At 71.7% G+C, this 55209-nt stretch carries 58 protein-coding genes (2 of these 58 running past the window's edge); 34 read left to right on the forward strand and 24 right to left on the reverse strand.

The window, feature by feature from the left end:
• A protein-coding gene (locus D9598_RS07775) for a YciI family protein (RefSeq protein WP_198365877.1) crosses the window boundary here: on the forward strand, positions 1–100 show its end. Its footprint begins 206 nt before the window's first position; the window shows 100 of its 306 coding nt (coding positions 207–306); its start codon lies beyond the left edge, outside the window; it ends in the stop codon at positions 98–100.
• 25 nt (positions 101–125) lie between these two features.
• Positions 126–1037, forward strand: coding sequence for a cation diffusion facilitator family transporter (locus tag D9598_RS07780; protein WP_198365886.1), 912 nt, complete (start codon positions 126–128; stop codon positions 1035–1037).
• A 23-nt stretch (positions 1038–1060) separates the two neighbouring features.
• Here D9598_RS07780 and D9598_RS07785 read toward each other — a convergent pair whose 3' ends face one another.
• The 5 genes from D9598_RS07785 to D9598_RS07805 form a co-directional block, all read right to left on the reverse strand.
• Positions 1061–1828: an enoyl-CoA hydratase gene (locus D9598_RS07785; RefSeq protein ID WP_198365888.1), complete on the reverse strand. Its 768-nt coding sequence runs from the start codon at positions 1826–1828 to the stop codon at positions 1061–1063.
• 54 nt (positions 1829–1882) lie between these two features.
• Positions 1883–3196 (reverse strand): dGTP triphosphohydrolase, encoded by a 1314-nt coding sequence (dgt, locus tag D9598_RS07790; protein WP_198365889.1) that lies wholly within the window; start codon positions 3194–3196, stop codon positions 1883–1885.
• A 6-nt stretch (positions 3197–3202) separates the two neighbouring features.
• Positions 3203–4747, reverse strand: coding sequence for a D-glycero-beta-D-manno-heptose-7-phosphate kinase (rfaE1, locus tag D9598_RS07795; protein WP_198365890.1), 1545 nt, complete (start codon positions 4745–4747; stop codon positions 3203–3205).
• Positions 4748–4819: 72 nt separating this feature from the next.
• Positions 4820–5515: a metallophosphoesterase family protein gene (locus tag D9598_RS07800; protein ID WP_198365891.1), complete on the reverse strand. Its 696-nt coding sequence runs from the start codon at positions 5513–5515 to the stop codon at positions 4820–4822.
• Between the two features lie 110 nt (positions 5516–5625).
• Positions 5626–6948, reverse strand: coding sequence for a sorbosone dehydrogenase family protein (locus D9598_RS07805; RefSeq protein ID WP_232477016.1), 1323 nt, complete (start codon positions 6946–6948; stop codon positions 5626–5628).
• Positions 6949–7016: 68 nt separating this feature from the next.
• On the opposite strand from D9598_RS07805, the gene pqqA reads away from it, so the two are divergent.
• Genes pqqA through pqqE form a run of 5 tightly spaced genes read left to right on the forward strand, consistent with a single transcriptional unit; the run spans position 7017 to position 10179 of the window.
• Entirely contained in the window at positions 7017–7205 is a 189-nt protein-coding gene (gene pqqA / locus D9598_RS07810; RefSeq protein ID WP_198365892.1) for a pyrroloquinoline quinone precursor peptide PqqA, read from the forward strand.
• A 10-nt stretch (positions 7206–7215) separates the two neighbouring features.
• A complete protein-coding gene (gene pqqB / locus D9598_RS07815; RefSeq protein WP_198365893.1) occupies positions 7216–8112 on the forward strand; it encodes a pyrroloquinoline quinone biosynthesis protein PqqB in 897 nt (298 codons plus the stop codon).
• A complete protein-coding gene (gene pqqC / locus D9598_RS07820; RefSeq protein WP_198365894.1) occupies positions 8109–8837 on the forward strand; it encodes a pyrroloquinoline-quinone synthase PqqC in 729 nt (242 codons plus the stop codon). Before pqqB ends, pqqC begins: the two co-directional genes overlap by 4 nt.
• Positions 8834–9094 (forward strand): pyrroloquinoline quinone biosynthesis peptide chaperone PqqD, encoded by a 261-nt coding sequence (gene pqqD, locus D9598_RS07825; protein WP_198365895.1) that lies wholly within the window; start codon positions 8834–8836, stop codon positions 9092–9094. The genes pqqC and pqqD overlap by 4 nt, the downstream gene beginning before the upstream one ends.
• Positions 9091–10179 carry a pyrroloquinoline quinone biosynthesis protein PqqE gene (gene pqqE, locus D9598_RS07830; protein ID WP_198365896.1) on the forward strand — a complete coding sequence of 363 codons (1089 nt, stop codon included), beginning with the start codon at positions 9091–9093 and terminating at the stop codon, positions 10177–10179. Before pqqD ends, pqqE begins: the two co-directional genes overlap by 4 nt.
• 170 nt (positions 10180–10349) lie before the next feature.
• Here the strand turns inward: pqqE and pcaF are convergent, their stop codons facing one another.
• The 3 genes from pcaF to D9598_RS07845 are packed head-to-tail and all read right to left on the reverse strand — an operon-like array spanning position 10350 to position 12899.
• On the reverse strand, positions 10350–11558 hold the full coding sequence (gene pcaF, locus D9598_RS07835; protein ID WP_198365897.1) for a 3-oxoadipyl-CoA thiolase: 1209 nt from the start codon (positions 11556–11558) through the stop codon (positions 10350–10352).
• Complete coding sequence (locus D9598_RS07840) at positions 11558–12220, reverse strand: 3-oxoacid CoA-transferase subunit B (protein ID WP_198365898.1); 663 nt, start codon at positions 12218–12220, stop codon at positions 11558–11560. Before D9598_RS07840 ends, pcaF begins: the two co-directional genes overlap by 1 nt.
• 10 nt (positions 12221–12230) lie before the next feature.
• Positions 12231–12899, reverse strand: a complete 669-nt coding sequence (locus D9598_RS07845) for a 3-oxoacid CoA-transferase subunit A (protein WP_198365899.1) — start codon at positions 12897–12899, stop codon at positions 12231–12233.
• 372 nt (positions 12900–13271) lie between these two features.
• Here D9598_RS07845 and D9598_RS07850 point away from each other — a divergent pair, with 372 nt between their 5' ends.
• Positions 13272–13823, forward strand: coding sequence for a hypothetical protein (locus D9598_RS07850; protein ID WP_198365900.1), 552 nt, complete (start codon positions 13272–13274; stop codon positions 13821–13823).
• Complete coding sequence (locus tag D9598_RS07855; protein WP_198365901.1) at positions 13820–14101, forward strand: hypothetical protein; 282 nt, start codon at positions 13820–13822, stop codon at positions 14099–14101. Before D9598_RS07850 ends, D9598_RS07855 begins: the two co-directional genes overlap by 4 nt.
• A gap of 427 nt (positions 14102–14528) precedes the next feature.
• Here the strand turns inward: D9598_RS07855 and D9598_RS07860 are convergent, their stop codons facing one another.
• Positions 14529–15845 carry a dihydroorotase gene (locus tag D9598_RS07860; RefSeq protein WP_198365902.1) on the reverse strand — a complete coding sequence of 439 codons (1317 nt, stop codon included), beginning with the start codon at positions 15843–15845 and terminating at the stop codon, positions 14529–14531.
• Between the two features lie 117 nt (positions 15846–15962).
• Between D9598_RS07860 and D9598_RS07865 the strand changes: the two genes are divergently transcribed.
• The 6 genes from D9598_RS07865 (at position 15963) to D9598_RS07890 (ending at position 22266) form a co-directional block, all read left to right on the forward strand.
• Entirely contained in the window at positions 15963–16646 is a 684-nt protein-coding gene (locus tag D9598_RS07865) for a TenA family protein (RefSeq protein ID WP_198365903.1), read from the forward strand.
• Between the two features lie 44 nt (positions 16647–16690).
• Positions 16691–18157, forward strand: a complete 1467-nt coding sequence (radA, locus tag D9598_RS07870; RefSeq protein ID WP_198365904.1) for a DNA repair protein RadA — start codon at positions 16691–16693, stop codon at positions 18155–18157.
• 34 nt (positions 18158–18191) lie between these two features.
• Positions 18192–18749 carry a CvpA family protein gene (locus D9598_RS07875; protein WP_198365905.1) on the forward strand — a complete coding sequence of 186 codons (558 nt, stop codon included), beginning with the start codon at positions 18192–18194 and terminating at the stop codon, positions 18747–18749.
• 11 nt (positions 18750–18760) lie between these two features.
• Positions 18761–20245 (forward strand): amidophosphoribosyltransferase, encoded by a 1485-nt coding sequence (purF, locus tag D9598_RS07880; RefSeq protein WP_198365906.1) that lies wholly within the window; start codon positions 18761–18763, stop codon positions 20243–20245.
• Positions 20242–20994: an SDR family NAD(P)-dependent oxidoreductase gene (locus D9598_RS07885; protein ID WP_198365907.1), complete on the forward strand. Its 753-nt coding sequence runs from the start codon at positions 20242–20244 to the stop codon at positions 20992–20994. Before purF ends, D9598_RS07885 begins: the two co-directional genes overlap by 4 nt.
• Positions 20995–21204: 210 nt before the next feature.
• A complete protein-coding gene (locus tag D9598_RS07890; RefSeq protein WP_198365908.1) occupies positions 21205–22266 on the forward strand; it encodes an aspartate-semialdehyde dehydrogenase in 1062 nt (353 codons plus the stop codon).
• Positions 22267–22312: 46 nt separating this feature from the next.
• On the opposite strand, the gene D9598_RS07895 is transcribed toward D9598_RS07890, so the two are convergent.
• The 9 genes from D9598_RS07895 to rpsF form a co-directional block, all read right to left on the reverse strand.
• A complete protein-coding gene (locus D9598_RS07895; RefSeq protein ID WP_198365909.1) occupies positions 22313–23086 on the reverse strand; it encodes an ABC transporter ATP-binding protein in 774 nt (257 codons plus the stop codon).
• Positions 23083–23868 carry an ABC transporter permease gene (locus D9598_RS07900; RefSeq protein WP_198365910.1) on the reverse strand — a complete coding sequence of 262 codons (786 nt, stop codon included), beginning with the start codon at positions 23866–23868 and terminating at the stop codon, positions 23083–23085. Before D9598_RS07900 ends, D9598_RS07895 begins: the two co-directional genes overlap by 4 nt.
• A 16-nt stretch (positions 23869–23884) precedes the next feature.
• Complete coding sequence (gene alr / locus D9598_RS07905; protein WP_198365911.1) at positions 23885–24949, reverse strand: alanine racemase; 1065 nt, start codon at positions 24947–24949, stop codon at positions 23885–23887.
• A complete protein-coding gene (locus D9598_RS07910; protein ID WP_198365912.1) occupies positions 24936–26450 on the reverse strand; it encodes a replicative DNA helicase in 1515 nt (504 codons plus the stop codon). Before D9598_RS07910 ends, alr begins: the two co-directional genes overlap by 14 nt.
• 115 nt (positions 26451–26565) lie before the next feature.
• Complete coding sequence (locus D9598_RS07915) at positions 26566–27828, reverse strand: cyclopropane-fatty-acyl-phospholipid synthase family protein (protein ID WP_198365913.1); 1263 nt, start codon at positions 27826–27828, stop codon at positions 26566–26568.
• A gap of 215 nt (positions 27829–28043) precedes the next feature.
• Entirely contained in the window at positions 28044–28613 is a 570-nt protein-coding gene (gene rplI, locus D9598_RS07920) for a 50S ribosomal protein L9 (RefSeq protein WP_198365914.1), read from the reverse strand.
• Positions 28614–28629: 16 nt separating this feature from the next.
• Entirely contained in the window at positions 28630–29562 is a 933-nt protein-coding gene (locus D9598_RS21615; RefSeq protein ID WP_198365915.1) for a DUF2232 domain-containing protein, read from the reverse strand.
• 42 nt (positions 29563–29604) lie between these two features.
• Positions 29605–29883 carry a 30S ribosomal protein S18 gene (gene rpsR, locus D9598_RS07930; RefSeq protein WP_198365916.1) on the reverse strand — a complete coding sequence of 93 codons (279 nt, stop codon included), beginning with the start codon at positions 29881–29883 and terminating at the stop codon, positions 29605–29607.
• Positions 29884–29889: 6 nt separating this feature from the next.
• Entirely contained in the window at positions 29890–30363 is a 474-nt protein-coding gene (rpsF, locus tag D9598_RS07935) for a 30S ribosomal protein S6 (RefSeq protein ID WP_198365917.1), read from the reverse strand.
• A gap of 366 nt (positions 30364–30729) precedes the next feature.
• Here rpsF and fabD point away from each other — a divergent pair, with 366 nt between their 5' ends.
• The 5 genes from fabD to mltG all read left to right on the forward strand — a co-directional run bounded on the left by fabD (position 30730) and on the right by mltG (position 35236).
• The gene (gene fabD, locus D9598_RS07940) at positions 30730–31683 is read left to right on the forward strand and encodes an ACP S-malonyltransferase (RefSeq protein WP_198365918.1); all 954 of its coding nucleotides are present in this window, start codon (positions 30730–30732) and stop codon (positions 31681–31683) included.
• A gap of 13 nt (positions 31684–31696) precedes the next feature.
• Positions 31697–32434 (forward strand): 3-oxoacyl-[acyl-carrier-protein] reductase, encoded by a 738-nt coding sequence (fabG, locus tag D9598_RS07945; RefSeq protein WP_198365919.1) that lies wholly within the window; start codon positions 31697–31699, stop codon positions 32432–32434.
• A gap of 122 nt (positions 32435–32556) precedes the next feature.
• The gene (locus tag D9598_RS07950; protein ID WP_120009070.1) at positions 32557–32796 is read left to right on the forward strand and encodes an acyl carrier protein; all 240 of its coding nucleotides are present in this window, start codon (positions 32557–32559) and stop codon (positions 32794–32796) included.
• 48 nt (positions 32797–32844) lie between these two features.
• Positions 32845–34128: a beta-ketoacyl-ACP synthase II gene (fabF, locus tag D9598_RS07955; RefSeq protein ID WP_198365920.1), complete on the forward strand. Its 1284-nt coding sequence runs from the start codon at positions 32845–32847 to the stop codon at positions 34126–34128.
• A 142-nt stretch (positions 34129–34270) separates the two neighbouring features.
• Complete coding sequence (gene mltG / locus D9598_RS07960) at positions 34271–35236, forward strand: endolytic transglycosylase MltG (protein WP_370591978.1); 966 nt, start codon at positions 34271–34273, stop codon at positions 35234–35236.
• Between the two features lie 9 nt (positions 35237–35245).
• Here the strand turns inward: mltG and D9598_RS07965 are convergent, their stop codons facing one another.
• A complete protein-coding gene (locus D9598_RS07965) occupies positions 35246–36034 on the reverse strand; it encodes an SDR family oxidoreductase (protein WP_198365922.1) in 789 nt (262 codons plus the stop codon).
• A 39-nt stretch (positions 36035–36073) separates the two neighbouring features.
• Between D9598_RS07965 and D9598_RS07970 the strand changes: the two genes are divergently transcribed.
• Genes D9598_RS07970 through D9598_RS07980 form a run of 3 tightly spaced genes read left to right on the forward strand, consistent with a single transcriptional unit; the run spans position 36074 to position 38525 of the window.
• Positions 36074–36967 carry a YicC/YloC family endoribonuclease gene (locus D9598_RS07970; RefSeq protein WP_198365923.1) on the forward strand — a complete coding sequence of 298 codons (894 nt, stop codon included), beginning with the start codon at positions 36074–36076 and terminating at the stop codon, positions 36965–36967.
• Positions 36964–37593 carry a guanylate kinase gene (gene gmk / locus D9598_RS07975; protein ID WP_198365924.1) on the forward strand — a complete coding sequence of 210 codons (630 nt, stop codon included), beginning with the start codon at positions 36964–36966 and terminating at the stop codon, positions 37591–37593. The genes D9598_RS07970 and gmk overlap by 4 nt, the downstream gene beginning before the upstream one ends.
• 2 nt (positions 37594–37595) lie before the next feature.
• On the forward strand, positions 37596–38525 hold the full coding sequence (locus D9598_RS07980) for an AEC family transporter (protein ID WP_232477018.1): 930 nt from the start codon (positions 37596–37598) through the stop codon (positions 38523–38525).
• Positions 38526–38549: 24 nt separating this feature from the next.
• Here D9598_RS07980 and D9598_RS07985 read toward each other — a convergent pair whose 3' ends face one another.
• On the reverse strand, positions 38550–38825 hold the full coding sequence (locus D9598_RS07985; RefSeq protein ID WP_198365925.1) for an usg protein: 276 nt from the start codon (positions 38823–38825) through the stop codon (positions 38550–38552).
• A 281-nt stretch (positions 38826–39106) separates the two neighbouring features.
• On the opposite strand from D9598_RS07985, the gene groES reads away from it, so the two are divergent.
• The 3 genes from groES (at position 39107) to D9598_RS08000 (ending at position 41575) form a co-directional block, all read left to right on the forward strand.
• Positions 39107–39397 (forward strand): co-chaperone GroES, encoded by a 291-nt coding sequence (gene groES, locus D9598_RS07990; RefSeq protein WP_198365926.1) that lies wholly within the window; start codon positions 39107–39109, stop codon positions 39395–39397.
• Positions 39398–39448: 51 nt separating this feature from the next.
• Positions 39449–41092 carry a chaperonin GroEL gene (groL, locus tag D9598_RS07995; RefSeq protein ID WP_198365927.1) on the forward strand — a complete coding sequence of 548 codons (1644 nt, stop codon included), beginning with the start codon at positions 39449–39451 and terminating at the stop codon, positions 41090–41092.
• A gap of 279 nt (positions 41093–41371) precedes the next feature.
• Positions 41372–41575, forward strand: a complete 204-nt coding sequence (locus tag D9598_RS08000) for a cold-shock protein (RefSeq protein WP_198365928.1) — start codon at positions 41372–41374, stop codon at positions 41573–41575.
• 81 nt (positions 41576–41656) lie between these two features.
• On the opposite strand, the gene D9598_RS08005 is transcribed toward D9598_RS08000, so the two are convergent.
• From D9598_RS08005 to D9598_RS08015, 3 genes are read right to left on the reverse strand one after another with little or no spacing between them, the layout of a single operon-like run.
• Positions 41657–43705, reverse strand: coding sequence for a prolyl oligopeptidase family protein (locus D9598_RS08005; RefSeq protein ID WP_198365929.1), 2049 nt, complete (start codon positions 43703–43705; stop codon positions 41657–41659).
• A 45-nt stretch (positions 43706–43750) separates the two neighbouring features.
• Positions 43751–44173 carry a tellurite resistance TerB family protein gene (locus D9598_RS08010; protein ID WP_198365930.1) on the reverse strand — a complete coding sequence of 141 codons (423 nt, stop codon included), beginning with the start codon at positions 44171–44173 and terminating at the stop codon, positions 43751–43753.
• A 26-nt stretch (positions 44174–44199) separates the two neighbouring features.
• Positions 44200–47022, reverse strand: coding sequence for an ATP-dependent DNA helicase (locus D9598_RS08015; protein ID WP_370591963.1), 2823 nt, complete (start codon positions 47020–47022; stop codon positions 44200–44202).
• A gap of 141 nt (positions 47023–47163) precedes the next feature.
• Here D9598_RS08015 and D9598_RS08020 point away from each other — a divergent pair, with 141 nt between their 5' ends.
• On the forward strand, positions 47164–48810 hold the full coding sequence (locus tag D9598_RS08020) for a lysine--tRNA ligase (RefSeq protein WP_198365932.1): 1647 nt from the start codon (positions 47164–47166) through the stop codon (positions 48808–48810).
• Positions 48807–50741 (forward strand): lysylphosphatidylglycerol synthase domain-containing protein, encoded by a 1935-nt coding sequence (locus D9598_RS08025; protein ID WP_198365933.1) that lies wholly within the window; start codon positions 48807–48809, stop codon positions 50739–50741. Before D9598_RS08020 ends, D9598_RS08025 begins: the two co-directional genes overlap by 4 nt.
• Positions 50742–50763: 22 nt before the next feature.
• On the opposite strand, the gene D9598_RS08030 is transcribed toward D9598_RS08025, so the two are convergent.
• Entirely contained in the window at positions 50764–51414 is a 651-nt protein-coding gene (locus D9598_RS08030; protein WP_198365934.1) for a helix-turn-helix transcriptional regulator, read from the reverse strand.
• Between the two features lie 121 nt (positions 51415–51535).
• Here D9598_RS08030 and D9598_RS08035 point away from each other — a divergent pair, with 121 nt between their 5' ends.
• The 6 genes from D9598_RS08035 to D9598_RS08060 form a co-directional block, all read left to right on the forward strand.
• Positions 51536–51970, forward strand: coding sequence for a hypothetical protein (locus D9598_RS08035; protein WP_198365935.1), 435 nt, complete (start codon positions 51536–51538; stop codon positions 51968–51970).
• On the forward strand, positions 51967–52434 hold the full coding sequence (locus D9598_RS08040; protein WP_198365936.1) for a hypothetical protein: 468 nt from the start codon (positions 51967–51969) through the stop codon (positions 52432–52434). The genes D9598_RS08035 and D9598_RS08040 overlap by 4 nt, the downstream gene beginning before the upstream one ends.
• A gap of 149 nt (positions 52435–52583) precedes the next feature.
• Positions 52584–52817 carry a hypothetical protein gene (locus tag D9598_RS08045; protein WP_198365937.1) on the forward strand — a complete coding sequence of 78 codons (234 nt, stop codon included), beginning with the start codon at positions 52584–52586 and terminating at the stop codon, positions 52815–52817.
• 5 nt (positions 52818–52822) lie between these two features.
• Positions 52823–54238 carry a portal protein gene (locus D9598_RS08050; RefSeq protein WP_198365938.1) on the forward strand — a complete coding sequence of 472 codons (1416 nt, stop codon included), beginning with the start codon at positions 52823–52825 and terminating at the stop codon, positions 54236–54238.
• A gap of 8 nt (positions 54239–54246) precedes the next feature.
• On the forward strand, positions 54247–54987 hold the full coding sequence (locus tag D9598_RS08055; protein WP_198365939.1) for a capsid assembly protein: 741 nt from the start codon (positions 54247–54249) through the stop codon (positions 54985–54987).
• Positions 54988–55144: 157 nt separating this feature from the next.
• Positions 55145–55209, forward strand: the beginning of a protein-coding gene (locus D9598_RS08060) for a phage capsid protein (RefSeq protein ID WP_198365940.1). 769 nt of this gene lie beyond the right edge of the window; the window shows 65 of its 834 coding nt (coding positions 1–65); it begins with the start codon at positions 55145–55147; its stop codon lies beyond the right edge, outside the window.

Below are 55209 nucleotides of genomic sequence, written 5' to 3' on the forward strand. Positions count from 1 at the left end.
GCAGGACCCCTTCACCCAGGCCGGCCTGTTCGAGACCATCCGCATCACGCGGTGGCGCAAGGCCTATCTGGACGGCAGGCGCCACCTGCCGCCGCGCTGAGCCGCCAGGAGCAGGAGCAGCGGACATGCCGCAGGGCCAGTCCAGGGCGGAGGAGAAGGTGCTCCGCCGCTCCTTCGGCGTCACGCTCGTCGTGGCGGTGGCGGGCGTGCTGTTCGGCCTGCTGTCCGGCTCGCTCTCCATCGTCTTCGACGGCGTCTTCTCGCTGATCGACGCCACCATGTCGCTGCTGGCGCTGCTCGTCGCCCGCCTGCTGGCGCGCGGTGACAGCCGGCGCTTCCAGCACGGCTTCTGGCACATCGAGCCCATGGTGCTCGTCTTCAACGGCTTCGTGCTGATGCTGACCTGCGCCTATGCCTTCCTCAACGCGGTGGGCAGCCTGCTGCAGGGCGGCCGCGACCTCGCCTTCGGCTGGGCCGTCGGCTACGCCGCGGCCATCGCCGCGGTGAGCTTCGCCATGGCCGCCTATGGCCGCCGCGCCAACCGCCGCATCGGCTCGGATCTGGTGGCGCTGGACGTGCAGGGCTGGATCATGGCGGGGACGATCACTGGGGCGCTGCTGCTGGCCTTCCTCGCCGGGCTGCTGCTGGGCCGGGGGCCCTACGCGCATCTGACGCCCTATGCCGATCCGCTGGCCCTGGCGGTGCTGACGCTCTGCCTGCTGCCCGTGCCGGTCCGCACGGTGCGCAAGGCGATGTCGGAGGTGCTGCTGGTCACGCCCACCTCCCTCGACCGCCGGGTGCGCGCCATCCTGGACGAGGTGACGGCGCGGCACGGCTTCCCCGCCTATTCCAGCTATGTCGCCAAGATCGGGCGCGGCCTCTTTGTCGAGGCCCATATCCTGGTGCCGCCCTGCCATCCGCTGGACGGTGTCCAGGGCTTCGACGCCGTGCGGGAGGAGATCAGCGCGGCGCTGGGGAGCGACGGGCCGCATCGCTGGCTGACCGTGGATTTCGTCGGCGACCGGCGCTGGTTCTGAAGCGCCCGGCGCCCTTCCGGGCCTCAGCCCTTCCGCGCCAGGGCGCCGCGCATCGCCCGGCCCGGGGCATCGGTCGTGAAGGCCTCGGCGAAGACCGGCACGCTGGCGGCGACGGAGGCCGTCAGCGGCAGCTCCTCCCATTGCCGCAGGAGGGCCTTCTGCGCCGCGATGGCGCGCGGCTCGCATTCCAGGATCGGCGCCAGCGCCGCCTCGACGGCCGAGTCCAGCCCTTCCGGCCCGGCCACGGCGTCGATCAGCCCCCAGTCCAGCGCCGTGGCGGCGTCGATGGTGGCGGCGGTCATCAGCATCCAGCGCGCCCGGCCCCAGCCGATCAGCCGCGGCATCAGCGCCGCATGGATCACGGAGGGAATGCCGACCTTCACCTCCGGCATGGCGAACTGGGCCCCGGGTGCCGCGACGCGCAGATCGCAGGCCATGGCCAGTTCCAGCCCGCCGCCCAGGGCCCAGCCCTGGATGCGCGCCACCACCGGCAGCGGGCATTGCCGCGCCGCCTCGCAAAGCCCGCCCAGGCGGGTGATGAAGGCCTCGGCGGAGGCAGGGTCCAGCGCCGCCATCTCGCGCAGGTCGGCGCCGCCGATGAAGCTGCGCTCGCCCGATCCGGTCAGCACGATGGCGCGCAACCCGGCCTCCCGGCCCAGCAGCCCGAGCCCCTCGGTCAGCGCCAGGATCACCGCGGTGCTCAGGATATTGGCCCGGCCGGCCTCATGGATGGTCAGCCAGGCCACCTCGCCCCGGCGCTCGACGGCGCAATGCCGGTTCAGCAGTTCCATGCGTTCCTCCCGCGTTTCGTGCGCCGCCGCGCCGGTGCCGGGCGGCCGGTGCGGCTACAGGCCGCGCAGCCGGGCGGCCAGATAGGCGGCGTAGTTGTCCGTCATGCCGGCGACGAAATCGACGGCGCAGCGGATGGTCTCGCTCGGGCTGTAATCCCGCTTCGGATGATAGTCGCGCATCAGCGACAGGGCCTGCCGTGCCGGACCGGAGACGCGCTCGACATCGCCCCCGGCCTGGACGAAGGCGAGGCAGGCCTCCAGGAAGACGCTGAGCGTCTTCTCCAGCACGTCGCGCGCGCCGATCTCGAACTCCGCCTTGCGCGGGTGGAAGTAGAGCGTGTCGCGGTTGGTGCGGCGGATGGCGTCGAAGGGCTCCAGGAGGTCCGGCGCGCAGAGGCCGATCAGCGACTGTCCGGGCGCCATCCGGCCTTCCAGGATGGGCTCGCGATGCCGGGCGAAGGCCACCGCCACGGCGCCGATCATCCGGCCGATGGCCTTGGAGCGCAGCAGGGCGACCTTCTGCACCTCGGTGTCCTCGCCCGCCAGCCGGGCGCGGTCGGCCTGGGCGAGGGGAGCGACCAGGGCCTCGTAGTCGCGATAGGGCACCATATCGAGCTCGACCGCGTCCTCGAGATCGGCCAGGCCATAGGTGATGTCGTCCGCCGCCTCCATCAGCCAGACGGCGGGATGGCGCGGATGCGGCCCGTCGAGCCCGCAGCCCGCCAGCACCTCCCCGAAGGCGGCGCGCTCGGTGGCGAAATGGTTGAACTTCACGCCGGGCCGGCCACGCCGCTCGGCCCGCGGGTCGGTCGCGTCCCAGGGGTATTTCAGGAAGGCGCCGAGGCTGGCCAGCGTCAGCTTCAGGCCGCCGCGCTCGCGGTAGCCGTCGGCCCGGGTCAGGATGCGGAAGCCCTGGGCATTGCCGTCGAAGAAACGCAGATCCGCGTCCAGCTCCAGACCGGCGGCGCCTGGCCCCTGCAGCCACTGGGCCATGAAGCCGGCGATCACCTCCTCGCCGGCATGGCCGAAGGGCGGATTGCCGATGTCATGCGCCAGGCAGACCGCCTGCACCAGATAGCCGAGGTCGTCCGGCGTATGGCCGCTGCCGGCCAACTCGGCGGCGCAGTCGGTGCCGACGGTGAAGCCGAGCGAGCGCCCGACCGAGGCCACCTCCAGCGTGTGCAGCAGGCGGTTGCGGACATGCGCGTTGAAGGGCAGGGGATGGACCTGGGTCTTCTGCTGCAGCCGGCGGAAGGGGCGGCTGAAGACGATGCGGTCCTGGTCGATCTGGAAGGCGTTGCGGTTGGCGGCGACGCGGGCGGAGGGCTCGGTGAAGCGGCGGGTCTCGAACAGGCGGGACCAGCGCACCGGCGCTCAGCCCCGCATCCGCGCCACGGTCGCGGTGGTGGAATTGCCCGGCAGCAACTCGGCGAGCTTCACCACCCCGCCCCAGTCCTGCAGCAACTCACCGCCCACCACCTGATCCACGGTATAGTCGGCGCCCTTCACCAGCACCTCGGGCTGCAGCAGCCGGATCAGGTCCAGCGGCGTGTCCTCCTCGAAGATGGTGACGAGGTCGACGGTGGCGAGGGAGGCCAGCACGGCGGCGCGCGCCGCCTCGGGCTGCACCGGGCGGGATGGGCCCTTCAGCCGCTTGACGCTGGAATCGGCGTTGAGCCCGACCACCAGACGGTCACACCAGGAGCGCGCCTGCTCCAGCAGATGCACATGTCCCGGATGCAGCAGGTCGAAGCAGCCATTGGTGAAGCCAACGCGCCAGCCGCGCTGGCGCCAGCGCTCCACCTGCTCGGCGGCGGCGGCGCGGCGCATCACCTTGCGCAGCGCGCCACGCTCGGGCGTCAGGGCCTCCAGCAGATCGGCCTCCCGGGCCACCGCGGTGCCGACCTTTCCCACCACGAGCCCGGCGGCGATATTGGCGAGGCGCGCTGCCAGCGGCAGCGGCAGGCCGGCGGCGAAGCCGGCCGCCAGCACGGCGACCACCGTATCCCCCGCGCCCGAGACGTCATGCACCTCGGGGGCCTCGGCCGGCAGGTGATGCACCGCCTCCCCCTCAAGCAGGGTCATGCCGTCCTCGCTGCGCGTCACCAGCACGGCGTGGAAGCCGTGGCGCGCCTGCAGGGCACGGGCGGCGGCGACGATGGCCGCCTCGCTGTCCACCGGCATCTGGGTGGCGAGCGCCAGCTCGGCGCGGTTCGGCGTGATGACATCGGCCCCCGCGTAGCGGGAGAAATCCTCGCCCTTGGGGTCCACGACAACGCGCCGGCCGGCCGCCCTGGCGGCGGCGATCAGCTTCTCCGTCGTGCCGCCGGAGAGCACGCCCTTGCGGTAGTCGGAGAGCACCATGACACTGGTGGCGGCCACGGTGTCGGTGGCGATGCGGATCAGCCGCTCGGCCAGCCGCTCATGGATCGGCCGCGCCACCTCCTGGTCGGCGCGCAGCATCTGCTGGCCGGCGGCGATGAAGCGGGTCTTGGTGGTGGTGATGCGCCCGCCCTGGACCAGCAGCCAGGGCTCGACGCCGGGCTGGCCGCCGATCAGCCCGGTCAGGTCGCTGCCCGCCTGGTCGTCCCCCACGACGGAGAGGAAGGCCACGGCGGAGCCCAGCGCCGTCAGGTTGCGCACCACATTGCCCGCCCCGCCCGGCATGGCCAGCTCCCGCTCCACCGTCAGCACGGGGACGGGCGCCTCCGGGCTGATGCGGCGGACATGGCCGTAGACGTAGCGGTCCAGCATGGCGTCGCCCACCACGAGGACGGAGGCGCGCTTCAGCTGCCGCACCGCATCGGCCAGATCCGGCTGGGTGCCGGGGCCGGGCCGCGGATCGTCCTGCGTGTTCGGCCGGGGGGCATCCGGCAGGGGTGCGTCCGGCAGGGGGGAGGGGGGCACGGGGCCTTGCATCGGCAAGGGCCTAGCGCAGCCCTGGCGCTGCACGCAAGGCGCCCTGGCGGCCCGGCCTCCGGGGCGGCGGCCTCATGCCGAGAGAAACCGCAGGCTGGCGGCGTCCAGCGCCAGGGCGGTGAGGGCGCCTCCGGCCACCGCGCCGGTGTCGATGCCGATTCGCCAGCGCCGCAGTTCCGGGGCGCGGGAGGGGGTATGGCCGTGGACGACGATGCGCGGCAGCGGCCGGGGCCAGGAGAGGAAGGGCTCGCGGATCCACATCAGGTCCAGCTCGCGCTGGCTCTCGAGGGCGCGACGCGGGTCGATGCCGGCATGGACGAAGAAATAGTCGCCCGCCGACCAGGACGGCCGCAGGCCGCGCAGCAGCGCCAGATGCGCCTCCGGCAGCACCAGGCGGCTGTCCTCGGCGCCGTAGCTGGCCAGGGTGGCGTCGCCGCCATTCCACAGCCAGAGATCCTCGGCCACCGTTCCGGGCCCCGCCGTCAGGGCGTCGAGCATCATCGCCTCGTGATTGCCGCGCAGCAGAATCCATTCCGCCCCCGCGATCGGCCCGGGCCCGGCGAGGCGGTCGAGCACCGCCGCGCTGGCCTCGCCGCGATCGATATAGTCGCCCAGATGGACGATGGCGCAGCGCGCCGCCGGGCGGTCGCGCCAGTCCCGCGCGATGCGGGCATGCAGGGCCTCCAGCCGGTCGGCGCAGCCATGCACGTCGCCGATGGCGTAGACGCGGAGGCCGTCCGGCAGCAGGCCGGGGGCGGGTAGATCCATGACGATGAAGCCCCCAGGAGACAGCGGCGCCAGCGTGGCGCCGCCGCATCATGCGCCCGCGGCGGCGGGGGTTCAACGCATCCGCGTCACGCGGCCCCAGGCGGCGCCTTTCAGACGGCGGGCGTGACGCGCCAGATGCGGTTGCCGGTGTCGTCCGTCACCAGCACGGCGCCGCGCGCGTCCTGGATCACGCCGACCGGCCGGCCGTGGGTCTCGCCCCGCTCCGGGTCAGGCATGAAGCCGGTCAGGAAGTCCTCCGCCAGACCGCTCGGCCGGCCCCCGGCGAAGGGGACGAAGGCGACGCGATAGCCGCTGAACGCGCTGCGGTTCCAGGAGCCGCGCTGCGCCACCAGGGCGCCGCCCCGGTAGCGTTCCGGCACCGCCGTGCCGCGCAGGAACTGCAGGCCGATGCAGGCCGTGTGGCTGCCCAGCGCGTAGTCCGGCGCGATGGCGGCGCGCACCAGGTCGGGCCGTTCATGCGCCATTCGGGGGTCGGGATGGCTGCCCCAGTAGCTGTAGGGCCACCCGTAGAAGCCGCCCTCGCGCACATGGGTGATATAATCCGGCACCAGGTTGTCGCCGATGTTGTCGCGCTCGTTCACCGCGGTCCAGAGCGCGCCGGTCACGGGCTCCCAGTCCATGCCATTGGGGTTGCGCAGGCCATGGGCGAAGATCCGCTGGCCGCCGCCGTCGGGATCGATCTCCAGGATCGCGGCGCGGCGCCGCTCCTCCTCCATGCCATACTCGCCATTGTTGCTGGCCGAGCCGACCGAGACGTAGAGGCGCCGCCCATCGGGACTGGCGATGATGTTGCGCGTCCAGTGGTTGTTGTAGCCGCCTGCGGGCAGGTCCAGGATGCGCTCGGCCCGGCTGCCGTCGATGCGCGTCTCGCCGGGCCGGAAGGGGAAGCGAAGCACGCCGTCCGTATTCGCCACGTAGAGCCGTCCCTCGCGATAGAGCATCCCGAAAGGCTGGTTCAGATCGGTCAGCAGCACGTGGCGCTCCGGCTGCCCGGTGCCATCCACGTCACGCAGGAGCGTGATCCGGTTGGCGCTGCCGCCGGTCACGGTGCCCGCGCGCTTCTGCTGTGCCTGCTGCTCCCGCTCCTCCGCCGTCCGGGCCGGCTTCGGCAGGGTACGCGCCTCGGCGACCAGAACGTCGCCATTCGGCAGGAGATGCATCCAGCGCGGGCTGTCGAGGTCGCGCGCATATTCGGTCACGGCGAAGCCTGGCGCGGCGCGCGGCGTCTTGCCCTCCGGCCAGCCGATCTGGCGGGAGAAGTTGCGTGTCTCGTGACGAAGATCGGGCGCCGGCAGGGCGGGAGCGCGGCCGATGCCGGCGGCAGGAACCTCCTGGGCCCCGGCCCTTCCGGCCAATAGGCCGCCGGCGCCGAGGGCCGAGGCCAGGATCAGCCGGCGCGAGGTGATGGGCATGGGCAACTCCCGTCTCAGACAGCGATGCCGCCTCAATCCTGCCCGGCAGGATAGGTTTCCGATATGTCATGTTTCATCATCCCCACGGCAACTCCCGCTTCTGGGGCCGCGTTGAGCGGGATGCCAGGCCATGGGGCGCCCTGACCCCGGCCAGGGCGCAACCGCTGAGGAGCAGCCGCATGAAGATCTGGAAGAAGCCTCGAATCGTCGAGATCCATACCGGCATGGAGATCAATTCCTACGCCGTTGCGGAGTGATCCGCGAGGGATGCGCTGGCTCGTGCTGGGCGCCGCGGCCGGTGGCGGGTTTCCCCAATGGAACTGCGCCTGTCCGAACTGCCGGGCGGCGCGGGCCGGTGATCCGCATCTCCGTCCGCGCAGTCAGTCCTCCCTGGCCATGGCCTTGCAGGGGGGGGACTGGCTGCTGGTGAATGCCGCGCCGGAGCTGCTGCAGCAGATCGCGCAGCAGCCTGTCCTGCATCCGAACAATCGGCAGCCGCGCCATAGTCCGCTCTCGCATGTTCTGCTCACGGGGGGCGAGATTGACCAGCTTGCCGGCCTGCTATCCCTGCGGGAGCGGCACGCCTTCGAGTTGCGGGCGACGCAGCGCGTCCTGGGCATTCTGGCGGAGAACCGCATCTTCGATGCACTATCCGGCGAATGCGTGACGCGCCGGCCACTGCCTCTGGAGGAGGTCTGGAACCTGCCCGGCGGAGCCCGCCTGCGACTCTTCGCCATCCCCGGCAAGCCGCCCCTCTACCTTGAGGCGCAGGCGGAGGCCGAGGCCGAGGACACCGTCGCGGTGGAGGTCGAGGCGCGGGATGGCCGGCGCGCCTACTACATTCCCGCCTGTCATGCCGTGACGGCGGCGCTGCGCGAACGGATTCAGGGGGCGGAACTCCTGCTCTTCGACGGCACGGTCTGGACCGACGACGAGATGGCGCGGGCCGGCGTCGGAAGCAGGACAGGGCGTCAGATGGGCCATCAGCCACTCTCGGGCGCCGACGGGTCGCTCGCCGCCTTGTCCGGCCTCGACATCGGCCGGAAGGTGCTGATCCATATCAACAACACCAACCCGGTGCTGCGCGAGGGCTCCCCCGAGCGGAACGAGGCGACGGCAGGAGGGTGGGAGATCGCGGAGGATGGCCTGGAGCTGTCATGGTGAGCCCGCTGCTGTCCCCGGAGGAGCTGGAGGTCGCGCTGCGCGCCATCGGCGCCGAGCGCTACCACAACCTGCATCCCTTCCATCGCCTGCTGCATGACGGGGCGTTGACCCGGGGCCAAGTGCAGGCCTGGGCGCTGAACAGATACTACTACCAGAGCCGCATCCCGCTGAAGGACGCCGCCTTCCTGTCCCGCGCCGAGGACCCGGCGCTGCGCCGCGTATGGCGGCAGCGGCTGGAGGATCATGACGGCGACGCGGACAACCCGGGCGGCATCCGACGCTGGCTGGCATTGACCGATGGCGTGGGGCTGGAGCGTGGCCAGGTGGAGGCCGGGACCGGCATCCTCCCGGCGACGCGCTTCGCCGTGGATGCCTATGTCCGCTTCGTTCGCGACCGCCCGCTTCTGGAGGCCGTCGCCTCCTCGCTGACGGAACTCTTCTCGCCCATCATCATCTCCGAACGCGTCGCCGGCATGTTGCGGCACTACGACTTCATCGACGCCGCGGCCCTGGACTATTTCTCGCACCGCATGGAGCAGGCGCCGCGCGATTCCGATTTTGCCCTGGACTATGTCCGCCGCGAGGCGAGAACGCCGGAGCAGCAGGCCCAGGTGCTGGAGGCCTTGCGCTTCAAGTGTGATGTCCTGTGGGCGCAGCTCGACGCCCTGCATCACGCCTATGTCGTGCCGGGCCTGATCCCGCCTGGCGGCTTCCGCCCGACGTGAGCGCGCCCCGCCTCTCGCCGCATGCGCGGCTGCATTATGACAGGCGCCGCGAGAGCTGGGTGCTGCTGGCGCCTGAACGCGTCCTGGTGCTGGACGACGTGGCCTACGCCATCCTGCGGCGGCTGGACGGACAGCACGATGTCGCGCGGCTCGCCGCCGCGCTGGCCGAGGAATACGACGCGCCGGCCTCCGCCATCGCCGAGGACGTTCGCGAGGTCCTGGAGGATTTGCGGCGGAAGGGGCTGGTGCAGCCGTGAACGTCCCAGGACCGCCCGCGATCCCGCCACCGCTGGGCCTGCTGGCCGAACTCACCCACCGCTGCCCGCTCGGGTGCCCCTACTGCTCCAACCCCGTGGACCTGGAGCGGCGGAACGCCGAACTCGACACGGCCACTTGGCAGCGGGTGCTGCGCGAGGCGGCGGCGCTCGGCGTGCTGCAACTGCATCTCTCGGGCGGCGAGCCGGCAGCGCGGCCGGATCTGGAGGCGATCACCGCCACGGCCACGGAAGTCGGCCTCTATGCCAATCTTATCACCTCCGGCGTGCTGCTGGACGCGGCACGGCTCAAGGCGCTTGCCGCCGCCGGCCTGCCGCATGTGCAGCTTTCCATCCAGCATGCCGATGCGCAGGCGGCGGACCGCATCGCGCGTTTCCGCGGCGCCCATGCACGCAAGCTCGCGCTCGCCGAGGCGGTACATGCCGCCGGCATGGCGCTCACCGTCAACGCCGTGCTGCACCGGGAGAACGTGGACGCGCTGGAGGCGATGATCGCCCTGGCCGAGCGGATGGGCGCCACGCGGCTGGAAGTCGCGCATACGCAGTATCATGGCTGGGCGCTGCGTAACCGCGCGGCCCTGATGCCGGACGCCTCGCAGGTCGCGCGGTCACGGCAGATCGTGGCCGGAGCGGAGCGGCGCCTGGCGGGTCGGATGGCGATCGACTTCGTCACGCCGGACTATCATGCCAGCCGGCCCAAGGCCTGCATGGGCGGCTGGGGGCGGCGCTTCCTCAACGTGACGCCGAGCGGCGCCGTGCTGCCCTGTCATGCCGCCGAAAGCATTCCCGGATTGTCCTTCGACCGTGTCACCGAGCGCAGCCTGGAGCAGATCTGGTATGGCTCGGCCGCCTTCAACCGCTTCCGCGGCACGGGATGGATGTCTGAGCCCTGCCGGAGCTGCGAGCGCCGCGAGCTGGACTGGGGCGGCTGCCGCTGTCAGGCGCTGGCGCTGACCGGCGACGCGGCGCGGACCGATCCCGCCTGCGCTCTCTCGCCGGACCGCCGCCGGCTGGACGAGGCGCTGGCCGTGATGCCGGCGGAGGGCTTCGCCTGGCGCCGGCCATGACGCGGGAGGCTCGGCGCCGCCTGGCGGCGCCCTCCGCCGCGCCGCGGCCGTGATCGAGCCGCCGCCCCGCGCGCCCGGGGGGGGGCGCGCGAGGGAGAGCTGCGGGAGGGCATGGACACCGGACGATCCGGTTCGTCGGTTCCGACGGCGAAGGCCGGCCCGTCCGCCTTTCAGACCCGCTCCAGCACCATGGCGATGCCCTGGCCGACGCCGATGCACATGGTGACCAGGGCGTAGCGGGCCCGGCGGTGGTGCAGTTCCGCCACCGCCGTCTGCACCAGTCGCGCGCCGGACATGCCGAGCGGGTGGCCGAGCGCGATGGCGCCGCCATTCGGGTTCACGTGCTCGGCGTCGTCCGGCAGGCCAAGGTCGCGCGTCACCGCCAGTGCCTGCGCGGCGAAGGCCTCGTTCAGCTCGATCACCTCGATCTCACCGAGCGAGAGGCCGGCCTTCTCCAGCACCTTGCGGGTGGCCGGCGCCGGGCCGAAGCCCATGATGCGCGGCGGCACCCCGGCCGTGGCGCTGGCCACCACGCGGGCGCGTGGCGTCAGCCCATGGCGCGCGGCGGCGTCCTCGCTGGCCAGCAGGATGGCGCAGGCCCCGTCGTTCACGCCCGAGGCATTGCCGGCGGTCACGCTGCCCCCCTCGCGGCGGAAGGGGGTGGGCAGGCGGGCCAGCGCCTCCAGCGTGGTCTCCGGGCGGGGGTGCTCGTCCTCGGACACGATCAGCGGCTCGCCCTTGCGGCGCCTGATCTCGACCGGGACGATCTCCTCGGCGAAGCGGCCGCGCAGCATGGCGGCCCGGGCACGCTGCTGGCTGCGGAAGGCGAAGGCGTCCTGGTCGGCGCGCGAGATCTGGAAGTCGGCGGCGACATTCTCCGCCGTCTCCGGCATCGAATCGACGCCGTAGCGCGCCTTCATCAGCGGGTTGACGAAGCGCCAGCCGATGGTGGTGTCATGGATCTCCGCCTGGCGGCCGAAGGCCTCCGCGCTCTTGCCCTGCACGAAGGGCGCGCGGGTCATGCTCTCGACGCCGCCGGCCAGCATGAGTTCCGCCTCGCCCGCCTTGATGGCACGGGCGGCGATGCCGGTGGCGTCCATGCCCGAGCCGCAGAGCCGGTTGACGGTGCTGCCGGGCACGCTGTCCGGCAGGCCGGCCAGCAGCAGGGCCATGCGCGCGACGTTGCGGTTGTCCTCGCCGGCCTGGTTGGCGCAGCCGAGCACGACGTCGTCCAGCGCGCCCCAGTCCAGCCCGGGGTGGCGCGCCACCAGCGCCCGGATCGGCACGGCGCCGAGATCGTCCGCGCGCACCGCGGCGAGCGCCCCGGCATAGCGGCCGATGGCGGTGCGCGCGGCGTCGCAGATGAAGGCCTCGGCCATCAGGCGGGCTCCCCCTGGCGCAGCGGCGCGTCGGTCCGGGCCTGCAGGTCGTCGAAACTCAGCCCCGGCGCCATCTCGACCACGGCGAAGCCCTGTTCCGTGACGTCCAGCACGGCGAGGTTGGTGTAGACCCGGCGCACCGAGCGCATCGCCGTCAGCGGATAGCCGCACTGGCGAACCAGCTTGGAACGGCCCTCCTTGGTCGTGTGCTCCATGATGACCCAGAGGTTCTTGGCGCCGGCGGCGAGGTCCATGGCGCCGCCCACGGCGGGGGCGGTGTCGTTGGCCGAGGTCGCCCAGTTGGCGATGTCGCCATTCTCCGCCACCTCGAAGGCGCCGAGCACGCAGAGGTCGAGATGCCCGCCGCGGATCATGGCGAAGCTGTCGGCGTGGTGCACATAGGCGCCGCCGCGGCGCAGCGTGACCAGCTGCTTGCCGGCATTGATCAGCCAGGGATCGGCATCCAGCTCACCGGGCGCCGGGCCCATGCCGAGCAGGCCGTTCTCGGAATGGAACACCACCTCGCGCTCCAGCGGCACGTAGTCGGCCACCATGGTCGGGATGCCGATGCCGAGGTTGACGTACCAACCTTCGGGAATGTCCCGCGCCAGGCGCCGCGCCATGTCCTTGCGCGACCAGGAAGTGAAGCTCGTCTCGCTCATGATGGCCTCCTCAGGCGACGGGATGGGTCAGGACGCGGTCGACGAAGATGCCGGGGGTCACGACATGCTCCGGGTCCAGCGTGCCGAGCGGCTCGATCAGGTCGACCTGGGCGATGGTGAGCTTCGCCGCCATGGCCATCACCGGGTTGAAGTTGCGGCCGGAGCGCCGGTAGGTGAGGTTGCCCCAGCGGTCGGCGCGGTGCGCCTGGACCAGCGCCACATCGCCCGGCAGGGCGTGCTCCAGCACGCAGGAGCGGCCGCCGAACTCGGCGGTGGGCTTGCCCTCGGTCAGCAGGGTGCCGTAGCCGGTCGGGGTGTAGAAGGCCGGCACGCCGGCGCCGGCGGCGCGCATGCGTTCGGCCAGCGTGCCCTGCGGCACGATCTCCAGCTCCAGCCGGCCCGCCTTATACAGCTCCTCGAAGACCACCGAGCCGGCGCTGCGCGGGAAGGAGCAGATGATCTTCCGCACGCGGCCGAGTTCCATCAGCCGCGCCAGGCCGACGCGCCCGGCGCCGGCGTTGTTGGCGACGACGGTGAGATCCTTGGCGCCCTGCTCGATCAGGCCGTCGATCAGCGCATCGGGCTGGCCGACCGAGCCGAAGCCGCCGACCAGGACTGTGGAGCCATCGACGATGCCCTGCATGGCCTCGGCCATGTCGCGGACGATCTTGTTGATCATGCGGGATTTTCCTGGTTGAGCATGGTTTCCTCCGCCGCCCGCTGTCAGCGCGGGCCGGTGCCATCCCGCGACACTAGGTCGGCCCTCCCACGCCCCGCAACGCCGTGCGCTATCCGCACAGGACCTTTCCGTGCCGGAAATCGGACCTGCCCGTGGAATTCGGACCTGCACGGTACTTTGTCGATGCATGAAACGAGATGGAGATGGTGCTGCCGCCGGGCACCCGCTTCGCGGTACTGAGGGTGCAGCAGGGCGTCACCAATGGCCTATGGGGCAAGGGTGTGGGAGCCTATGGCGTGTGATCGTCGACGTGATCGCATTGCCGCCCGAATGATGCCGCCCAAATGACCCTCCGCCGCACGAGGTCCTGCGATGTCTGATCGTCCGCCGCCCAATCCCGCTCCTGGCCCCGACCAGGGCCGCCCCGCTGGCACCGTCCCGGCCGAGGCGGCGCGTGCCACCGCCGCCGCGCTGCGCGAGGCTGCCCATCCCGGCTATCTCGGCGACCTCAAGGTGGTCGACGGGGTGCTACGCGACCTCGCGCAGGCCTATGTCGAGCGCGTCCGCCTCGCCCTCGAGCAGCCCGATCCGCCGGCCGCCGCGCACGCCGGGGTGCAGCGGAACATCGACGAGGCCACGCGGGTCTGGCGGATCTTCACCGGCCAGGACCCGGCCTTCCGGCCGACCCGCTTGCACAGCCGCGAGGCGATGGATGCGCACGTGCTGCGGCACCATGCGGGCGCCGACCGCCAAGCCCCGACGCTCATGGCGGTGGTCGATTTCATGACCGCGATCGGCGCCGCGGCCATGCATTCCGACGGCCAGGAGGCCAATGCCGAGGCGCAGATCGAGGACGCCTTCGCCACCTACACGCGCCTGTTCGCCGGCCTGCCGTCGGCGCTGCCCGAGGAGCCTCCCCCGTGACTGACGTCATCCCGCCTGACGACTCCCCCGCCGTCCGCGTCGACCTGCCGCAGAGCGCCGAGGCCGAGCTGATGAAGGCCGATACCAGCCTCCGCACCGTATGGGGCTGGGCCTCGGTCATCTCCGAGCATGGCCAGCCGGTGGTCGACCGTCGGGGCGATGTCATCAACGAGGTCAAGGTGCGCAAGGCCGCGCACGCCTTGTTCAGGACGTCCGCGTCGGCAAGGCCATGCATCAGGGCGTCGCGGTCACCGAGCTGGTGGAGTCGGTGGTCCTAACCGAATTTCGAGGAGGCCGAGGAATCCGCTTGACGCCGGCCAGGGGACAGCGTTTATTGCGACTAACTCGCAGTTGCAGCGAGGGCTGGCGGAAAGCGGTTACTACCGTCCCACCGCTCCGGATCCCGCACTACTCTCCCCGGGTCCGCCAGTCCTCGCTCGCAGCGGGAACCGATACCTGGCCTGCAGGGGAGGCCAGGTGTCGGGAGCGGGCCGGGGCGGAGCGCGTGTCACTATGCGAACCGCGCGCTCCAGGCTGGTGGCACCTGAAGGGGGACGCCATCCGCCAGACTTTCTTGCACGCGGGCAGGGCGTGCAGGTCCCGGTCCGCGCCCCCTTCCTTTTTTCAGGGAAGGCGGCGCGACCCTTTCTCCGGCGAGAATCCCCGGTCCACGCCGGCATGAGGCGCGGCCTCCAGGCTGCCCCCTTAGTGGAAGAGCGCCGGCGCGCCGATGGCCTCGCCCAGGATCTCGTCCTCACGCATCACCAGATGGCCGCGCACCAGCGTCATCACCGGCCAGCCGGTGCAGGACTGGCCGGCGAAGGGCGTCCAGCCGCAGGGCGAGACAATCCATCTCTCCTCGATGGTGCGGGTCTTGCGCAGGTCGACGATGGTGAAATCGGCATCGAAGCCGGCGGCCAGGCGGCCCTTGGTCACCGCGCCATAGACGCGCGCCGGGCCGGCGGCCATCAGGTCCACCATCCGGCCGAGGCTGAGGCGGCCGGCGTTCACGTGGTCCAGCATGATCGGCACCAGCGTCTGCACCCCGGTCAGCCCGGCGGCGGTGGCCGGCCAGGGCTTCTCCTTGTTGGCGCGGGAATGCGGCGCGTGATCGGAGCCGATGCAGTCCACCGTGCCATCGGCGACGGCGGCCCAGGCGGCCCGCATGTGCCGCTCGTCGCGGATCGGCGGGTTCATCACCGCGTAGCCGCCGAGCCGGTCATAGGCCTCGTCGGTCTGGCTGAGGTGGTTCACCAGCACCTCGACCGTGGCGACGTCGCGGAAGTCGCGCAGATAGGCCAGCTCCTCGGCCGTGGAGACATGCAGGATATGCGCCGGGCGGCCGGTCTCCCGCGCCAGCGCCATCAGGCGGCGGGTTCCGAGGAAGGCGCATTCCACATCGCGCCACTCGGCGTGCAGCCGGTGCGGGCCGCCGGCGGCATAGAGCGGCTTGCGCTCCTGCAGCCGGTACTCATCCTCCGAGTGGTAGCAGACGCGGCGGCGGCCGGAGCGCATCACCCGCTCCAGGCTGGCATCGTCCTCCACCAGGAGGTCGCCGGTGGAGGAGCCGGCGAAGACCTTCACGGCGCAGACATCCGGCTCCAGCTCCAGCGCCGCCAGCTCCGGGATGTTGGACTTGCCGGCGCCGACGTAGAAGCCGATGTCGCACCAGGACTTCCCCTGCGCATAGGCCCGCTTCTCCTCCAGCGCCTTCTGCGTGGTGATGGAGGGGGTGGTGTTCGGCATGTCGAAGACGGTGGCGATGCCGCCCAGCACGGCGGCGCGGGTTCCGGTCGGGATCGTCTCCACCGCCGGATCGCCGGGGTCGCGCAGATGCACATGCGGGTCGATCAGGCCGGGCAGGACATGCAGCCCGCGGCAGTCGATCTCGCGCTCCGCCGTGGCGCCGCCGAGCGCGCCGATCGCGGCGATCCGGCCGGCGCGCACGCCGATATCGGCCTCCGCCTCGCCCCAGGGCAGCACGCAGCGTCCGCCGCGCAGGATGAGATCATAGCTGGTCATGCGGAAAATCCTCTCGGGGGCGGTGGTCTCTGATCCTGTCTCTAGGCAGAATCCATCGCGGCGGCGACCCCTCGCGGGAGGGGAAGGGGCCAAGGGACAAGGAAGGGAGGCGGCAGGATGGCCAGGGCGACACCGGAACCAGGCTTCTCGGCACAGTTGCGCCAGCGCTGTGCCGCCGACTGGGAGGCAGCGACCGGACACCGCTTCGTGGAGGAACTGCTGGCCGGGCGGGTGGAGCCGGCGGTGATGCGCCGCTACCTGGTGCAGGACTACCAGTTCATCGACCGCTTCGTGGCGCTGCTGGGGGCCGCCATCGCCAGCGCCGATTCCTATGCCGCGCGGCTGCGCCTCTCGCGCTTCCTGGCGATGATCACCAGCGATGAGAACACCTATTTCCAGCGCGCCTTCGACGCGCTTGGCGTGCCGGCGGCGGAGCGCGACGCCCCGGCGCTGAGCGAGACGACGCGCAGCTTCCAGGCGCTGATGGGCGTGGCGGCGGAGAGCCGGTCCTATGCCCGCTGCCTGGCCGTGCTTTGCGTCGCCGAGTGGCTCTACCTGAGCTGGGCCAGCCGGCTGGAGGGGCCGCCGCCGCCCGACTTCGTCCATGCCGAATGGATCGCCCTGCACGCGAACGAGGCCTTCCGCGACTTCGTGGGCTGGCTGCGTGGCGAGCTGGACCGGGTCGGGCCGGCGGAGGCGGATGTCTGCCTCGCCCTGTTCCGCCGCGCCGTGGCCCTGGAGCGGCGGTTCTTCGACGACCTCTATGGCGAAGGCGGGGCCGCGCCACCCCGCCCGGCCTGACGCCTCCCCTTTCCGCCGTACCTCTTCTGTTCCATATCTGCCGGATGGCCAAGTCCCCGAACCGCTTCGTCTGCCAGAACTGCGGCACCCTGGCGCCGCGCTGGCAGGGCCGCTGCGACACCTGCGGCGAATGGAACACCATCGTCGAGGAGCAGCCGGAGGTCCGCGCCCCCGGCCCGGCCGGCAAGTCGGGCGGCGGGCGGAAGCTGGAGTTCGTCGGGCTGAAGGGCCGCGCGGCGCCGCCGCCGCGCACGGTGAGCGGCATGGCGGAGCTGGACCGGGTGCTGGGCGGCGGCTTCGTGCCGGGCTCGGTCGTGCTGGTGGGCGGAGATCCGGGCATCGGCAAGTCCACCATCCTGCTGCAGGCGGCGGCGCGCATCGCCGCGGCGGGCCGGCGCGTGCTCTATGTCTCGGGCGAGGAGGCGATCGACCAGGTGCGGCTGCGCGCCCTGCGGCTGGGCCTGGCCGAGAGCCCGCTGGGCCTCGCCGCCTCCACCAGCCTGCGCGATATCGCGGCCAGCCTGGAGGAGGAGCGTGACGCCACGCTGGTGATCGTCGATTCGATCCAGACGGTCTGGCTCGACAGCCTCGATTCGGCGCCCGGCACGGTCAGCCAGGTGCGCGCCTGCGCCGCCGAGCTGACGCGCCTGGCCAAGACCCGCAACTTCGCGGTCGTGCTGGTCGGCCATGTCACCAAGGAGGGCACGCTGGCCGGTCCCCGCGTTCTGGAGCACATGGTCGATGCCACCCTCTACTTCGAGGGCGACCGGGGGCACCAGTTCCGCATCCTGCGAGCGGTGAAGAACCGTTTCGGCGCGACCGACGAGATCGGCGTCTTCGAGATGACCGACAAGGGGCTCATGGAGGTGGCCAACCCCTCGGCCCTGTTCCTGGCCGAGCGGCGCGGCAACATCTCCGGCAGCGCCGTCTTCGCCGGCATGGAGGGCACCCGCCCGGTGCTGGTGGAGATCCAGGCGCTGCTCTCGCCCTCGGCCTCCGGCGGCTCGCCCCGGCGGCAGGTGGTGGGCTGGGATTCCGGGCGGCTGGCCATGCTGATGGCGGTGCTGGAGAGCCGGTGCCGCGTCAGCCTCGGCCAGAACGACGTCTACCTGAACATCGCCGGCGGGCTGCGCATCAACGAGCCGGCGGCCGATCTGGCGGTGGCCGCCGCGCTGGTCTCCGCCGCCACCGACCGGCCGACCGATCCGGACCAGGTCTTCTTCGGCGAGGTCGGGCTCTCGGGCGAGGTGCGGCAGGTGGCGCAGACCGATCTCCGCCTGCGCGAGGCCGCGAAGCTCGGCTTCGCCGGCGCCACCCTGCCCCGCCGCGTGGCGCGGGGGGGGCGGGCCCCGGGCAAGGGCCCGGAGGGGCTGCGGCTCGACGAGGTCGGGCATCTGGCGGATCTGGTGGCCCCGATCGCCGCGGCGGCGGCGGGCCAGGCCGGGGCGGCGCGGGCCGGGGCGGCGCGGGCCGGGGCGGAGGCTCCGCCGGAAGGGCCAGAGGAAGAGTGACAGCCGGACAGGGCTTGGCTATAGGCTGGCGCCGATGACCTGGGTGGACGGCATTGTCCTCGCGGTGCTCGCCCTCTCGGCGCTCATCGCCTTCTTTCGCGGGCTGGTGCAGGAGGTGCTGGGCGTCGGCGCCTGGGCCGGCGCCGTGCTCTTCGCGCTCTACATGCTGCCCGGCACCGGGCCGCTGGTGAAGACCTGGGTCGAGCCGGACTGGCTGGCCGAGATCATCGCGCTCGGCGGTATCTTCCTGGTTGCCCTCGTGGTGCTCAAGCTGATGATCGGCTGGTTCGCCGGCAGGGTGCGGGCTTCCGTGCTCGGGGGTCTGGACCGCGCCCTCGGCATGGTCTTCGGTCTCGCGCGGGGTGCTTTCCTGGTCGTCCTCGCCTATATCGTCGGCGGGCTGTTGCTTCCCGCTGTCGATCGCTGGCCGGAGCCGGTGCGCGACGCACGGACCCTACCCCTGGTGGCGGATGGCGCCGGGACGCTTGTCTCGTGGCTTCCGCCGGAGTATCGCCCGCGACTTCCCGATTTGCCGCAGCGCAGCATCCCCGGCATGGACGAGCTGCTGCGGCCCCCGGCGCGAGGCCGGTAGCGAGGACACCGATGCAGCCCCTGCCCTCCACCAACCCCTGGGATGAAGACGACGGCTTCCACGAGGAATGCGGCGTCTTCGGTGTCTGGAACGCCTCGGATGCCGCGGCGCTGACCGCCCTTGGGTTGCATGCCCTGCAGCATCGCGGGCAGGAGGCCTCGGGTGTCGTCGCCCTGACCGATCCGGGCTCGGAGAAGGGCGTGTTCAACGCGCATCGCGGCCTCGGGCTGGTGGGCGACATCTTCGGCGACGCCAAGGTGATGGCCGGGCTGAAGGGCCGCGCCGCCGTCGGCCACAACCGCTACGCGACGACGGGCGAGACGGCGCTGCGCAACGTCCAGCCGCTCTATGCCGATTTCGAGTTCGGCGGCCTCGCCGTGGCGCATAACGGCAACCTGACCAATGCGACGGCCCTCAAGCGCGCCCTGGTCCGCCGCGGCTGCCTGTTCCAGAGCACCACGGATTCGGAGGTCTTCGTCCACCTCATCGCCATCAGCCTCTACGCCAATGTGGTGGACCGCCTGATCGACGCGCTGAAGCAGGTGCAGGGGGCCTATTCGCTGATCGCCCTGCATCACGGCGCCCTGATCGGCGCCCGCGATCCGCTCGGCGTCCGCCCGCTGGTGCTTGGCCGCCTGCCCGAGGGCGCCATGGTGCTGGCCAGCGAGACCTGCGCCCTCGACATCGTCGGCGCCGAGTTCGTGCGCGACATCGAGCCGGGCGAGATCGTCGTCATCGATGACAGCGGGCTGCGCAGCATCAACCCCTTCGGCCGGCAGCAGAGCCGGTTCTGCATCTTCGAGTACATCTACTTCGCCCGGCCGGATTCCGTCATGGAAGGCACGCCGGTCTATGGCGTGCGCAAGTCGATCGGCGCCGAGCTGGCGCGCGAGAGCCATGTCGAGGCCGATGTCATCGTGCCGGTGCCCGATTCCGGCGTGCCCGCCGCCATGGGCTACGCCGCCGAGAGCGGCATCCCCTTCGAGCTCGGCATCATCCGCAACCACTATGTCGGCCGCACCTTCATCGAGCCGACCGACCAGATCCGCAATCTGGGCGTGAAGCTGAAGCATTCGGCGAACCGGCCGATGATCGAGGGGCGGCGGGTGATCCTGGTGGACGATTCCATCGTCCGCGGCACCACCTCCAAGAAGATCGTCGAGATGGTGCGGCAGGCCGGGGCCAAGGAGGTGCACATGCGCATCTCCTCGCCGCCGACGACGCATCCCTGCTTCTATGGCATCGACACGCCGGAGCGGGAGAAGCTCCTCGCCGCCAACCACGATGTCGAGGAGATGGCGCGCATCATCGGCGCCGACAGCCTGGCCTTCATCTCGCTCGACGGTCTCTACCGCGCCCTCGGCCACGCCCGGCGCGAGAGCGGCGCGCCGCAGTATTGCGACGCCTGCTTCACCGGCGACTATGCCATTCCGCTGACCGATCTCGTCGGCCATCCCGAGCGCGTGCCCGCCCTGCTGGCGGCGAACGGCCAGTGACAGGACAGCCAGAGACGGGGCGGCCGCTCGCCGGGCAGGTCGCCCTCATCACCGGCGCCAGCCGTGGCATCGGTGCCGCCACCGCCATCGAGCTGGCCCGGCTGGGGGCGCATTGCGTGCTGGTGGCGCGCACCCAGGGGGGGCTGGAGGAGACCGACGACGCGATCCGGGCGCTGGGCGGCGGGTCCACCCTGCTGCCCTTCGACCTGGTGAAGCAGGCCGACAAGATCGACGTCATCGGCCCCTCCCTGGTCGAGCGCTTCGGCCGGCTCGACATCCTGGTGCACAATGCCGGGGCGCTCGGCAGCCTGACGCCGGTGGCGCATATCCAGCCGCGCGACTGGGCGGATGTGGTCGGCGTCAACCTGACGGCGAGCTGGCGGCTGATCCGCACCTGCGACCCGCCGCTGCGCGCCGCGCCCGCCGGCCGGGCCGTCTTCGTCACCACCGGGCGGGTACGGCGGCCCAAGCCCTACTGGGGCGCCTATGGCGCGACCAAGGCGGGGATGGAGCATCTGGTCCTGACCTGGGCACGGGAGGTGGAGCACACCCCCCTGCGCGTGAACCTCTTCGACCCTGATGTGGTGGCGACCAAGATGCGCGCCCAGGCCATGCCGGGGGAGGACCCCGCCAGCATCGTCCAGCCCGCCGAGGTGGCGCCCGCGCTCGCCGCGCTCTGCCGGCCGGAGGAGGCACGGCATGGCAGCACCGTGGTTTTCGAGCGTCAGGCGGCACAGGCCGCCTCTTGACGGCGCCGTGCCGGCCGGCAAAATCCCTCGCATGTCCGTGACGATCACCCTCAAGCGCATTACCAAGACGACCGCTCCGGCGGGGCGTCCTCTGGTGGCTGCGCGGACCGACACCGCGGCATAGCACCAGAAGGCCCCGCCGGAGACGGACGGGGCCTTGCCGGACGGAACCGGCACCCCGTCTCCTCCGGCCTCCATGGAAGAGACATCATGCTGTCCCTCGAAGAACCCGCCGAAGCCGCCTTCCGCCAGGTCGAGGCCGCCGCGCCCGTGGTGGCCATCGTCGGCGCCACCGGCGCCGTCGGTGTCGAGCTGCTGCACTGCCTGGAGAGCCGGGGCTTCCCGCTCGGCGGGCTGAAGCTGCTGGCCTCACCGCGCTCGGCCGGGCGGACGCTCGACTTCAAGGGCCGGCCCGTCACCGTCGAGGCGCTGACCGAGGACAGTTTCGCGGGCGTCGACATCGCGCTCTTCTCCGCCGGCTCCGGCATCTCCAAGCGCTTCGCCGCCGCCGCGGTGAAGGCGGGCGCCCTGGTGGTGGACAATTCCTCGGCCTTCCGCATGGAGCCCGAGGTGCCGCTGGTGGTGCCGGAAGTGAATGCGGCCGCCCTGGCCGGGCATCACGGCATCGTCGCCAACCCGAACTGCGTCGCCGCCATCGCCACCGTCGCCCTGGCGCCGCTGCACCGCGCCCACCCCATCCGCCGACTGACGGCCGCGACCTATCAGGCGGCCTCCGGCGCCGGCGCCGCGGCGATGGAGGAGCTGCGCGAGGCCACCGCCGCCTATCTCCGGGGCGAGAGCTTCGAGCCCAAGGTCCTGCCGCACCCCTACGCCTTCAACCTGTTCAGCCACAACGCCGAGATGGACCCGGAGAGTGGCTATAATGGCGAGGAGACCAAGGTGGTGGCGGAGACCCGCCGGATCCTCGGCGCGCCCGAGCTGCCGATCGGCATCACCTGCATCCGCGTGCCCGTGCTGCGCGCGCATGCCATGGCGCTGACCGTGGAGTTCGACGAGGTGGTGACGCCGGAGGAGGCGCGCGAACTGCTGGCCGCCGCCCCGGGCCTGCGCCTGGTGGACGACCGCGCCGCCAACCACTTCCCGATGCCCTCCGAGGCCTCGGGCCAGGACGATGTGCTGGTGGGCCGCATCCGCCGCGACATCGGCGACCCCTCGGGCCGTTCGCTCGCCCTGTTCGTGGCCGGCGACCAGTTGCTGAAGGGCGCGGCGCTGAACGCGGTGCAGATCGCGGAACTGCTGCTGAAGCGGTAGGCGGGCAGGGGAGGGGGCTCGCGCCCCCTTCCGACCTTCGGCCTGCTTACTTCCGCAATTCCATCCCGATCGGCCCCTCGCGCTCGCCGCGCGCGAACTGGTCCACCATGGCATTGCCGGTCTGGCCCAGCGTCGCGGCGGGGCCGGTCCAGACGATGCGGCCCTTGTGGATCATCGCCGCCGTGTCGCCGATGCGCCGTGCGCTGGCCATGTCGTGGGTGATGGAGACGGCGGTCGCGCCCAGCTTCTTCACGGTGTCCACGATCAGCCCGTCGATCACGGCGCCCATGATCGGGTCGAGGCCGGTGGTCGGCTCGTCGAAGAAGATGATGTCCGGCCGCGCCGCGATGGCGCGCGCCAGGCCGACGCGCTTCTGCATGCCCCCCGAGAGCTCGGCGGGCGAGAGATCGCCGACGCTGCCGTCCAGCCCGACCTGGGCCAGGATCTCCGCCGCCTTGCCGCGGGCCTCGGCCCGGGTGACGCGCTTCTGCGCCAGCAGCTTGAAGCAGACATTCTCCCAGACCGGCAGGCTGTCGAACAGCGCCGCGTTCTGGAACAGCATGCCGATGCGGTCGTTCAGCGCCTCGCGCTCGCGCCGGGGCATGGTCAGGACATCGTGCCCGTCGATCTCGATCGAGCCGGAATCCGGCGTGATCAGGCCGAGGATGCACTTGATGGTGACGGACTTGCCTGAGCCCGAGCCGCCCAGGATCACCATGCTCTGCCCGGCCCCGACATCGAGATCGACGCCGTCCAGCACCTTCTTGGCGCCGAAGCTCTTGGTCAGGCCGCGCAGGCGGATTTTCGGGGTGCTGCTCATGCGCCGAAGAACAGGGCGGTCAGGACATAGTCCAGCGCCAGGATGAGGATGGAGGAGGAGACCACGGCCGAAGTGGTGGCCGCGCCGACGCCCTGCGCGCCGCCCTTGCTGCGATAGCCGCTGTAGCAGCCCATCAGCGTGATGATGAAGCCGAAGACCGCCGCCTTCACCAGGCCGGAGATGACATCCATCGGCTCCAGGAAGTTCAGCGTCGAGGTCAGATAGGAGGTCGAGGTGAAGCCGAGCTGGGTGGTGCCGATGAGCCAGCCGCCCATGACACCGAGGATATCGGCGATCACCACCAGCAGCGGCATGGCCAGCGTGCCCGCCAGCAGGCGGGGCGCCACCAGGTACTTCATCGGGTTGGTCGAGAGCGTGGTCAGCGCGTCGATCTGGTCGGTGACGCGCATGGTGCCGATCTCGGCGGCGAAGGCGGCGCCGATGCGGCCCGCCACCATCAGCCCGGCCAGCACCGGCCCCAGTTCCCGGGTGATGGAGATCACCACCACATTGGCGATGGCGCTCTCGGCGCCGAAGCGCGAGAAGCCCGAATAGGACTGCAGCGCCAGCACCATGCCGGTGAAGACCGCCGTCAGCGAGACCACCGGCAGGGAGAAATAGGCGATCTCGACGAAGGCGCGGCCGATCAGATGGGGATAGAAGGGCGGCCGCACGATATGCGACACGCCGTTCATCGCGAAGAGCACGATGCCGCCCACCGTACGGAGGGCCTCCAGGACGCCGCGTCCGATCGCGGCGAGGAAATCCAGGACGAGGGTCAAGTTCGGGGGCGCCAGTTCATGCCGGGATGTAGCGCCGCTGGTAGCGGGCGCCGAGGGCGGTAAGGATCTCGTAGCCGATGGTCCCGGCACGCGCGGCGACATCGTCCGGCGTCTGCGCCGCGCCGATCAGCTCGATGCGGTCGCCGGGCGCGACATCCAGGCCGGTGACGTCGAAGGTGGCGAGGTCCATGGAGACGCGGCCTACCAGCGGGACGGGGTGTCCGTCCAGGCTGCCGATGGCCTGACCTGAAAGGCTGCGGGGATAGCCATCGGCATAGCCCACGGCGATGGTGGCGATCCGACTCGGGCGCGGCGCCCGCCAGGAGGCGCCGTAGCCCACGGTCGCGCCTTCCGGGACCTCGCGCACCTGCAGGACGGGCGCGGTGAGCCGCACCGCCTGCCGCATCGGGTTGGGGCGGCCCGGAGTGGGGTTGATGCCGTAGAGCGCGCAGCCGGGGCGCGCCAGGTCGGAGGCGAAGTCCTCGCCCAGGAACAGGCCGGCGGAATTGGCGAAGCTGCGCGGAACGCCGGGAAGCGCCGCGCAGCCGGCGGCGAAGCGGCGCGCCTGCTCGGCGTTCAGCGGATGGTCCGGCTCGTCGGCGCAGGCGAGGTGGGTCATGACGTAGCGCAGCCCCAGCCCCGAGAGATCCCCCGCCCCCGCCAGCCCGGCGGCGTCCAGCCCGAGCCGCTCCATCCCGGTATCGAGGTGCAGGATGGCGCCGGTCGTGCCGGCGGCCCGGTGGGCCGCGACATCCTGCGGCGTGTTCAGCACCGGGGTCAGCGCGGCCCCCTGGTCGGCGCCCGGCGCGAAGCCACCCAGCACCGCGATCATCGGCCCATGGCTCAGCACGCGCCGCAGGGCGATGCCCTCCGAGAGATGGGCGACGAAGAAGTACCAGCAGCTGGCGGCCGCCAGGGCCCTGGCCACCGGCCCGGCGCCGAGGCCATAGGCATCGGCCTTGACCACCGCGGCCACGGCGCCATCCACATGCCGCTCACAGAGCGACTGCCAGTTGCCGACGATGGCGCCGAGATCGACCTCCAGAAGCCCGGCGCGCTCGCCGGGGTCAGTAGCCGTCATGCGCGCCGCCATGGTGGATGTCGAGGTCGCCGAAGCGGGTGAACTCGGCCTCGAAGAAGAGGGGGATGGTGCCGGTCGGACCGTGCCGCTGCTTGGCCACGATCAGGTCGGCGCGGTTGTAGGCCTTCTCCATCCGCTCCTTCCAGGCCGCCAGGGCATTCTCGTACTTTTCCCCATTGTCGAAGCCGGCCGCCTTGGGTTCCTGCATCTTCAGATAGTAGTCGTCGCGGTAGACGAACATCACCATGTCGGCATCCTGCTCGATCGAGCCGGATTCGCGCAGGTCGGCCAGCTGCGGCCGCTTGTCCTCGCGGTTCTCCACCTGGCGGGACAGCTGCGAGAGGGCGATCACGGGCACCGCCAGCTCCTTGGCGATGGCCTTCAGCCCCTGCGTGATCTGGCTGATCTCCTGCACCCGGTTCTCGGGGCGGGAGCCGGCGGCCGGGCGCATGAGCTGCAGGTAGTCGACCACGATCAGGTCCAGGCCGCGCGTGCGCTTGATGCGCCGGCAGCGGGTGCGCAGCGCCGAGATGGTGATGGCCGGCGTGTCGTCGATGAAGAGCGGCAGGCGGGCCAGCTCACGGCTGACCTCGACGAAGCGGTCGAAGTCGCGCTGCTGGATCTCGCCGCGGCGGATGCGGTCGCCCGAGACCCGCGCCTCCTCCGAGAGCAGGCGGGTGGCGAGCTGGTCGGCGCTCATTTCCAGCGAGAAGATGGCGCAGCCGCCCTTGGGCACGGCGCCGGGCCCGTGCTCGTCCTCGGCGGCGCGCAGGAGGGACTTGGCGGCGCCGAAGGCGATCTTGGTGGCCAGCGCCGTCTTGCCCATGCCCGGGCGGCCGGCGAGGATGACGAGGTCGGAAGGGTGCAGCCCGCCCGTCTTGGCGTCGAGGTCGCGCAGGCCCGAGGGCAGGCCGGAGACGCCGCCGCCGCTGGTGAAGGCCTTCTCCGCCATGGTGACGGCCTCGGTCAGCGCCCGGCCGAAGGTGACGAAGCCGCCCTCCGAGCCGCCATCCTTGGCGAGGTCGAAGAGCGCCTGCTCGGCCGCTTCCAGCTGCTCCTTGGCGCCCAGCTCGGCCTCGGCGCCGAAGGCGCGGTTCACCACCGTCTCGCCCAGGTCGATGAGCTGCCGCCGCAGCCAGGCGTCATGAATGACGCGGCCATATTCGCCGGCATTGATGATGCCGACCATGGCGGTCAGCAGCTCGGCCAGATAGGCGCTCCCGCCCACCTCCTGCAGCACGCCGGAATGCTCGAACTCGGCGCGCAGCGTCACCGCGTCGGCGAGCTGGCCCGCCTCGATCCGGCGTTGGATGGCGGCGTAGATGCGGCCATGCACGGCATGGGCGAAATGCTCGGGCGCCAGGAACTCGGAAACCCGCTCATAGGCCTTGTTGTTGGCCAGCAGCGCTCCCAGCAGCGCCTGCTCGGCCTGCGCATTCGCCGGGGGCTGCCGCTGCGACAGGCCGATCAGCCCGTCTCCGGGAGGGGGAACGCTGTTCATCCCCCCTACTTAGCCCGAGAGGCCGTCGGGGTGGAAACCGGGGGCTGTGGATAACGGGGATGTTCCGGATTGGGAATTGTGCCGCCGGCCCGGCACACCGCCCGGCGGCCGCCCCTCAGGGCCGCGGGCGGCAGGCCATCTCGCCGCCGGTCCGCCCCTGCGCCTGCGCGCTTTCCGCCGCCGCCCGCTCGGCCGCCTGCATGTAGTCCCGCGTCAGCGGCAGCGTCTCGGGCGAGCGGGTGAGCTGCAACTGCCAGTTCATATGCCCCATGCGCCGGAAGGCCAGCTCGGAGCCGATCAGGTAGAATTCGAACATGCGGCAGAAGCGTTCGTCATAGAGGCTCTGGATGGCGTCCCGGTTGGCGGCGAAGCGGCGGCGCCAATGCGCCAGGGTCTGCGCGTAGTGCAGCCGCAGGATCTCGATATCGGTCGTCCAGAGGCCGGACTTCTCGACATGCGGCAGCACCTCGGAGAGGGCCGGGGAGTAGCCGCCCGGAAAGATGTACTTGGCGATCCAGGGGTTGGTGCTGCCCGGCCCGTCGCTGCGACCGATGGCGTGGATCAGCGCCACCCCGTCCGGCTTCAGGGCCGCGCGCAGGCTACGGAAGAAGCGGCGGTAATGATCCACGCCGACATGCTCGAACATGCCGACCGAGACGATCCGGTCCACCGGCTCGCGCCAGTCGCGGTAGTCCATCAGCTCGAAGCGCACGCGATCGGCCAGGCCGGCCTCGGCGGCGCGGCCGCGGGCCACCTCCAGCTGCTCGGTGGAGAGGGTGATGCCGGTGACGCGGACGCCATGCTCCCGCGCCAGGTGCAGGGCCATGCCCCCCCATCCGCAGCCGATGTCGAGGACATGGAGGTCAGGATGGTCGAGCTTCAGCTTGGCGGCGATGTGCCGCTTCTTCAGCAGCTGCGCCTCCTCCAGGGACTCCTCGCCGGTCGGGAAATAGGCGCAGGAGTACTGCCGGTCGCGGTCCAGGAAGAGGGCGTAGAGGCGTCCGTTCAGGTCGTAGTGATGGGCGACGTTGCGGCGCGCGCGCCCCGCCGGGTTCAGCTGGTCGAAGCGGCGGCGCAGCCAGCGCAGCTTCTCCATCACCCGCTCCCCCGGGTGCCCGGCTTCCATCAGGTTGAGGACCAGCAGGTCCATCACCTCGTAGAGCGTGCTGCCGACCGGGCGGATCTCGCCGTTCATGTAGCCTTCGCCGAAGGCCAGGCCCGGATTGGTCACCAGCCGCCACTCGGCGCGCCGGCTGCGGATCTCGAAGGCGGCGGAAGGCCCGTCCTGGCCACCGTAGCGGCGTTCCACGCCGTCCGGGTAGCGAACGGTCAGCCGCCCGTGACGGATCATACGGGACAGCACACGATCAAACGGCATGTCTGGGCCCTCGCTGCTCACCACGATCCCGCATGTTGGGGAAAGGTCGCGAGGGCTGTCCAGTCACGCGGGGGCGAGGCCGATGGCCCCCCAAATCATGCCGGCCCACCGGAGGATGCCGCCGGCGGACCTCTGCGACGACAAAAGGGGGAGCGCCTGTCCGGCACTCCCCCCTCTCGACGCGTCCGTGGCCTCGGTGGAGGCCGGGGCCGGTCTTACTCTTCGCTGGCGGCGCCCAGCTCGGACAGCTCGGCGGCCAGCTCGGCCTCCAGGCTCTCCTCCTCGGCCTGCTGCTCGGCGCGAAGATCCTCGCCGCGCGCCTGCTTCTCGGCCTCTTCCGGGGAACGGGCGACGTTCACCGTCACGAACAGATCCACCTCCGGATGCAGCGCGACGCGAACCTGGGTCAGGCCCACGGTCTTGATCGGCTGCTCCAGCAACACCTGGTTGCGGAAGATGGTCAGGCCGGCTTCCCGGCAGGCCTCGGCGATGTCGCGGCCGGACACGGAGCCATAGAGGCCGCCGGCCTCGCCCGCCTGGCGGATGATGACGACCGTGAGGCCGTCCATCCGCTCGGCGATGCGCTCGGCTTCCTCGCGGCGCTTCAGGTTCTGGGCTTCCAGCTGAACGCGCTCGCGCTCGAACCGGGCCAGATTGTCCTTGTTGGCGCGGATCGCCTTGCCCTGCGGGAGCAGGAAGTTGCGGGCATAGCCAGGGCGGACCTTCACCAGCTCGCCCATCTGGCCGAGCTTGTCGACCCGCTGCATCAGGATGACTTCGATCATCGGTGTAACCCCGATCTCACATGTTGGCGGGCGGGTTGCGGCGCCCGTACTGTTCGAGGAGGCCGAGCGCCACGAGGATCACGGCGCCCGGCAGGCTGAAGACGAGAATCAGGACATAGAGCAGGATCAGCACCGGCAGCCGGCCGCTGAAGGAGGCCAGCCGCGTGTGCATCGCGGCCAGCCCCTGCAGCAGCAGCGGCACCGAGAGCACCAGGCAGAGCGACAGCGGCAGCATGGCGTCGGCCTCGTCGGCCACCAGCCAGGCCAGTCCGGCCAGGGCCGGGAGGGCCGGATACCAGCCGGGCAACCGGCCCGACCGCCAGCGCGGCGCCGGCGCCAGGGCCAGGCCGCGGCGCTGCAGGAAGCCCTGCGCGCCGGCCGCGTTGGCCAGCAGCGCCAGCCCGACCCAAAGCGCCAGCGCCCCGGGCATGAGGCGGACGATCTGCTCGACCATCGGCTCCGACACCCCGCCGCCCATGCGCTCCAGGCCGTCGCGGACGGCCTCGTGCAGCACCGCCTCCAGCCCGCCATGCTCCCCCGCCGCGAGGCTCGCGGCCAGGGTCACGAAGGCCGGCCAGAGGCCCAGCAGCGCCAGCGGTGCCGTCAGCACGAGGCGCGGCCCGGGCCGCAGGCCGAGGGCCACCAGCATCCAGGCCGGCAGGGCATAGAGCACCAGCCAGAGCAGAAGGGCGACCCAGCCCGGCCCGGCCAGCAGCAGCGCCGCGCCGCCCACCGGAATGGCGAGGGTCGTGGCGATGCCGCCGAAGCCGAGCCCGGCCAGGAAGAGCGGCAAGGGGGAGAGCCAGAACAGGCCGAGCCCTCCCGGAAGGCCGCGCAGCGCCCAGAGCGTGGCCAGCGCCGAGACGAGCCCCGCCGCCGCCCCCGCCAGCAGGCGGGGATCGTCGATCAGACCGGTGGGAAAATTCCCTCGGGGGTGTCCCGCTGCCACGGCTGTGCCTGCCTCAGAGATCCTGAATCCCGTCCGCTGCCGTCAGTCGTTGATGACGTAGGGCAGCAGCGCCAGGAAGCGCGCGCGCTTGATGGCATTGGCCAGCTCGCGCTGCTTCTTCCCCGACACGGCGGTGATCCGGGACGGGACGATCTTGCCCCGCTCGCTCAGGAAGCGGGAGAGCAGGCGCACGTCCTTGTAGTCGATCTTCGGCGCGTTCGGGCCGGAGAAGGGGCAGGACTTGCGGCGGCGATAGAAGGGCCGGCGGGCGCCCACGGCGGGGCGACGGGCGGCGATGTTCGGTTCGCTGGTGTCGGACATGATGGATTACTCCTCGCCGCCGGTGTTCTCGGAATCATCGCGCGAGCGGGCGCGATACTCCTCACGGTCGTCGTTGCGCTCACGCGTGCGGCCGGAGGAGAAGCGCCCCGCCGGCGGGCGCGGGCCACGGAAGCCGCGGTCACGCTCGCGGTCGTCGCCGCGCTTGGCCAGGATGGCGGAGGGCGCCTCGTCGATCGTCTCGACGCGCAGCGTCATGTGGCGCAGCACGTCCTCGTTCAGGCCGAGCTGGCGGGCCACTTCCTGCTCGGCGGCCGCCGGGCAGTCGAGGCCGAGGAGCATGTAGTGCCCCTTGCGGTTCTTCTTGATGCGGTAGGCCAGGCCCCGAAGGCCCCAGTACTCGCGCTTCTTGACCTCGCCACCGGCCTCGGTGACGACGCCCGCGACCTGGTCGGTGATGGCCTCGACCTGCTGCTGCGTCAGGTCGTTTCGTGCGATCAGCACGGTCTCATACAACGGCATGGGATCTCCCTGTGGCTGTCTCAGCCCAAGCCTGCTCCGGCCCATGCCGGAGAGCGCAAACGGGCATAGCCGGGCGCGATGCCTCCGCGCCCGGCAGGGTGGCGCTGCGTAAACCATAATTGCCCCGCCGCGTAAACCGCCTTATCCACAGGGCGCGCCGGCCATGCCGTGGCCGCGGGGCTTCGCCGTCATCGCGGGAGCGCGGGCGGGCAGGGCCCTCCCAGGGGGGCTCGGGATGACATCCCGATGACGCTCGATTGTTGACACCGGGGGGCAGCGCCATTACCCCGCCCGGCTCCACACAGGGATTGTCGCCGGATCCGGCCTGCCGGCCGGCTGTCAGCGCAGAGGAAAGCCGACACCGCCATGCCGATCGCCTTCGTCTTTCCCGGCCAGGGCAGCCAGGCGCCCGGCATGGGCCGCGAGCTGGCCCAGGCCTTCGCCCCCGCCCGCGAGGTCTTCGAGGCGGTGGACGAGACGCTGCGGCAGAACCTCTCCCGCCTGATGTTCGAGGGGCCGGCCGAGGAGCTGACCCTAACCGCCAACGCGCAGCCGGCGCTGATGGCCGTCAGCCTGGCGGTCATGCGCGTGCTGGAGCAGGAGGGCGGCTTCGACCTGAAGTCGCAGGTGGCCCTGGTCGCCGGACATTCGCTCGGCGAGTACAGCGCGCTCGCCGCGGCGCAGAGCCTCGACGTGCCGACCGCCGCCCGCCTGCTGCGGCTGCGCGGCGAGGCCATGCAGAAGGCGGTGCCGGCCGGCCTCGGCGCCATGGCGGCGCTGCTCGGCGCCGAGATGGCCCAGGCCCAGGCGATCTGCGAACGCGCCGCCGAGGGGCCGGAGGGCACCGAGGTGGTCGAGGCGGCCAACGACAATGGCGGCGGCCAGGTGGTGATCTCCGGCCATCGCGGCGCCGTGGAGCGGGCCGTCGCCCTCGCCAAGGCCGAGGGCATCAAGCGTGCCATGCTGCTGCCCGTCTCGGCGCCCTTCCATTCCGCCCTGATGGCGCCCGCCGCCGACGCCATGGCCGAGGCGCTGGCCCTGGCCGAGCTGCGCCCGCCGCTGGTGCCGGTGGTGGCCAATGTCACCGCCGCGAAGGCGACGGACCCGGCCGAGATCCGCGAATTGCTTGTCCGGCAGGTGACCGGCACGGTGCGCTGGCGGGAATGCGTGGGCACCATGGTCGAGCTGGGCTGCGACCGATTCGTCGAGATCGGCGCCGGCAAGGTGCTGACCGGCCTGATGCGCCGCCTGGCGCCGGAGGCCGCGGCCCTGTCGGTGGGCACGCCCGCCGAGATCGAAGCCTTCCTCAAGACGTTGTGAGGCGATGAGCGGCATGTTCGGACTGGATGGAAAGGTGGCGCTGGTGACCGGCGCCACGGGCGGCATCGGCGCCGCGATCGCCCGCGCGCTCCATGCGCAGGGCGCGAAGGTGGCGCTCTCGGGCACGCGTGAGGCGGTGCTGCGCGAGCTGGCCGACGAGCTGGGCGAGGGCGCGCTGGTGGCGCCGGCCAACCTGTCCGACCCCGCCGCGCCGCAGGCGCTGATCGAGAAGGTCGAGGCGGAGCTCGGGCGGCTCGACATCCTGGTCAACAATGCCGGCTTCACCCGGGACGGCCTGGCCATGCGGATGTCCGACCAGGACTGGTCGGACGTGCTGGAGGTCGATCTGGCGGCGCCGTTCCGGCTGGCGCGCGCCTCGCTGCGCGGCATGATGAAGCGTCGCTCGGGCCGGATCGTCTCGATCGCCTCGATCGTCGGCGTCACCGGCAATCCCGGCCAGGCGAACTATGCGGCCGCCAAGGCCGGGCTGATCGGCATGAGCAAGTCGCTGGCCCAGGAAGTGGCCAGCCGTGGCATCACGGTGAATGTCGTGGCGCCCGGCTTCGTGCGCACCCCGATGACCGATGCGCTCAACGAGCAGCAGAAGGCCCGGCTGATGGAGCGGATTCCGCTGGGCCGCATGGGCGAGGCCACTGATATCGCGGCCGCGGTTGCCTATCTGGCATCCGATGCCGCCGGCTGGGTCACCGGCGCCACCCTGCACGTGAACGGCGGGATGGCGATGACCTGAAACGGAACGGCCGGGAAATCTGTTCCCCGGCTTGCTTCCATGTTAATGCCGCGCAGGTCGACGACGGGGGCGGTCCCCGTCCGGAATGCCGGCAGCGTCTGCAAGCAGGAGAGACTCGGGCGATGAGCGATACCGCCGAGAAGGTGAAGAAGATCGTTGTCGAGCACCTCGGCGTCGAGGAAGCCAAGGTCACGTCCGAGGCGTCGTTCATCGACGACCTGGGGGCCGACAGCCTCGACACCGTCGAGCTGGTGATGGCCTTCGAGGAGGCCTTTGGCGTCGAGATTCCCGACGACGCGGCCGAGAAGATCACGACCGTCAAGGACGCGATCGACTATATCGAGGCGCAGAAGGCCGCCTGAGGGCCTTCCATCCGCGCCGCGCAAGTAGACGTCTGGGGGAGATAACGCGTGTTCGGTTCTCTGACGACGCCGCGACGCGTCGTCGTCACCGGGATGGGCATTGCATGCCCGCTCGGCGTCGGCGTCGATCATGTGTGGCGGCGGATGCTCGCCAGCGAGAGTGGCATCGGCCCGATCAGCCTCTTCGATGCCAAGGACCTGCCGGCGCGTATCGCCGGCGAGGTTCCGGCTGGCGCCAAGACCGAGGGAAAGCTCGACTTCAACGAGTGGGTCCCGGTCAAGGACCAGAAGAAGATGGACCGCTTCATCCAGCTCGCCCTCGTGGCGGCGACGGAGGCGGTCGAGGATTCGGGATGGATGCCCGAGGGTGAGGCGGATCGGAACGCCACCGGCGTGATGATCGGCTCCGGCATCGGCGGCCTGCCCGCCATCGCCGAGAACGCCCTGCTGGTCGGGGCCGGCAAGGCCCGCCGCCTGTCGCCCTTCTTCATTCCCTCGGCGCTGATCAACCTGGCCTCCGGCCATGTCTCGATCAAATACGGCTTCAAGGGACCGAACCACGCCGTGGTCACGGCCTGCGCCACCGGCGTGCACGCGCTGGGCGACGCGGCACGGCTGATCGCGTTGGGCGATGCCGATGTCATGGTCGCCGGCGGCACCGAGGCGGCGATCAGCGATATCGGCATGGCCGGCTTCTGCGCCGCCCGTGCCCTCTCGACCGGCTACAACGACACGCCGCAGGAGGCCTCGCGCCCCTGGGACGAAGGCCGCGACGGCTTCGTCATGGGCGAGGGCGCCGGTATCCTGGTGCTCGAGGAGTACGAGCACGCCAGGAAGCGCGGCGCCAAGATCTACGCTGAGGTCCTGGGCTACGGCATGTCGGGCGATGCCTATCACATCACCGCCCCGGCCGAGGGCCATGAAGGCGCCTTCCGGGCCATGAAGGCGGCGTTGCGCGACGCCGGCGTCACCCCGGAGCAGATCCAGTACGTCAATGCCCACGGCACCTCGACGCCGTTGGGCGACGACCTGGAGCTGGAAGCGGTCGAGCGGCTTTTCGGCGAGGCCGCGCGTGGCCTCGCCATGTCCTCCACCAAGTCGGCGATCGGGCATCTGCTCGGGGCCGCCGGCGCCGTGGAAGGGGTCTTCTCCATCCTCGCCATCCGGGACGGGGTGGCGCCGCCCACCCTCAACCTGCGCAAGCCCTCGCGGGAGAGCGTGATCGACCGGGTGGCGCTGCAGCCGCAGGAGCGGCCGATCGACGTGGCGCTGTCGAACAGCTTCGGCTTCGGCGGCACCAATGCCAGCATCCTGTTCCGCAAGGCGGGCTGAGGCACTTCCGGCCGGGCAGCGGGTTCTTCCCCTCCGCCCGGCCAGCCCCATCTGAGCATCGGGTGGGTGAAGGGCTCGCGGCCCTGGCTCAGCCTCCTTCCCCGCTTGCCGACGAGGAGGGCCGATCTTGCGCAAGTTCTGGATGTTCCTGCTGACCCTATTTCTTCTCCTGGTCGTGGCCGGCGCCGGAACGGCCTGGTGGGGCTGGCGCAGCTGGTCGGCGCCAGGCCCGCTGGCGCAGGCGACGCCGGTGGTGGTCGAACGCGGCGGCGGTGTCCAGACCATCGGCGCGACCCTGGCCGAGCGAGGGGTGATCCGTGATCCGCGCCTCTTCGCCGCGGCCGTCTGGCTGACGCGGGAGGAGGGGCCGCTGCGGGCCGGCGAGTTCCTCTTTCCCGCCCAGGGTTCCCTGCGCGACGTGCTGGCCGTGCTCCGCACCGCGCGCCCGGTGCAGCGCCGTCTGACTCTGCCGGAAGGTCTGACCGCCCGGCAAATGGCGGCGATCCTGCAGCAGGCGGAGGGCCTGTATGGCGACCTGCCGACCATCGACGAGGGCGAGCTGCTGCCGGAGACCTATGCCTATAGCTGGGGCGACAACCGCGCCGGCGTGGTGCGGCGTGCCGCCGCCGCCATGCGCGAGGCGCTGGACCGGTTGTGGAAGGAGCGGGCCCCGGATCTTCCCCTGGCCAGCCCGCGAGAGGCGCTGGTGCTGGCCTCCATCGTCGAGCGGGAGACCGGGATGCCGGAGGAGCGGGGGCGGGTGGCGGCGGTCTTCATCAATCGCCTCCGCCGCAACATGCCCCTGCAATCGGACCCGACGGTGGCCTATGCCGCGGCCGACGGCGCCGTGCTGGACCGGGCGCTGACCCGGGCCGACCTGGACCGCGAGCATCCGTTCAACACCTACCGCAACCGCGGGCTGCCGCCCGGGCCGATCGCCAGCCCCGGAATCGAGTCGCTGCGCGCGGTGCTGCGGCCCGACAGCACCGACGACCTCTACTTCGTGGCCGACGGCACCGGCGGCCATGCCTTCGCCCGGACCCTCGAGGAGCACAACCGCAACGTCGCCCGGTGGCGCGCCATCGAGCGACGCAGGGCCACGCCCTAGGCCGGCTGTTCAGCCTCGTCCCACCGGCTTGGCGGGCAGGCGGGCGGCGATGGCGGCGCGCAGCACCATGGGCAGGGCGCCGGCCAGGCGGGCCATGGCATAGGTCGGCCAGGGGAAGGCGATTCGCGCCCGGCCGGCCTCGATGCCCCGCAGGACGCGCCGCGCCGCCGCCTCCGGTGTCAGCAGGAAGGGCATCGGGAAGTCGTTCACCGCCGTCATCGGGGTGCGGATATAGCCCGGGCAGACGGCGTGGATGCGCAGCCCCCGGTGACGCTCGGTCGCGTCATGCGCCTCGGCCCAGCGCTGCACGGCGGCCTTGCTGGCGCAGTAGGCGGCGGCGCCCGGCGTGGCGACGAAAGCGGCGACCGAGGCGATGACCGCCACCCGGCCGCGGATGCCGTCGGCGCCCGGCGGCTGCGCCGCCATCCTGTCCAGGGCGGGCAGGGCGGTGTTCAGCACACCGGTGACGTTCGTCGCGAAGATCGCCCGGGTCTGCCCGGACGGTTCCGCCACCCCGCCGGTGCCGCCGGAGACGCCGGCATTGGCGACCAGCAGGTCCAGCCGATCCATCCCCTCCACCCAGCGGGCCGCCGACCCGGCATCGCGCACATCGAGCGTGGTCTCGCGCACCTGGGCTCCGGCGGCGCGGCAGCGGTTGGCCGCGCCGGCGAGGCGGGCCTCGTCCCGTCCCGTCAGATGCAGCATCACGCCGGGCCGGGCACAGCCCAGGGCCAGAGCCAGGCCAAGGCCGGAGGAGGCGCCGGTGATGGCGATCGTCGTCCAGTCTCGGCGCGCCATGTCTTGCATCCTGTGCCGGAGGGGAAGAGAAGGCCGGTCATGGCCATTTCGTCGATGACCGGCTTCGCCCGGCAGTCGGGAACCCTGCCGGACGGCACGGGTTTCGTGTGGGAACTGCGCAGCGTCAACGGGCGCGGGCTGGATCTGCGCCTGCGCCTGCCGCCCGGGCTGGATCCTCTGGAGGCACCGCTGCGCGAGGCCGTGGGGGTGCGCTTCAAGCGGGGCAACATCTCCGCCACGCTGTCCCTGAAGAGGGAGGAGCAGCGGCCCCGCCTGACGCCGGATCCGGTGGCGCTGGAGCAGGCCATCCAGCTCGTCTTGGCGGTGGCCGCGCGCATCCCCGGCTGCCCGCCGCCGCGCGCCGAGGCGGTGCTGGCCCTGCCGGGCGTGCTGCGGGCCGAAGCGGCCGATCCCGCGGCGGGCGAGGAGGAGGCCCGGCGAGCCGTGCTCTCCCGGGCCTTCGCCCTGGCGCTCGACGATCTGGCGGCCGCCCGCCGGGGGGAGGGGGAGAAGCTCGCCGCCATCCTCGCTACCCTGCTCGACGAGATCGCCGCCCTGCGCGAGGTGGCGCTGGGCGAGGCCGCCGCCCAGCCCGCAGCGCACCGGGCTCGGCTGCGGGCGGCGCTGGCTGAGATGCTGGAAGGCGAGCGCCGGGTGCCGGAGGAACGGTTGGCGGCGGAAGTGGCGTTGCTGGCGCAGAAATCCGACGTGCGGGAGGAGCTGGACCGGCTCGGCGCGCATCTGGCCGCAGCCCGCGCCCTGCTCGCGGAACCCGGGCCGGTGGGCCGCAGGCTGGAGTTCCTGACCCAGGAGTTCGGCCGCGAATCGAACACGCTGGGGGCCAAGTCGGCCAGCCTGGGGCTGACCCGCGTCGCCCTGGACCTGAAGGCCGCGCTGGAGCGGCTGCGCGAGCAGGCGGCGAACGTCGAATGAACCGGATCTCCCGCCGGGGCCTCTGCCTCGTCCTCGCCGCGCCCTCGGGGGCCGGCAAATCCTCGGTCAGCCGGGCGCTGCTGGAGCGGGAGAAGGATCTCCGCCTCTCCGTCAGCGCCACCACGCGGGCGCCGCGCCCGGGCGAGCAGGAGGGGGTCCATTACTTCTTCCGCAGCATGGCGGAGTTCGAGGCCATGGAGGCATCCGGCGCGCTGCTGGAATCGGCCCGGGTCTTCGGCCGCCGCTACGGCACGCCGCGCGCCCCGGTGGAAGAGGCGCTGGCGGCCGGGCGGGACGTGCTCTTCGACATCGACTGGCAGGGCCACCGCCTGCTGCGCGCGGCTTTGCCGGCGGATGTGGTCAGCCTGTTCCTGCTGCCGCCGAGCCTGGCGGAGCTGGAACGCCGGCTGCACGGGCGGGGTCAGGATTCGCCGGAGGAGATCGCCCGCCGCATGCAGGCGGCGCGGGACGAGATCAGCCACTGGGCGGATTTCGACCATGTGCTCGTGAACAACGACTTCCACGAGACGGTGGCGGAGGCGCGGTCGATCCTGCATGCGGCGCGCTGCGCCCGCGGCCGCCAGCCTTGGCTGCCCGCCTTCATCGATGAACTGCTGAAGCCCTGACGATGGGCGGGCCCGTCATGCTGCTGCATGTCCTGGGGCCGATCTTCGCCCTGATCGGCCTCGGCTATCTCTTCGCCCGGCGGCGCTGGGTGAGCGAGGAAGGGCTGCGCGGCCTCAACGACTTCGCCTTCAAGCTGGCCATGCCGGCCCTGCTCTTCGCCGGCGCCACCTCGCCCCATTCCGGCGGCGGGGTGGTGGCGGTGGCGTTCTTCGCCGGCTGTCTGACGACCTATGGCCTGGCCCTGCTGCTGGGGTGGCGGCTGCTGCGGCTGCGGCTCTCCGAGGCCGGCTCCTTCGCCCTCAACTGCAGCTTCGGCAATACCAACATGATCGGCATCCCGGTCATCCTGGCGGTCTTCGGCCAGAGCGGGCTGGCGCTGCTGCTGGGCATCCTGGCCCTGCATTCGCTGATCCTGTTGCCGCTGGCCACGGTGGTGGCCGAGCTCGCGCACAGCAGCCAGGCCTCGATGACGCGGATCCTGAAGCCGACGCTGCTCGCCGTGCTACGCAACCCGATCGTGCTGGCGGTGCTGCTCGGCCTGCTGGTCACGCTGGCCGGCATTCCAGTGCCGGCCACCGCGCGCCGCTTCCTCGACCTGGTGGGGCAGGCGGGGCCGCCCGTGGCGCTGTTCACCCTGGGCGCCAGCCTGCTCTCCTTCAATGCCCGGCGCGACTGGCCCGAGGCGCTGATGGGCTGCGGCCTCAAGCTGGCCTTCATGCCGGGGCTGGTCTGGGGTGCCGGGCTGGCGCTCGGGCTGGGGGGGGAGGCGCTGGCCGTGGCGGTGCTCACCGCCGCCATGCCGACCGGCGCCAATGCCTTCTTCCTGGCGCGGCGCTACATGAGCGGTGCCGAGCGCTCCGGCGCCACGGTGTTGATCGCGACGCTGCTCTCCACCGTGACGCTCTCGGCGCTGCTCCTGCTCCTGACGTGAGCGGGGAATCGGCCGGTTTTCTTCTCAGTGCAGGTTGAACTGGCCCTCGGCGTACCGAAATTCGGCGGGCCGGGTCAGGGCGCTCGACGCTACCCGCACGGAGTGCAGCGGACCGTGGATCTCCCGCTGCCAGAAGGCCAGGAAGCGGTGGAGCTCCGGGAAGCGGGGCGCATGATCCACCTTCTGCCAGACGAAGCTCTGCAGCAGGCCCGGATGATCGGGCAGGTGGTAGAGGATCTCGGCGGTGGTCAGGCGCCAATCCGGGATTCGGACGAAGCCTTCGATATCCCGCAGCAGCATGGGCGATCGTCTCCGTTCTGGTAGCCGGCCCGGCCTTCGGGCCGTTCTGTTCCCCTTTCGGGCCAGGAGAGCATGCCATGGCGTGACCGGCGGATGACAAGAAAAACCGTCTGGTTTCAGTGCCTTGGCACTCTTCGACAAAGAGTGCTGCCGAACGCTTGACGACCTCCGAGGAGCGTCCTAGATCGTCAGCACTCTCCGGGAGTGAGTGCTAACAGGCTCGCCGGCCGGAGAGGCAACCGTCGCTGAATGCGCCACAATAGGGCGTCAGGAGAGGGCCAATGAATTTCCGTCCTTTGCATGACCGCGTCGTCGTCCGCCGGCTGACCGCCGAGGAGAAGACCGCGGGGGGCATCATCATCCCCGACACCGCCAAGGAGAAGCCGCAGGAAGGCGAGATCGTCGCCGTCGGCTCCGGCGCGCGCAACGAGAAGGGTGACCTCGTCGCCCTCGACGTGAAGGTCGGCGACCGTGTCCTGTTCGGCAAGTGGTCCGGCACCGAGGTCAAGATCTCCGGCGAGGAGCTCCTGATCATGAAGGAATCCGACCTGATGGGCGTGATCGCGGCCTGAGCCTGCGGACCCCCGTTTCCCACGAACCGATCAGAACAGAGGTAGAGAATCATGGCTGCTAAGGACGTCAAGTTCGGCGCCGGTGCCCGCGAGCGGATGCTGCGCGGCGTCGATATCCTGGCCGATGCCGTCAAGGTGACGCTGGGCCCGAAGGGCCGCAACGTCGTCATCGACAAGTCCTTCGGCGCGCCGCGCATCACCAAGGACGGTGTGACGGTCGCCAAGGAAATCGAGCTGGCCGACAAGTTCGAGAACATGGGCGCGCAGATGGTGCGCGAAGTGGCCTCGAAGCAGAACGACCTGGCCGGTGACGGCACCACCACCGCGACCGTGCTGGCCCAGGCCATCGTCCGCGAGGGCGCCAAGGCCGTGGCCGCCGGCATGAACCCGATGGACCTGAAGCGTGGCGTCGACAAGGCGGTGGCCGTCGTCGTCGAGGAGCTGAAGGCCAAGACCAAGAAGATCACCACCTCCGGTGAGGTCGCCCAGGTCGGCACGCTGTCCGCCAACGGCGAGTCCGAGATCGGCGAGATGATCGCCCAGGCGATGGAGAAGGTCGGCAACGAGGGCGTGATCACGGTCGAGGAGGCCAAGGGCATCCAGACCGAGCTCGACGTCGTCGAGGGCATGCAGTTCGACCGCGGCTATGTCTCCCCGTACTTCATCACGAATGCGGAGAAGATGATCGCCGAGCTCGAGAACCCCTACATCCTGATCCACGAGAAGAAGCTGTCCCAGCTGCAGCCGATGCTGCCGCTGCTGGAGAGCGTCGTGCAGTCCGGCCGTCCGCTGGTGATCGTGGCCGAGGATGTCGAGGGCGAGGCCCTGGCCACCCTGGTCGTCAACAAGCTGCGCGGTGGCCTGAAGATCGCCGCCGTGAAGGCCCCGGGCTTCGGTGACCGCCGCAAGGCGATGCTCGAGGACATCGCGATCCTGACCGGTGGCCAGGTGATCTCCGAGGATCTCGGCATCAAGCTCGAGACCGTCACGCTCGACATGCTGGGTCAGGCCAAGACCATCCGCATCGAGAAGGAGAACACCACGATCGTCGATGGCGCCGGCGCCAAGGACGACATCCTGGGCCGCGTGGAGCAGATCAAGGCGCAGATCGAGGAGACCACCTCGGACTACGACCGCGAGAAGCTGCAGGAGCGCCTGGCGAAGCTGGCCGGTGGCGTCGCCGTCATCCGTGTCGGTGGCTCCACCGAGGTCGAGGTGAAGGAGCGCAAGGATCGCGTCGACGACGCGCTGCACGCGACCCGCGCCGCGGTCGAGGAAGGCATCGTGCCGGGTGGTGGCGTGGCCCTGCTGCGCGCCGCCGGCAAGCTCGCCGACCTGAAGGGCGACAACAACGACCAGCATGTCGGCATCGAGATCGTTCGCCGTGCCATCCAGGTGCCGCTGAAGCAGATCGCCGAGAATGCCGGCAAGGACGGCGCCGTGATCGCCGGTGAGGTCCTGCGCGACAGCACCTACGAGTACGGCTATGACGCCCAGCTCGACGAGTACAAGAACCTCGTCGACGCCGGCATCATCGACCCGACCAAGGTCGTCCGCACCGCCCTGCAGGACGCGGCCTCCATCGCCGCCCTGCTGATCACCACCGAGGCGATGATCGCCGAGCGTCCGGAGAAGAAGGCTCCGGCCGGCGCTCCGGGCGGCATGGGCGGCATGGGCGGCGACATGGACTTCTGATCCTCCGGGATCGAGGTCCGGCCCCCGGGCTGGAACAGCAGGAGGGGCGGCCGCAGGGCCGCCCCTTTTCGCATGCGCGAGGGCTAACGCGTTCGTTACGAAACGGCGCCGGTTTGCGTTGACAGGGCGGTGCCGATCTGCCCCACTTCTTCTCGCCAACCGCTGCCGATCGCCTTGCCGTGCCTCCGGAGACCCGGTCGCCTTCAAGCCGTGAAACCGGATGGGCCACAGGCAAGGGCGCTCATGCCCTGCCGCCGCATTTGAGAGGAGTGCGTCGCCATGGCGACCGGCACCGTGAAGTGGTTCAACGCGACCAAGGGCTTTGGATTCATCGTCCCGCAGGATGGCGGCAAGGATGTCTTCGTGCACATCACCGCCGTCCAGAAGGCGGGCCTGCAGGGCCTGAACGAGAATCAGAAGGTCAGCTACGACGTGGCCATGGAGCGCGGCAAGGCCGCCGCGATCAACCTGAAGCCGCTCTGAGGCCCCGGCGGAGGCGGCCGGCCAGGCCGCGTCCGGCTTGCATGCCCGCTCTCCCTTCCGGGAGGCGGGTTTTTTCGTCCGTCAGGCGGTTTCCCAGCCGATGGCGCGCCGCAGGAAGGCATTGCCCAGGGCGGAGAAGGCGGCGACCTCGCCATTGTCCTTGCCATAGCCATGTCCGCCGGCCGCCGGCTCGTAGAACAGCGCCTCGTAGCCCAGAGACTGGAGCCTGGCCGCCATCTTCCGCGCATGGCCGGGATGGACGCGATCGTCCCGCCGGCTGGTGGCGATCAGGATCGGCGGATAGGGCCGCCCCGCCACGGCGGCCTGATAGGCCGAGAAGTGGCGCATGAAGGCCCAGTCCTCGGGCCTGTCGGGGTCGCCATACTCGTCCTTCCAGCTCGCCCCCGCCAGCAACCGCGTGTAGCGGCGCATGTCGATCAGCGGGATGGTGCAGAACAGCGCGCCGAAGCGTTCCGGGTAGCGGGTCAGCATATTCGCGATGAGCAGGCCGCCATTCGAGCCGCCCTCCGCCGCGATCCGCCCGGGCCGCGTCACGCCGCGCCGCATCAGGTCGGCGGCGACGGCGGCGAAGTCGTCGTGCGAGAGGATCTTGCCCTGGCGCCGCCCCGCCTCGTGCCAGGCGGTGCCGAACTCGCCGCCGCCCCGGATATTGGCGATGACCGCCGTGCCGCCCTTGGCCAGCCAGAGCAGGCCGGAGGTGCTGCTGTAGGCGGGCAGCAGCGGGATCTGGAAGCCGCCATAGCCGGTCATGTGGACCGGCGCATCGCCGCTCCCCCCGCCTTCCTGGTGGCGGGGACCGATCTGCACATAGGGAATGCGCTCGCCATCGGTCGAGACGGCCTCGTGGCGCGAGACGGCCAGGCCGCTGGCGTCGAAGGCGGGCGAGGATCGCCGCAGCACCGCCGGCGCCGTCAGGCGGATGTCCGTCAGCAGCATCTCGGGCGGCGTGAGCGGGTCCTGCGCCATGACCAGCAGCGTGCCGTCGGATTCGTCCTCACGCTCGTCGAGCGGGCGGAGGCCGACCACGCCGATATCCGGCAGGCCGGTGACGGGCGCCGAGGTCCAGCCCTCCTCGCCGGGCGTGAGGAGGGTGAAGACGGGGCGCAACTCGTCGAGCACGGAGAGCACCAGCCGGCCGGCGCACCAGAAGAAGCCCTGCAGGGCCCGGCGCGGCGCCGGCGTGAACAGCGTGCGGAAGCGGGCCTCGCCCGCCAGCACCTCCGCCAGCCGCGCGCCCAGTACGGTGTCCGGGGCGTGGGTGACGCCACCCACCGTCCAGGGCTTGCGCGGCTGGGCGGCGAGCCAGCCGCGCTGCCAGGACAGGCGCAGGTCGGTCGGCAGGTCGATGCGGCGGGAGCGGCCCTCGCGGTCGCCGAGATGGATCGCCTGGTCGAAGAAGCCGAGCTGCTCCTGGAAGACCAGGATCTCCCGCCCGTCCTCGCGCTCCACCCCGCCCCAGGCGCCCATGGACTCCACGCCGGTCTCGAACAGGATGCGGGCCTCGCCCGGCGTCTCGCCCCGGCGCAGCAGGCGGATGCTGCGCGGATAGCCGGAGCGGGTGGAGCTGGCCGCGTCGAGCGCCAGGGAGACCAGCAGCGTGTCGCGGTCCAGCCAGTCGGCGCCACCCTTGGCTTCCGGCAGGGCGAAGCCGCCTGCCGGGAAGGCGCGGGTGGCGAGATCGTATTCGCGCAGCACCACGGCGTCGCCGCCGCCGCGCGAGAGGCGCAGCAGGGCGCGGTCATGCGTCCCCGGCAGGGTGCCGGCGCCGCGCCAGACCCAGTCCTCGCCCTCGGCGGCGGCCAGGGCGTCGAGGTCGAGCAGCACCTCCCAGTCCGGCCGCTCCTGGCGGAAGCTGTCGAGCGTGGTGCGGCGCCACAGGCCGCGCGGCTGCGCCGCATCCTGCCAGAAGTTGTAGAGATGCGCGCCGCGGCGGGTCACGAAGGGCAGCCGGTCCGGCCGGTCCAGCGCCGCCTTCACCGCGTCGCGGTCGGCGGCGTAGCGGGCATCGGCGAGGCGGGCGAGGGTGGCCGCGTTCTGCGCCTCCACCCAGGAGAGGGCGCGCTCCCCCTCGATCTCCTCCAGCCACAGAAAGGGGTCGTCCTCGGTCATGCGGCGGCTCCGTGCCGGAGGGAGAGACTCGGGAGGGAAAGTGGCTCAGACGATCTGGTAGCGGGCCTTGGCCGCCCGCTCGATGGCGCCGGCGATCAGGCGGTCGATATCCAGGCCGATGCGGAAGTCCTGCAGGAAGCGCAACTCCTCCTGAGTGGCGTCGCCATCCGCCGCCGCCACCTCGCAGGCCAGCAGATAGGCGGTCTCCCGCAGGCGGGGCGGCAGCGTGTCCCGGATCAGGGCGCAGGCGCGGTCCAGGCCGTCGTTCTGCCGCAGCAGGGTCAGGCAGGACTCCGTCACCGTCTCGATCTCCTCGGGGAGGAATCCGTCGAAGACCGGCAGTTCCCGCACCAGCCGCGCCATCATGCCCAGCTCGGCATCGGACATCTGCTGGTCGGAGGCGGACATCAGCACCATGGCGCAGACCAGGGCCTCCTGCGCATTGAAGCGGATCTTGGTGTGCGGCATCGGTCTCTTCCTTGTTCGGCGAAGGCCTAACGCAGGGCGGGCGCCGCTTCAATCGCCCCGGCGGGCCGGCCGCCGAGGAAGGCGGCGGTCTGCCGGACCGCCTCGGCGAGGCCCAGGCGCTGCGGGGTCACGCCGTCCGGCAGGCCGGCGAGCAGGCGTGAGGGGGTGCGGGGATCGAGCAGCACGAAGACGCCCCGGTCGTCGGCGCGGCGGATCAGCCGGCCGAAGGCCTGCCGCAGCCGGTGCCGGGCGATGGCATCGTCATAGGCGGATGGCCGGCCGCCCGAAAGATGGATCCGCCGCTCCCGGTGGAGGATGGAGGGGCGCGGCCAGGGCACGCGGTCGAACACCAGCAGGCGCAGCGCGCGGCCCGGCACGTCCACCCCGTCGCGCAGCGCGTCGGTGCCGAGCAGGCAGGAATCCTCCTCGGCGCGGAAGATGTCGACCAGGGTCGCGCTGTCCATGGCGTCCACATGCTGGGCGTAGAGCGGGATGCCGGCCTCGGCCAGGGCGGGGGCGAGGCGGGCGTGCACCTCGCGCAGCCGGCGGATGGCGGTGAACAGGCCGAGCGCGCCGCCGCCGGCGGCCAGGAAGAGCTGCTGCATCGCCGCTGCCACCTGGGCGGGGCTGTCCCGGCTGAGATCCTCGACGATGAAGGCCCGCGTATTGGCGGCATAGTCGAAGGGCGAGGGCAGGGCGGCGCGGATGGCCGGGTTCGGCAGGTGCTGCACCCCGGTGCGCGCCTCGGCCTCGCGCCAGGCGGCCTCGGGGTCGTGGCGGGCGGCGTCGCGCAGCGTGGCGGAGGCGATCAGCACGCCATGGGCCGGAGCTGCCACCTGGGTGGCGAAGGGCACGGTGGGGTCCAGCCAGTGGCGGTGCAGGCCGGCATCGATGTCGCGCCCCTCGCGCCGGGACAGCGCCAGCCAGTCCACGAAGGTCGGCCGCTGGCCGGGCTCGGCGGGGGCCTCGCGCAGCTGGCGCAGCATGGCGGTCCAGGCGGTGAGCGGCATCAGGGCGCGCCGCTCGACGCTGCGGATGGCGGTCTCCAGGCGGATGCGGTCGCCGGTCTCCAGCTCCTGGTCCGGGTCCTCCAGGATCCCGGCGAGCAGCTTCGCCAGGTACTTCAGCGGGTCGCGCAGCGCCTCGAGCGCCGTCTCCAGCGCGGCGGCGGCGCCGGGGAGATCCGCGTGCAGGGGATGGAGGTCGCATTCGGCGTCATAGAGCGGATCGGCCTCGGCGCTGCGCGCCAGGACCTGGGTGCGGGCGGCGCGCAGGAAGGCCTCGCCGGGCGCGGCCCCGTCCTCGGCCTCGTCCCAGCGGTCCCACCAGCCGGCGCCGGGCAGGGCGCGCGCGGCATGTTCCACCAGGTCGAGCGGCGGCAGCAAAGCGGGGTGCTGGGCCAGCATCTCCTCCAGCCGGCGGCGCAGGCCGCGCGCCCGGCTCCGCCCGCCTTCCTGGCCCAGCAGCCAGCGGCGCAACTCGGCCATCTCGGCGCCGCAGAGGGCGGCGGAGAAGGCCCCGTCGGCGGCATCGAAGAGATGGTGCCCCTCGTCGAAGACATAGCGCAGCGCCGGCCCGTCCTCGCCGCCGCCCAGCGCCGCCTGGACCATCACCAGGGCGTGGTTGGCCACGACCAGGTGCGCCCCGGCGGCGCGGCGGATCGAGTGCTCGACATAACACCGCTTCCAGTGCGGGCAGGCGGAATGGATGCACTCGCCGCGGCGGTCGGCCAGGAGCGAGATGCTGCCGGGCGGAAACAGCTCGACCAGCCAGCCGGGAAAGTCGCCGCCCAGCAGGTCGCCGTCCCGCGTGGCCAGGGCCCAGCGCGCCACCAGGGCGAGGGCGGTGAGGCGGCCCGGCATGGCGCCGCTCACCGCCTCGTCGTAGTTCAGCAGGCAGAGGTAGTTCTCGCGCCCCTTGCGGATCACCACCTTGCGGCGCCGCTCCTCGGGTTCCGGATAGAGGCGGGCCAGCTCCTGGTCGAGCTGGCGCTGCAGGTTGCGGGTATAGGTAGCGATCCAGACCGGAGCGCCGTTCCGCTCGGCCCAGAGGCTGGCCGGCGCCACATAGCCCAGCGTCTTGCCGGTGCCGGTTCCCGCCTCGGCCAGCACCAGGCGGGGCTCGCCGGCCAGCTCCCGCGGGGTGAAGGCAAGGCTGGCGGCGGAGGCGAAGTCCGCCTGGGAGGGGCGCTGCTCGGCACCTTCGCCGAGGATCTCGGCCAGGCGGGCGCGCGCCTCGGCCGGCGCCACCGGATGGCTGGCGGGCGGCGGCGGCGGGCCGGCATCCTCCCATTCGGCGAGCTGGCGCCAGACCTTCAGGGCATCGGCCGAGGGGCGGGCGGCGGGCTGGCCCAGCGCCGCCAGCACGGAGTCCGCCCATGGCCAGTCATTCGCCTGCCGCAGCCGCGCCGCCAGCATCGCCGCGTCGCGGTTCAGCGGCGCGTGGCGCGCGCGGGCCAGGCGGCGCAGCAGCTCGGCGGCGATCTCCGGCAGCAGCGCGGCGGCGGCTTCCGCATCCCCGGGCGCCGGCAGGTCGAGGGCGAGGGCCAGGCCGCGCGGCGTGGGCGGCGCCGGTTGGGCCGGCAGGCAGAAGGCGAAAAGCTCCAGCAGGTCGCAGGCGCCGGGCAGGCCGGACAGGCCGAGCCGCCGTGCCGTGGCCGGGGCATGGACCAGGATGGGCGGGCCGAACTCGCGCAGCAGCTCCGGCAACTCGGCCGGGCGCGGGGTGAACAATTCGCCATCAGGGGTGAGCAGCGCGGCGCTGCCGGGCGCCGGGGCGACCAGGGCCGGGCCGCTCGGCAGCACCAGGCGGGGGGGCAGGGCGTCGTTCCGGCCCTTGGTGGCAGTCACCGGAGGAGAGTAGGGGCAAAGCACGAACGAAGCCAGCCGCCAGCGGGGTTTTTCCAATCGTGATGGCCGCGCGGGGTGGCTTTGGCCGCCCTGCCGACTGGGCGCGTTGACCGCGGCACGCGGCGCTGGCATGGGGCGGGAATGACCGCCGATCCATCGCTCCGCACCGTCAAGGCCTGGCCCTTCGAGGAAGCCGCCAAGGTCGCCGATCGCCTCGCCGCGTCCGGCAAGAAAACGGCGCTGTTCGAGACCGGCTACGGCCCTTCCGGCCTGCCGCATATCGGCACCTTCGGCGAGGTGGCGCGCACTTCCTGGGTGCGCAATGCCTTCACCCGCCTGACCGGCCTGCCGTCCCGCCTGCTGGCCTTCTCGGACGACATGGACGGGCTGCGCAAGGTGCCGGACAACGTGCCGAACGGCGATGTGCTGCGGCAGCATCTCGGCAAGTCGCTGACCGCCATCCCCGACCCCTTCGGCACGCATGAGAGCTTCGGGCACCACAACAACGCCCGGCTGCGCGCCTTCCTGGACGCCTTCGGCTTCGAGTACGAGTTCGCCTCGGCCACCGACTACTACCGCTCGGGCCGGTTCGACGCGGCGCTGCTGCGGATGCTGGAGGCGCATGAGGAGGTGCGGCAGGTGATCCTGCCGACGCTGGGGCCGGACCGCCGCGCCACCTATTCGCCCTTCCTGCCGGTGCATCCGCGGACGGGGGTGGTGATGCAGGTGCCGGTGGAGGAGACACGGCCCCAGGACGGGACCATCGTCTGGCGTGACCCGGAGAGCGGCGAGCGCTTCGAGACGCCGGTGACCGGCGGCCATGTGAAGGCGCAGTGGAAGGCCGACTGGGCGATGCGCTGGTTCGCCCTCGGCGTCGATTACGAGATGTCGGGCAAGGACCTGATCGACAGCGTCCGCCTCTCCTCGGCGATCTGCCGGGTGCTGGGGGCCGAGCCGCCGGTCAGCATGACCTACGAGCTGTTCCTCGACGCCAATGGCCAGAAGATCAGCAAGTCCAAGGGCAACGGGCTGACGATCGAGGAATGGCTGCGCTACGCCCCCCCCGAGAGCCTGGCCTACTTCATGTACCAGCAGCCGGGCCGGGCGAAGCGGTTGCATTTCGACGTCATCCCCCGCGCCACGGACGAGTACCTGCAGCAGCGGGAGCGGCTGCGCGCCAGCCAGGACCCGGCCAATCCGGACTGGCACATCCATGGCGGCGAGGTGCCGAACACGCCGGAACCCCCGCTGACCTTCGGCATGCTGCTGAACCTCGCCACGGTGGCCGCCGCCGACACGCCGGAGCGGTTGTGGAAGTTCGTGCGCAACTACGCCCCCGGCGCCACGCCGGAGACGCAGCCGCTGCTGGGCCAGCTGGTCGAGTATGCCGTGGCCTATGCGCGCGACTTCGTGCTGCCCGGGCTCACGCCGCGCGCGCCGACCGCGGAGGAGCGGCCCTGCTTCCAGGCGCTGATCGACCTGCTGCGCGCGCACCGGCAGGAGATCGAGGCGCTGCCGCCCGGCCTGCCGCAGGCCGAGCGCATCCAGGTCGACGTCTATGACGCCGGCCGGCGCGAGCCCTTCATCCAGAAGATGAAGGACGGCTCGAACGGCGTCTCACGCGGCTGGTTCAACGCACTGTACCAGGTATTGGTGGGCGCCGATCAGGGGCCGCGCTTCGGCAGCCTCGCCGCCGCCTATGGGGTGCCGGAGACCATCCGCCTGATCGAGGAGGCGCTGGCCCGACCACCGCGGGAGGCGGTCGCGGCGGAGACGGCACGGGCGTGAGCCGGGCAATCGGCCTGCTGCGCCGGCACGGGCCGACGGTCTTCGGCCTCGCCCTGCTGGTCGGCGCCCTCTATGTGGTGCAGCGGGAGTTCCGCGACCTCTCCATGGCGGATGTCCGCGCCGCCCTGGACGCCATCCCGGGCCGGCAGCTCTGGGTGGCGGCGGGCTGGACGCTGCTCGCCTATGCGGTGCTGACGATCTACGACCGCCTCGGCTCGGTCTATGCCGGCAAGCCCGTCAGCTACGCGCGCAGTTCGCTGGCCTCCTTCTGCGCCTATACCCTGGCGCACAACCTCGGTTTCGCCGCCGTCTCCGGCGCGGCGGTGCGCTACCGCTTCTACGCGGCATGGGGACTGACCCCGGGCGAGATCGCCAAGGTCATCGCCTTCACCAGCCTGACCTTCGGCCTGGGCGGCATGGCGCTGGGCGGCATGGTGCTGATCTGGGAGCCGGAGGTGGTGCCATGGATCGCCGAGAACCTGCCGCACTGGGCGATGCAGACCGTCGGCGTGGCGCTGCTCGGCGTGGTCGCGACCTATATCCTGCTCTCCCGCCTGCTGCCGCATTTCACCGTCTTCGGCCACCGCATCGACCTGCCCGGCTTCCGCATGGCCTGCGCCCAGACCCTGCTGGCCGGCGTGGATGTCGCGGTGACGGCGATGATCTTCTACGTTCTGCTGCCCGAGGCGCCGGGGCTGAGCTTCGCGCGGTTCCTCGGCATCTACCTCGCCGCCTACACGGCGGGGCTCGCGGCCAATGTGCCCGGCGGCCTCGGTGTCTTCGACACGGCGGTGCTGGTCGGGCTCGCGCCCTATGTGCCGGCGCCGCAGGTCATCGGCGCCCTGCTGATCTTCCGCTTCTTCTACTACATCATCCCGCTCTTCCTGGCGGGCATCCTGTTCGCCGGCTTCGAGATCGGTCAGCGCCGCCACCTGCTGAGCGGATTCGGCGCCGAGGCCCGCGTGACGGATGCGCTGGAAGGCCCGGTGCTGGCCGGGCTCTCGGGCCTGGCCGGGGGCGTGCTGCTGTTCATCGGCGCCCTGCCGGCGCGCGGCTCGCAACTGGCCGTCTGGGCCGGCGACTGGGCCGCGCTGGCCAGCCAGTTCGCCGCCTCGCTGATCGGCTCGCTGCTGCTGGTGGTCGCCTATGGCATGGTGCGGCGACTGAGGATCGGCTGGATCGGCGGCATCGTGCTGCTGCTGCTCGGCTGCTTCATCACCCTGCTGCGCGGCGAGCCATGGTGGATCTCCGGCGGCTTCGCCGTGCTGGGTGGCCTGCTGGCCTGCTTCAGCACCGCCTTCTACCGCGACGCCCGCCTGACCGGCGAGCCGCTGGCCCGCGGCACGCTGCTGCCCCTGACCGCCAGCGCGGCCGCCGCCCTGGTGCTGGCGCGCATCGCCTGGGAAGGGCCGGTGTCGCACGAGCCCTGGTGGGAAGTGCCCTTCTCGGACGAGGCGCCACACACCCTGCGCTTCGCCGTCGGTCTCTGCGGCGTGCTGCTGCTGGCGGCGGCGGCGCGGCTGTTGCGGCCGGCGCGGATCCGCGCGCCCTCCTACGACATGGCGACGCGGGCGCGGCTGGCCGCGCTCGGGGCCCGCGTGCCGGCGGAGGGTGATGGCGCCCTTTTCGTCGAGGGCGGGCGCGGCGCCGGCTTCGCCTTCGTCCGGCGTGAGCAGGTCTGGATCGGCATCGGCGACCCGGCCGGCGATGCCTCGGCCCGCATCACCGCCATCTGGCGCTTCCGCGACCTCTGCGACCGCAACGGCGTGGCCCATGCCTTCTGGCAGGTCGGGCCGGAACTGCTGCGGGCCTATGAGGATACCGGCCTGGCGGCGCTGCCGCTGGGGCAGGACCGCTACCTCGTATGCCCGGCGGAGAGCGACCCGGAGCTGGTGCTGAAGGCGCTGGGGCGGGAGGCGCCGCCGCGCTGAAGCGGATCGCCCATCGGGCCGCCTATTGGCTCGCCCAGAGGATGCGGTGCATCCAGGCCAGCTCGGCGAGGTCGAAATTGTAGTTGGGATGCGCCGGGTTGAGGCTGGCCAGCTCCACGCGGCGGGCGGATTGCCGCACCAGCTGCTTGGCCATCACCTCGCCCTTCTGGGTGCGCACCACCACGCGGTCGCCCCGCCGCACCGGCGAATTGGGCGAGACGATGACGATGTCGCCATCGCGGAACACCGGCTCCATGCTCTCGCCCGAGATTTCCAGCGCATAGGCATTGGGGTCGGAAAGTTCCGGCGTGCTGATCTCGTCCCAGGAACCGCCGACCGGGTAGCCGCCATCACCGAAGTAGCCGTCGCCGCCCGCCTGGGCCAGGCCGATCAGCGGGATGCGCCGCCCCGCCGCGCCGCTGCGGGCGCCGGACTGCAGGGCCGGGGTCCCGGTGACCAGGGAGGCGAAGCTGTCCATGTCGGTGCCGGTGGCCAGGAGGATCTTGGCGATGCTCTCCGTCGAGGGCCAGCGCGCCCGCCCGTCGGCGCCGAGGCGCTTGGAGGGATTGAAGGCGGTCGGGTCCAGCCCGGCCTTGCGGGCCAGGCCCGAAGGGGAGAGACCGTGCTCCGCGGCCAGGGCATCGACCGCCCGCCAGATGTCGTCATGACGCATGGGCGGAATATCCTAGGCTTCCGGTCTGATTGCAATAGGAACATCATCACAAATAGGTGTTGACACCTATTAAGAGAATCGCAATGGTTGGGCGGTATTCAACTATTTGGCGAGAACGCTCATGGCCACCGCCCCCCGCAGCACCACTGCCGTCTATGCCTCGATGCGCCGTGCCGAGCCCTTCCGCAGCGCGGAGGAAGCCTGGATCTGGACCATGGCCGCGCTGGTGGCGCGCCGCGACGGCGCGCGCATCGTCGCCGGCGCCGGCCGGGCGCTTCGCCCCTGCGAGCCCGACGACGTGGTGAAATGCCTCGACCGCCTCTACCGCCAGCGCCGCATCGATCTCGTGCATGCCCGCATCCTGCGGATCTGGGGCGAGCGGGGCGAGGCGCCGAATCCCCGCTACGCGCGCGAGAAGAACGACTGGCGCATCTGGACCGAGGCGCTGCGCCGCCTGGAATGGCCGCTGCGGATGAAGGGCATCGTCGAGGGTCCGGGGATGGACCTGACCGAGGAGGCAGTGGTGGTGGAGTGGCCGCTGCGGACCCCGGCGTGACGCCTCGCCCTGCTCTCGGGGCGCGCCTTTCGCCACGCCACGCCCTGGCCGAGCCGCAGAGGGTCTGGATCGGATTCGGCGGCCAGGCGGATCAGGGCTGGCTGCGGCTGCTGCGCCCCGGCTTCCGGCATTGCTTCGCCGCCCTTCACGACGAGCAGGGCTGGACCGTGGTTGAGCCGTTGTCCGGACGTCTGCTGGTGACGCGGCCGGGCGTGCCGGCGGCCTTCGACCTGCCAGGCTTCTATCGCCGTGCCGGACTGACCATTCGCGGACCCTTCACCCCCGGCCCGGCCCGGGGCCGCTGGCTGCCGCCCCTGACGCCTTATTCCTGCGTCGCGGTGTGCCGTGGACTGCTGGGCGCCGGCGCGCCCTTCGCCATCACGCCGCACGGGCTCGACCGGGCGCTGCGGGGCGCCCAAGAAAATAGGAATAAAGTCGTTGACATGCTGAAATCCGTCCTGTAGAACCCTCCTTGTCAACGGGCGAGCTGCGTCCGGCGACATCCTCCCCGATCCCCCTCCGAGACTGCGCGGGCCCCGCCGGACACTTCCGGCGGGGCCCGCGGCGTTTTGGGCACCCGATCGGGCCCGACCCGCAGAAGGAGACGACCCGCATGGGTGGCCTGTTCCGAGCCCCGAAGCCGGTGGTGGTCACCGCGGCCCAGACGGTGGCGACCCCGACGAACGCCACGCCCGATTCCGAGGCGGCGGCGCAGACCGCGCGGCTGGAGAGCCGGGAACGCTCCCGCCGCGGCCTGCCCGGCACCATCGCCACCTCCGCCCGCGGCGTGCTGGACGCCGCGCCGAGCGGCCTGGCCGGCTCGCGCAAGACCCTGCTCGGAGAATGAGCCGCATGACCCCCGAAACCGTCCTGGCGCGGCAGGCGGCGGCGCTCGACCGCCGCCGCCCCTGGGAGAGCCTGTGGCAGGACTGCTACGACCATGTCCTCTCCGGCACGCCCGGCAGCGGCGGCCCCGCCCTCTACGACGCCACGGCGGCGGACGCGGCGGAGCAACTGGCCTCCAGCCTGATGGCGGAGCTGACCCCGCCCTGGTCGCGCTGGTTCGGCCTGGCGCCGTCACGCGCCCTGGCCGAAGGGCCCGATGCGCTGGCCGCCGCCGAGGCGCTGGAGGCCGCGGCCGAGACGCTGCAGGGCCACCTCGACCGCTCCAACTTCGCGCTCGAGATGCATCAGGCGCTGCTCGACGTCGTGGTCGCCGGAACCGGCGTGCTGCTGGTCGAGGAGGCGCCCCCGGGCGAGGCCTCCGCCCTGCGCTTCACCGCAGTGCCGCTGCGCGAGGCGGTGCTGGAGGAGGGGCAGGGCGGCCGGCTGGACACGGTGTTCCGCGCCGTCTCCCTCGATGCCGCGGCGATCGCGGCGCGCTACCCGGGCGCCCCCCTGCCACCGGCGCTGACCGCCGCGGGGGACGGGCCGGCGCGGGCGTACCGCGTGGTCGAGGCGGTCTGGCCGGAGCGGACCGGCAGCGGCTTCCTCGCTGTGCTGGACCTCGACGGCGCCGCCCTGCCGCTCGCCGCCGGTCGCTTCCTGGACAGCCCCTTCATCGCCTTCCGCTGGATGAAGGCGCCGGGCGAGAGCTACGGCCGCGGCCCGGTGATGAAGGCGCTGCCCGATATCCGCACCGCCAACAAGGTGGTGGAGCTGGTGCTGAAGAACGCCTCCATCGCCGCCACCGGCATCTGGCAGGCGGAGGATGACGGCGTGCTGAACCCGGCCACGGTGCGGCTGGTGCCGGGCGCCATCATTCCCAAGGCGCCGGGCTCCTCCGGGCTGACGCCGCTCGCCGCGCCGGGCAATTTCGATGTCTCGCAACTGGTGCTGGACGATCTTCGCGCCCGCATCCGGTCCGCCCTCCTGGCTGACCGGCTGACGGCGCCGAGGGGCGCGCAGATGACGGCGACCGAGGTGCTGGAGCGCAGCGCCGAGACGGCCCGCCTGCTGGGCGCCACCTACGGGCGGCTGCAGGCCGAGCTGCTGACGCCGCTCGTCGCCCGCTGCCTGAGCATCCTGCGGCGGCGCGGCGAGGTGCCGCCGCTGCTGCTGGACGGGCGGGAGGTGCGCCTGACCTACCAGTCACCGCTCGCCCGCGTGCAGGGCCGCGCCGACGCGGCCAACACGCTGCTCTTCCTGCAGGCCGCCGCGCAGCTCGGCCCGCAGGCGGTGGCGCAGCTGGACATCCCGGCCGCCACCCGCCACCTGGCCCGCGTGCTCGCCGCGCCGGCCGGAATCCTGAACCCCGTCGAGGAATGACAGAGCGCATGTCCGAGAATCTGCTGGAAGCCGCGCTGGAGGGTGAGGACGCCTCCCACCCGGAGGGGATCCCAGAGGGGATCCCGGAGAAGTTCCGGGACGCCGAGACCGGCAAGCTGCGCGTCGATGCGCTGCTGAAGTCCTATCTGGAGCTGGAGAAGCGGCTGTCGCAGCGCTTCGCCCCGCCCGGTCCCGAAGCTCCGGAGGAGGAGCGGGCGCGGTTCCGCCGTGCCCTCGGCGTGCCCGACAGCCCCGAGGACTACAGCATCGAGCCGAAGCACGCGGCCTGCGGGCCGGATGCGGGGGTGAACCGCCGCCTGCACGAGGCCGGCTTCACCTGCGAGCAGGTGCAGCTGGTCTATGACCTGGCGGCCGAGCGCCTGCTGCCGCTGATCGCCGAGGCGGCGGCGGATTACGAGGCGCAGAAGCAGATGGCGAAGCTGGCGCAGGACTTCGGCGGCGAGGAGCAGTTCCGCCGGATCGCGCCGCAGATCGCCGCCTGGGGCCGCGCCAACCTGGCGCCGCCGGTCTACGAGGCGCTCTCCACCACCGCCGAGGGCGTGCTGGCCCTGCACCGCATGATGGAGAAGGGCGAGCCCAGCCTGGCGCGCGGCGCCGCCGCCACCGAGGCGATGGACGAGAAGGCATTGCGCGAGATGATGCGTGACCCGCGCTACTGGCGCTCGCGCGAGCCGGAATACGTCAAGCGCGTGACGGACGGCTTCCGGCGCCTCTTCGGCCAGGGCTGAGCGCCCGCGCCTTCCCCGAGATTCCGCCGGTGCGGAACCCGTCGCCCGCAGGGCGCCGGGCGCATCGGCGTGCCCGCCGCGCCGGCCCCCTGACCGGCCAACCGACGCGCGCGGGCGGCTGCCCCCGAACCCAGATTCCCTCCTGAAGGATATCGGCATGTCCGCTTCCATCGACCAGGTCTTCGCGAAGCAGTTCCAGTCCGAGGTGCACGCCGCGTATCA

It is taken from the genome of Roseomonas sp. KE0001, from assembly GCF_016107285.1.
Lineage (GTDB): Bacteria > Pseudomonadota > Alphaproteobacteria > Acetobacterales > Acetobacteraceae > Pseudoroseomonas.

Coding starts and splice junctions, on each gene's coding strand:
- D9598_RS07800 (WP_198365891.1), bottom strand. CDS start 5,515: ATGGATCTACCCGCCCCCGGCCTGCTGCCGGACGGCCTCCGCGTCTAC.
- purF (WP_198365906.1), top strand. CDS start 18,761: ATGCAGCCCCTGCCCTCCACCAACCCCTGGGATGAAGACGACGGCTTC.
- groL (WP_198365927.1), top strand. CDS start 39,449: ATGGCTGCTAAGGACGTCAAGTTCGGCGCCGGTGCCCGCGAGCGGATG.
- D9598_RS07865 (WP_198365903.1), top strand. CDS start 15,963: ATGGCCAGGGCGACACCGGAACCAGGCTTCTCGGCACAGTTGCGCCAG.
- D9598_RS07910 (WP_198365912.1), bottom strand. CDS start 26,450: ATGAACAGCGTTCCCCCTCCCGGAGACGGGCTGATCGGCCTGTCGCAG.
- D9598_RS08005 (WP_198365929.1), bottom strand. CDS start 43,705: ATGACCGAGGACGACCCCTTTCTGTGGCTGGAGGAGATCGAGGGGGAG.
- D9598_RS08055 (WP_198365939.1), top strand. CDS start 54,247: ATGTCCGAGAATCTGCTGGAAGCCGCGCTGGAGGGTGAGGACGCCTCC.
- D9598_RS07895 (WP_198365909.1), bottom strand. CDS start 23,086: ATGAGCAGCACCCCGAAAATCCGCCTGCGCGGCCTGACCAAGAGCTTC.
- radA (WP_198365904.1), top strand. CDS start 16,691: ATGGCCAAGTCCCCGAACCGCTTCGTCTGCCAGAACTGCGGCACCCTG.
- D9598_RS07915 (WP_198365913.1), bottom strand. CDS start 27,828: ATGCCGTTTGATCGTGTGCTGTCCCGTATGATCCGTCACGGGCGGCTG.
- D9598_RS07875 (WP_198365905.1), top strand. CDS start 18,192: ATGACCTGGGTGGACGGCATTGTCCTCGCGGTGCTCGCCCTCTCGGCG.
- pcaF (WP_198365897.1), bottom strand. CDS start 11,558: ATGGCCGAGGCCTTCATCTGCGACGCCGCGCGCACCGCCATCGGCCGC.
- D9598_RS07840 (WP_198365898.1), bottom strand. CDS start 12,220: ATGAGCGAGACGAGCTTCACTTCCTGGTCGCGCAAGGACATGGCGCGG.
- D9598_RS07805 (WP_232477016.1), bottom strand. CDS start 6,948: ATGCCCATCACCTCGCGCCGGCTGATCCTGGCCTCGGCCCTCGGCGCC.
- mltG (WP_370591978.1), top strand. CDS start 34,271: ATGTTCCTGCTGACCCTATTTCTTCTCCTGGTCGTGGCCGGCGCCGGA.
- pqqA (WP_198365892.1), top strand. CDS start 7,017: ATGTTTCATCATCCCCACGGCAACTCCCGCTTCTGGGGCCGCGTTGAG.
- D9598_RS08050 (WP_198365938.1), top strand. CDS start 52,823: ATGACCCCCGAAACCGTCCTGGCGCGGCAGGCGGCGGCGCTCGACCGC.
- groES (WP_198365926.1), top strand. CDS start 39,107: ATGAATTTCCGTCCTTTGCATGACCGCGTCGTCGTCCGCCGGCTGACC.
- pqqB (WP_198365893.1), top strand. CDS start 7,216: ATGCGCTGGCTCGTGCTGGGCGCCGCGGCCGGTGGCGGGTTTCCCCAA.
- D9598_RS08035 (WP_198365935.1), top strand. CDS start 51,536: ATGGCCACCGCCCCCCGCAGCACCACTGCCGTCTATGCCTCGATGCGC.
- fabG (WP_198365919.1), top strand. CDS start 31,697: ATGTTCGGACTGGATGGAAAGGTGGCGCTGGTGACCGGCGCCACGGGC.
- D9598_RS07845 (WP_198365899.1), bottom strand. CDS start 12,899: ATGATCAACAAGATCGTCCGCGACATGGCCGAGGCCATGCAGGGCATC.
- D9598_RS07965 (WP_198365922.1), bottom strand. CDS start 36,034: ATGGCGCGCCGAGACTGGACGACGATCGCCATCACCGGCGCCTCCTCC.
- D9598_RS08010 (WP_198365930.1), bottom strand. CDS start 44,173: ATGCCGCACACCAAGATCCGCTTCAATGCGCAGGAGGCCCTGGTCTGC.
- D9598_RS07850 (WP_198365900.1), top strand. CDS start 13,272: ATGTCTGATCGTCCGCCGCCCAATCCCGCTCCTGGCCCCGACCAGGGC.
- D9598_RS07860 (WP_198365902.1), bottom strand. CDS start 15,845: ATGACCAGCTATGATCTCATCCTGCGCGGCGGACGCTGCGTGCTGCCC.
- D9598_RS07980 (WP_232477018.1), top strand. CDS start 37,596: ATGGGCGGGCCCGTCATGCTGCTGCATGTCCTGGGGCCGATCTTCGCC.
- D9598_RS07970 (WP_198365923.1), top strand. CDS start 36,074: ATGGCCATTTCGTCGATGACCGGCTTCGCCCGGCAGTCGGGAACCCTG.
- D9598_RS07780 (WP_198365886.1), top strand. CDS start 126: ATGCCGCAGGGCCAGTCCAGGGCGGAGGAGAAGGTGCTCCGCCGCTCC.
- D9598_RS08020 (WP_198365932.1), top strand. CDS start 47,164: ATGACCGCCGATCCATCGCTCCGCACCGTCAAGGCCTGGCCCTTCGAG.
- D9598_RS07890 (WP_198365908.1), top strand. CDS start 21,205: ATGCTGTCCCTCGAAGAACCCGCCGAAGCCGCCTTCCGCCAGGTCGAG.
- rplI (WP_198365914.1), bottom strand. CDS start 28,613: ATGATCGAAGTCATCCTGATGCAGCGGGTCGACAAGCTCGGCCAGATG.
- gmk (WP_198365924.1), top strand. CDS start 36,964: ATGAACCGGATCTCCCGCCGGGGCCTCTGCCTCGTCCTCGCCGCGCCC.
- rfaE1 (WP_198365890.1), bottom strand. CDS start 4,747: ATGCAAGGCCCCGTGCCCCCCTCCCCCCTGCCGGACGCACCCCTGCCG.
- D9598_RS08000 (WP_198365928.1), top strand. CDS start 41,372: ATGGCGACCGGCACCGTGAAGTGGTTCAACGCGACCAAGGGCTTTGGA.
- alr (WP_198365911.1), bottom strand. CDS start 24,949: ATGACGGCTACTGACCCCGGCGAGCGCGCCGGGCTTCTGGAGGTCGAT.
- D9598_RS07985 (WP_198365925.1), bottom strand. CDS start 38,825: ATGCTGCTGCGGGATATCGAAGGCTTCGTCCGAATCCCGGATTGGCGC.
- D9598_RS08030 (WP_198365934.1), bottom strand. CDS start 51,414: ATGCGTCATGACGACATCTGGCGGGCGGTCGATGCCCTGGCCGCGGAG.
- D9598_RS07785 (WP_198365888.1), bottom strand. CDS start 1,828: ATGGAACTGCTGAACCGGCATTGCGCCGTCGAGCGCCGGGGCGAGGTG.
- D9598_RS08045 (WP_198365937.1), top strand. CDS start 52,584: ATGGGTGGCCTGTTCCGAGCCCCGAAGCCGGTGGTGGTCACCGCGGCC.
- rpsF (WP_198365917.1), bottom strand. CDS start 30,363: ATGCCGTTGTATGAGACCGTGCTGATCGCACGAAACGACCTGACGCAG.
- rpsR (WP_198365916.1), bottom strand. CDS start 29,883: ATGTCCGACACCAGCGAACCGAACATCGCCGCCCGTCGCCCCGCCGTG.
- fabD (WP_198365918.1), top strand. CDS start 30,730: ATGCCGATCGCCTTCGTCTTTCCCGGCCAGGGCAGCCAGGCGCCCGGC.
- D9598_RS07950 (WP_120009070.1), top strand. CDS start 32,557: ATGAGCGATACCGCCGAGAAGGTGAAGAAGATCGTTGTCGAGCACCTC.